This window comes from Lapillicoccus jejuensis (assembly GCF_006715055.1).
Lineage (GTDB): Bacteria > Actinomycetota > Actinomycetes > Actinomycetales > Dermatophilaceae > Lapillicoccus > Lapillicoccus jejuensis.
Genome location: NZ_VFMN01000001.1, coordinates 1,075,259 through 1,131,086 on the forward strand (window position 1 = coordinate 1,075,259; position 55,828 = coordinate 1,131,086).

At 72.8% G+C, this 55,828-nt stretch carries 52 protein-coding genes, 2 tRNA genes, 3 rRNA genes and 1 other RNA gene (2 of these 58 cut by a window edge); 18 read left to right on the forward strand and 40 right to left on the reverse strand.

Annotated elements, in window-relative coordinates; all coding sequences use genetic code 11:
* From ppc to FB458_RS05155, 4 genes are all read right to left on the reverse strand, one after another.
* On the reverse strand, positions 1-805 hold the 5' end (the start) of the coding sequence (gene ppc, locus FB458_RS05140) for a phosphoenolpyruvate carboxylase (RefSeq protein ID WP_246061075.1). 2,078 nt of this gene lie to the left of the window's left edge; the window shows 805 of its 2,883 coding nt (coding positions 1-805); the start codon lies at positions 803-805; the stop codon falls past the left edge of the window.
* Positions 806-848: 43 nt separating this feature from the next.
* Positions 849-1,820, reverse strand: coding sequence for a 3-hydroxyacyl-CoA dehydrogenase NAD-binding domain-containing protein (locus FB458_RS05145; RefSeq protein WP_141847342.1), 972 nt, complete (start codon positions 1,818-1,820; stop codon positions 849-851).
* Entirely contained in the window at positions 1,817-2,647 is an 831-nt protein-coding gene (locus FB458_RS05150) for an SDR family oxidoreductase (RefSeq protein WP_211355936.1), read from the reverse strand. The genes FB458_RS05145 and FB458_RS05150 overlap by 4 nt, the downstream gene beginning before the upstream one ends.
* An 84-nt stretch (positions 2,648-2,731) precedes the next feature.
* Positions 2,732-3,298, reverse strand: a complete 567-nt coding sequence (locus FB458_RS05155; RefSeq protein WP_141847344.1) for a type 1 glutamine amidotransferase domain-containing protein — start codon at positions 3,296-3,298, stop codon at positions 2,732-2,734.
* Positions 3,299-3,365: 67 nt separating this feature from the next.
* On the opposite strand from FB458_RS05155, the gene FB458_RS05160 reads away from it, so the two are divergent.
* Positions 3,366-4,103: a hypothetical protein gene (locus FB458_RS05160; protein WP_141847346.1), complete on the forward strand. Its 738-nt coding sequence runs from the start codon at positions 3,366-3,368 to the stop codon at positions 4,101-4,103.
* 76 nt (positions 4,104-4,179) lie between these two features.
* Here FB458_RS05160 and rrf read toward each other — a convergent pair.
* The 7 genes from rrf to FB458_RS05195 form a co-directional block, all read right to left on the reverse strand.
* Positions 4,180-4,296: ribosomal RNA gene (gene rrf / locus FB458_RS05165) — 5S ribosomal RNA — on the reverse strand.
* A gap of 129 nt (positions 4,297-4,425) precedes the next feature.
* Positions 4,426-7,566 (reverse strand): 23S ribosomal RNA (locus FB458_RS05170).
* Positions 7,567-8,104: 538 nt separating this feature from the next.
* Positions 8,105-9,629: ribosomal RNA gene (locus tag FB458_RS05175) — 16S ribosomal RNA — on the reverse strand.
* The 16S, 23S and 5S rRNA genes sit together here, the layout of an rRNA operon.
* Positions 9,630-10,067: 438 nt before the next feature.
* Positions 10,068-11,180, reverse strand: coding sequence for a Nickel transporter NicT (nicT, locus tag FB458_RS05180; RefSeq protein WP_246061076.1), 1,113 nt, complete (start codon positions 11,178-11,180; stop codon positions 10,068-10,070).
* Positions 11,181-11,257: 77 nt separating this feature from the next.
* Positions 11,258-11,944 (reverse strand): lysophospholipid acyltransferase family protein, encoded by a 687-nt coding sequence (locus tag FB458_RS05185; RefSeq protein WP_141850349.1) that lies wholly within the window; start codon positions 11,942-11,944, stop codon positions 11,258-11,260.
* Positions 11,945-12,070: 126 nt separating this feature from the next.
* On the reverse strand, positions 12,071-12,508 hold the full coding sequence (locus tag FB458_RS05190; RefSeq protein ID WP_141847348.1) for an OsmC family peroxiredoxin: 438 nt from the start codon (positions 12,506-12,508) through the stop codon (positions 12,071-12,073).
* A 127-nt stretch (positions 12,509-12,635) separates the two neighbouring features.
* Positions 12,636-14,945, reverse strand: coding sequence for a DNA polymerase III subunit gamma and tau (locus FB458_RS05195; RefSeq protein WP_141847350.1), 2,310 nt, complete (start codon positions 14,943-14,945; stop codon positions 12,636-12,638).
* An 81-nt stretch (positions 14,946-15,026) separates the two neighbouring features.
* Here FB458_RS05195 and FB458_RS05200 point away from each other — a divergent pair, with 81 nt between their 5' ends.
* From FB458_RS05200 to FB458_RS05210, 3 genes are read left to right on the forward strand one after another with little or no spacing between them, the layout of a single operon-like run.
* Positions 15,027-15,383 carry a nuclear transport factor 2 family protein gene (locus FB458_RS05200; RefSeq protein WP_141847352.1) on the forward strand — a complete coding sequence of 119 codons (357 nt, stop codon included), beginning with the start codon at positions 15,027-15,029 and terminating at the stop codon, positions 15,381-15,383.
* 36 nt (positions 15,384-15,419) lie between these two features.
* The gene (locus FB458_RS05205) at positions 15,420-16,097 is read left to right on the forward strand and encodes an ABC transporter ATP-binding protein (RefSeq protein WP_141847354.1); all 678 of its coding nucleotides are present in this window, start codon (positions 15,420-15,422) and stop codon (positions 16,095-16,097) included.
* Entirely contained in the window at positions 16,094-17,482 is a 1,389-nt protein-coding gene (locus FB458_RS05210; RefSeq protein WP_141847355.1) for a hypothetical protein, read from the forward strand. Before FB458_RS05205 ends, FB458_RS05210 begins: the two co-directional genes overlap by 4 nt.
* Positions 17,483-17,548: 66 nt before the next feature.
* Here the strand turns inward: FB458_RS05210 and FB458_RS05215 are convergent, their stop codons facing one another.
* The 13 genes from FB458_RS05215 to FB458_RS05275 form a co-directional block, all read right to left on the reverse strand.
* Entirely contained in the window at positions 17,549-17,944 is a 396-nt protein-coding gene (locus FB458_RS05215) for a VOC family protein (protein ID WP_141847357.1), read from the reverse strand.
* Between the two features lie 87 nt (positions 17,945-18,031).
* An RNA gene (gene ffs / locus FB458_RS05220) (signal recognition particle sRNA small type) lies at positions 18,032-18,128 on the reverse strand.
* 45 nt (positions 18,129-18,173) lie between these two features.
* Positions 18,174-19,460 (reverse strand): enolase C-terminal domain-like protein, encoded by a 1,287-nt coding sequence (locus FB458_RS05225; RefSeq protein WP_141847359.1) that lies wholly within the window; start codon positions 19,458-19,460, stop codon positions 18,174-18,176.
* Positions 19,457-20,461, reverse strand: coding sequence for an aldo/keto reductase (locus FB458_RS05230; RefSeq protein WP_246061077.1), 1,005 nt, complete (start codon positions 20,459-20,461; stop codon positions 19,457-19,459). The genes FB458_RS05225 and FB458_RS05230 overlap by 4 nt, the downstream gene beginning before the upstream one ends.
* A complete protein-coding gene (locus tag FB458_RS05235) occupies positions 20,458-21,345 on the reverse strand; it encodes an amidohydrolase family protein (protein ID WP_141847361.1) in 888 nt (295 codons plus the stop codon). Before FB458_RS05235 ends, FB458_RS05230 begins: the two co-directional genes overlap by 4 nt.
* A complete protein-coding gene (locus tag FB458_RS05240) occupies positions 21,342-21,674 on the reverse strand; it encodes an L-rhamnose mutarotase (RefSeq protein WP_141847363.1) in 333 nt (110 codons plus the stop codon). The genes FB458_RS05235 and FB458_RS05240 overlap by 4 nt, the downstream gene beginning before the upstream one ends.
* Positions 21,671-22,444 (reverse strand): SDR family NAD(P)-dependent oxidoreductase, encoded by a 774-nt coding sequence (locus FB458_RS05245; RefSeq protein WP_141847365.1) that lies wholly within the window; start codon positions 22,442-22,444, stop codon positions 21,671-21,673. Before FB458_RS05245 ends, FB458_RS05240 begins: the two co-directional genes overlap by 4 nt.
* Positions 22,441-23,283, reverse strand: coding sequence for a fumarylacetoacetate hydrolase family protein (locus tag FB458_RS05250; protein WP_141847367.1), 843 nt, complete (start codon positions 23,281-23,283; stop codon positions 22,441-22,443). Before FB458_RS05250 ends, FB458_RS05245 begins: the two co-directional genes overlap by 4 nt.
* A gap of 79 nt (positions 23,284-23,362) precedes the next feature.
* On the reverse strand, positions 23,363-24,922 hold the full coding sequence (locus FB458_RS05255) for a sugar ABC transporter ATP-binding protein (RefSeq protein WP_141847369.1): 1,560 nt from the start codon (positions 24,920-24,922) through the stop codon (positions 23,363-23,365).
* Positions 24,919-25,926 (reverse strand): ABC transporter permease, encoded by a 1,008-nt coding sequence (locus tag FB458_RS05260; protein ID WP_141847371.1) that lies wholly within the window; start codon positions 25,924-25,926, stop codon positions 24,919-24,921. Before FB458_RS05260 ends, FB458_RS05255 begins: the two co-directional genes overlap by 4 nt.
* Positions 25,923-27,002 carry an ABC transporter permease gene (locus tag FB458_RS05265; RefSeq protein WP_141847373.1) on the reverse strand — a complete coding sequence of 360 codons (1,080 nt, stop codon included), beginning with the start codon at positions 27,000-27,002 and terminating at the stop codon, positions 25,923-25,925. Before FB458_RS05265 ends, FB458_RS05260 begins: the two co-directional genes overlap by 4 nt.
* On the reverse strand, positions 26,999-28,105 hold the full coding sequence (locus FB458_RS05270; protein ID WP_141847375.1) for a mandelate racemase/muconate lactonizing enzyme family protein: 1,107 nt from the start codon (positions 28,103-28,105) through the stop codon (positions 26,999-27,001). The genes FB458_RS05265 and FB458_RS05270 overlap by 4 nt, the downstream gene beginning before the upstream one ends.
* Positions 28,106-28,121: 16 nt before the next feature.
* Positions 28,122-29,234: a sugar ABC transporter substrate-binding protein gene (locus FB458_RS05275; protein ID WP_141847377.1), complete on the reverse strand. Its 1,113-nt coding sequence runs from the start codon at positions 29,232-29,234 to the stop codon at positions 28,122-28,124.
* Positions 29,235-29,342: 108 nt separating this feature from the next.
* Here FB458_RS05275 and FB458_RS05280 point away from each other — a divergent pair, with 108 nt between their 5' ends.
* Positions 29,343-30,158, forward strand: a complete 816-nt coding sequence (locus FB458_RS05280) for a FadR/GntR family transcriptional regulator (protein ID WP_141847379.1) — start codon at positions 29,343-29,345, stop codon at positions 30,156-30,158.
* On the opposite strand, the gene FB458_RS05285 is transcribed toward FB458_RS05280, so the two are convergent.
* A complete protein-coding gene (locus tag FB458_RS05285) occupies positions 30,109-31,425 on the reverse strand; it encodes an MFS transporter (RefSeq protein ID WP_141847381.1) in 1,317 nt (438 codons plus the stop codon). The genes FB458_RS05280 and FB458_RS05285 overlap by 50 nt on opposite strands.
* Before the next feature lie 78 nt (positions 31,426-31,503).
* Between FB458_RS05285 and FB458_RS05290 the strand changes: the two genes are divergently transcribed.
* Both FB458_RS05290 and FB458_RS05295 read left to right on the forward strand, forming a co-directional pair.
* Positions 31,504-31,591: transfer RNA gene (locus FB458_RS05290), tRNA-Ser, on the forward strand.
* Between the two features lie 47 nt (positions 31,592-31,638).
* Complete coding sequence (locus FB458_RS05295) at positions 31,639-32,109, forward strand: hypothetical protein (RefSeq protein WP_141847383.1); 471 nt, start codon at positions 31,639-31,641, stop codon at positions 32,107-32,109.
* Positions 32,110-32,227: 118 nt separating this feature from the next.
* Here the strand turns inward: FB458_RS05295 and FB458_RS05300 are convergent, their stop codons facing one another.
* Positions 32,228-34,294 (reverse strand): M4 family metallopeptidase, encoded by a 2,067-nt coding sequence (locus tag FB458_RS05300; protein ID WP_246061078.1) that lies wholly within the window; start codon positions 34,292-34,294, stop codon positions 32,228-32,230.
* A gap of 370 nt (positions 34,295-34,664) precedes the next feature.
* Positions 34,665-35,918 (reverse strand): MFS transporter, encoded by a 1,254-nt coding sequence (locus tag FB458_RS05305; protein WP_141847387.1) that lies wholly within the window; start codon positions 35,916-35,918, stop codon positions 34,665-34,667.
* Between the two features lie 95 nt (positions 35,919-36,013).
* Between FB458_RS05305 and FB458_RS05310 the strand changes: the two genes are divergently transcribed.
* Positions 36,014-36,559: a MarR family winged helix-turn-helix transcriptional regulator gene (locus tag FB458_RS05310; RefSeq protein WP_141847389.1), complete on the forward strand. Its 546-nt coding sequence runs from the start codon at positions 36,014-36,016 to the stop codon at positions 36,557-36,559.
* An 82-nt stretch (positions 36,560-36,641) separates the two neighbouring features.
* On the opposite strand, the gene murQ is transcribed toward FB458_RS05310, so the two are convergent.
* From murQ to FB458_RS05325, 3 genes are all read right to left on the reverse strand, one after another.
* On the reverse strand, positions 36,642-37,619 hold the full coding sequence (gene murQ / locus FB458_RS05315) for an N-acetylmuramic acid 6-phosphate etherase (RefSeq protein WP_141847391.1): 978 nt from the start codon (positions 37,617-37,619) through the stop codon (positions 36,642-36,644).
* A 103-nt stretch (positions 37,620-37,722) separates the two neighbouring features.
* On the reverse strand, positions 37,723-38,643 hold the full coding sequence (locus tag FB458_RS05320; protein ID WP_141847393.1) for a MurR/RpiR family transcriptional regulator: 921 nt from the start codon (positions 38,641-38,643) through the stop codon (positions 37,723-37,725).
* 127 nt (positions 38,644-38,770) lie between these two features.
* Positions 38,771-40,348 (reverse strand): helicase HerA-like domain-containing protein, encoded by a 1,578-nt coding sequence (locus FB458_RS05325; protein ID WP_211356155.1) that lies wholly within the window; start codon positions 40,346-40,348, stop codon positions 38,771-38,773.
* 119 nt (positions 40,349-40,467) lie between these two features.
* On the opposite strand from FB458_RS05325, the gene FB458_RS05330 reads away from it, so the two are divergent.
* Entirely contained in the window at positions 40,468-40,764 is a 297-nt protein-coding gene (locus tag FB458_RS05330; RefSeq protein ID WP_141847397.1) for a type II toxin-antitoxin system VapB family antitoxin, read from the forward strand.
* Between the two features lie 69 nt (positions 40,765-40,833).
* On the forward strand, positions 40,834-41,385 hold the full coding sequence (locus tag FB458_RS05335; RefSeq protein ID WP_141847400.1) for a LytR C-terminal domain-containing protein: 552 nt from the start codon (positions 40,834-40,836) through the stop codon (positions 41,383-41,385).
* A gap of 30 nt (positions 41,386-41,415) precedes the next feature.
* Here the strand turns inward: FB458_RS05335 and aroQ are convergent, their stop codons facing one another.
* The gene (gene aroQ / locus FB458_RS05340) at positions 41,416-41,856 is read right to left on the reverse strand and encodes a type II 3-dehydroquinate dehydratase (RefSeq protein ID WP_246061079.1); all 441 of its coding nucleotides are present in this window, start codon (positions 41,854-41,856) and stop codon (positions 41,416-41,418) included.
* A gap of 97 nt (positions 41,857-41,953) precedes the next feature.
* Between aroQ and FB458_RS05345 the strand changes: the two genes are divergently transcribed.
* Complete coding sequence (locus FB458_RS05345) at positions 41,954-42,859, forward strand: AurF N-oxygenase family protein (RefSeq protein WP_141847404.1); 906 nt, start codon at positions 41,954-41,956, stop codon at positions 42,857-42,859.
* A 22-nt stretch (positions 42,860-42,881) separates the two neighbouring features.
* The gene (locus tag FB458_RS05350) at positions 42,882-44,345 is read left to right on the forward strand and encodes an FAD-dependent oxidoreductase (protein ID WP_141847406.1); all 1,464 of its coding nucleotides are present in this window, start codon (positions 42,882-42,884) and stop codon (positions 44,343-44,345) included.
* Positions 44,346-44,387: 42 nt separating this feature from the next.
* Here the strand turns inward: FB458_RS05350 and FB458_RS05355 are convergent, their stop codons facing one another.
* From FB458_RS05355 to FB458_RS05370, 4 genes are read right to left on the reverse strand one after another with little or no spacing between them, the layout of a single operon-like run.
* Complete coding sequence (locus FB458_RS05355; RefSeq protein ID WP_141847407.1) at positions 44,388-45,419, reverse strand: LLM class flavin-dependent oxidoreductase; 1,032 nt, start codon at positions 45,417-45,419, stop codon at positions 44,388-44,390.
* A gap of 26 nt (positions 45,420-45,445) precedes the next feature.
* The gene (locus FB458_RS05360; protein ID WP_211355937.1) at positions 45,446-45,904 is read right to left on the reverse strand and encodes a VOC family protein; all 459 of its coding nucleotides are present in this window, start codon (positions 45,902-45,904) and stop codon (positions 45,446-45,448) included.
* Complete coding sequence (locus FB458_RS05365; RefSeq protein WP_141847409.1) at positions 45,901-46,749, reverse strand: HpcH/HpaI aldolase/citrate lyase family protein; 849 nt, start codon at positions 46,747-46,749, stop codon at positions 45,901-45,903. Before FB458_RS05365 ends, FB458_RS05360 begins: the two co-directional genes overlap by 4 nt.
* A gap of 9 nt (positions 46,750-46,758) precedes the next feature.
* Complete coding sequence (locus FB458_RS05370) at positions 46,759-47,280, reverse strand: MaoC family dehydratase (RefSeq protein WP_342778020.1); 522 nt, start codon at positions 47,278-47,280, stop codon at positions 46,759-46,761.
* A 173-nt stretch (positions 47,281-47,453) separates the two neighbouring features.
* Between FB458_RS05370 and FB458_RS05375 the strand changes: the two genes are divergently transcribed.
* Positions 47,454-48,083 carry a hypothetical protein gene (locus FB458_RS05375; protein ID WP_141847410.1) on the forward strand — a complete coding sequence of 210 codons (630 nt, stop codon included), beginning with the start codon at positions 47,454-47,456 and terminating at the stop codon, positions 48,081-48,083.
* A 66-nt stretch (positions 48,084-48,149) separates the two neighbouring features.
* Here the strand turns inward: FB458_RS05375 and FB458_RS05380 are convergent.
* Positions 48,150-48,236: transfer RNA gene (locus FB458_RS05380), tRNA-Ser, on the reverse strand.
* A 10-nt stretch (positions 48,237-48,246) separates the two neighbouring features.
* Positions 48,247-48,684 (reverse strand): nucleoside deaminase, encoded by a 438-nt coding sequence (locus tag FB458_RS05385; protein ID WP_141850353.1) that lies wholly within the window; start codon positions 48,682-48,684, stop codon positions 48,247-48,249.
* Between the two features lie 77 nt (positions 48,685-48,761).
* On the opposite strand from FB458_RS05385, the gene upp reads away from it, so the two are divergent.
* From upp to FB458_RS05400, 4 genes are all read left to right on the forward strand, one after another.
* Entirely contained in the window at positions 48,762-49,400 is a 639-nt protein-coding gene (upp, locus tag FB458_RS05390; protein WP_141847412.1) for a uracil phosphoribosyltransferase, read from the forward strand.
* Positions 49,401-49,537: 137 nt separating this feature from the next.
* A complete protein-coding gene (locus FB458_RS21220) occupies positions 49,538-49,705 on the forward strand; it encodes a hypothetical protein (protein WP_170185572.1) in 168 nt (55 codons plus the stop codon).
* Positions 49,706-49,711: 6 nt separating this feature from the next.
* Entirely contained in the window at positions 49,712-50,683 is a 972-nt protein-coding gene (locus FB458_RS05395; protein WP_141847414.1) for a PH domain-containing protein, read from the forward strand.
* A gap of 97 nt (positions 50,684-50,780) precedes the next feature.
* Entirely contained in the window at positions 50,781-51,923 is a 1,143-nt protein-coding gene (locus FB458_RS05400) for a glutathione-independent formaldehyde dehydrogenase (RefSeq protein ID WP_141847416.1), read from the forward strand.
* Positions 51,924-51,971: 48 nt separating this feature from the next.
* Here FB458_RS05400 and FB458_RS05405 read toward each other — a convergent pair whose 3' ends face one another.
* Positions 51,972-52,868 carry an aminoglycoside phosphotransferase family protein gene (locus FB458_RS05405; RefSeq protein WP_170185573.1) on the reverse strand — a complete coding sequence of 299 codons (897 nt, stop codon included), beginning with the start codon at positions 52,866-52,868 and terminating at the stop codon, positions 51,972-51,974.
* A gap of 44 nt (positions 52,869-52,912) precedes the next feature.
* Here FB458_RS05405 and FB458_RS05410 point away from each other — a divergent pair, with 44 nt between their 5' ends.
* Positions 52,913-53,437 (forward strand): SRPBCC family protein, encoded by a 525-nt coding sequence (locus FB458_RS05410; protein ID WP_246061080.1) that lies wholly within the window; start codon positions 52,913-52,915, stop codon positions 53,435-53,437.
* Positions 53,438-53,444: 7 nt separating this feature from the next.
* Here the strand turns inward: FB458_RS05410 and pntB are convergent, their stop codons facing one another.
* Positions 53,445-54,824, reverse strand: a complete 1,380-nt coding sequence (gene pntB, locus FB458_RS05415; protein WP_141847422.1) for a Re/Si-specific NAD(P)(+) transhydrogenase subunit beta — start codon at positions 54,822-54,824, stop codon at positions 53,445-53,447.
* A gap of 3 nt (positions 54,825-54,827) precedes the next feature.
* A protein-coding gene (locus FB458_RS05420) for a Re/Si-specific NAD(P)(+) transhydrogenase subunit alpha (RefSeq protein ID WP_141847424.1) crosses the window boundary here: on the reverse strand, positions 54,828-55,828 show its 3' portion. The gene runs 535 nt beyond the window's last position; the window shows 1,001 of its 1,536 coding nt (coding positions 536-1,536); its start codon lies off the right edge, out of view; the stop codon is at positions 54,828-54,830.

Here is a 55,828-nt window from a genome sequence, read left to right on the forward strand (position 1 = left end):
CCACGTCGGCCAGCCGGGTGGCGAGCTCCTCGAGCAGCTCCGGGACGACCTCGGTGGCGATCGAGGTGAGGTAGTAGAGCGCGGTCCGCGCCTCGTCGGCGGGCTCGGGGCGGGCCACCCGCAGCTCGTCGGTCTGCCACAGCAGGTCGACGAGCTCGCTCAGCCGGCGCTCGTCGCGGACGGCGCGGCTGGCGGGACGGCGCGGGTCCTCGCTCGCGGCGACGACGTCGGCGATCCGGCGCAGCAGGTCCAGGACCGAGCGACGGGTGGCCTCGGTGGGGTGGGCCGTGAAGACCGGGCGGTACTCGACCCGCCCCAGCACCTCGGTGGCGGTCGCCCGGTCGAGGCTGCCGTCCTCGAGGGCCGCCCCGATCCGGCGGGCGGCGGCGGCCAGCGGCGCCTCCGCGGTGGCCGTCGAGACCTCCTGGTAGCGGTGCACCTGCTCGGTGACGTTGGCCAGCTGGAAGTAGCCGGTGAAGGCCCGGGCCAGGACGACCGCGGTCGCGTCGTCGACGTCACCGAGGAGCGCGTCGAGGGCGCCGTCCCGCTCGGACGGCTCGGCGCGCGCGGCGGCCCGGACCCGCTCGACGAGGTCGAGCAGCGCGGCGCCCTCGTGCCGGGTCAGGGCCTCGCCGAGCAGCGTGCCGAGCTGTCGCACCGAGGCCCGCAGCAGACGGTGGTGCTCGTCGGACGAGACGCCGGCGGCGAACTGCGCGACGTCGGGCGCGCGGCGGTCCGCGGCGAGCATCTGCTCGGTCGCGCGGTCGCGGGCCGAGCCACCGGTCGGGGCGTCGTACGGCGTCATGCCGCCAGTGTGGCAACGTCGTGTGACGCGGATGTGTCGTGGGTCACGACGTGGACAGCGCCTCCCCGTCGTCCGTCGGCGGCCAGGGACGACGCCGGGCGTCCTCCTCCCGGAACCGGGCCAGCGCCGCGAGGCCGGCGTCGCGCCAGGCACGACGCGCCTCGAGGTCGGCGCGGGGCAGCTGCGCCTCGACGCGCTCGAGCAGCCCCGCGTCGAGCGCCGCCCGCCAGTCGACGGTGTCGGACTGCCGCTCGGCGAGCCGCTGGTACATCGCCTCGTAGCGCTGCACGTAGTCGGCCAGGCCACCGGGCGCGTTGAGGTCGATCGTGCCGACGACGCCGAGGGTCAGCCAGCGCGGGGCCAGGGCGCCGCGGACGGCGCGGTCGAGGTCGCCGGGGCCGACGACACCCTCCGCCAGCAGGCGGAACGCCTCGTGGATGAGGGCCGACTGGAGCCGGTTGGCGACGAACCCGTCGACCTCGTGGGTCAGCTCGATGGGGTCCATGCCCGCCTGCTCGAGCAGTGCGCGGGTGGCGGTGACGGCGGCCGGGTCCGTCCAGGGGGCCGGGACGAGCTCGACGGCCGTGTGCAGATGGGGCGGGTTGAACGGGTGCGCCACGAGGACGCGGTGCCGCCCGGGCAGCTCGGCCGTGAAGGACGACGGGACGAGCGCCGACGTGGACGAGGCGATGACGGCGCCCGCGGGGGCGGCGGCGTCGACCGCGCCGAGCACCCGCGCCTTCAGCGCGGGGTCCTCGAGGACGCACTCCTGCACGTGCACCGCGTCGGCCACCGCCGCGGCGAGGTCGGTCGTCGTGGTGACGGTCTCGGGCAGGGGCCGGTCCTCGACCTGCGCCCACATGACGGCCAGCTCGGCCGGGACCCGCGTGAGGACGGCGGGGTCCGTGTCGACGAGGCGGACCTCGTGCCCGGCGCGGGCGAAGACCACGGCCCAGCCGCGACCGACGAGGCCGGCGCCCACGACGACGACGGGGGGCCGGGTGGCGGCGCTCACAGGTACTCCACGTTGCCGCAGATGGACAGCGACTGGCCGCTGATCGTCGCGGCCGCCGGGGAGAGGAGGTAGGCCACGAGCAGCGCCACCTCCTGCTCGGAGACCTTCGTGCGGAGCGAGGTCTTGGCCAGCAGACCCTGCTCGACCTCCGCGAACGGACGCCCCATGGCCTCGGCCCGAGCGGCCGTCGTGCGGTTGAGCCGGTCGCTGTCGACGAACCCCGGCAGCACCTCGTTGACCCGCACCCCGTCCGGGCCGAGCTCGCGGGCCATCGACTCGGTCAGACCGCGCAGGCCGAACTTCGCCGCGTTGTAGGGCGATCGGAGCGCGTAACCGAGCCGGCCGGCGACCGACGAGATGTTGACGACGGCCCCGCGGCTGGCCTTGAGCAGCGGGGCGGTGCGCTGCGCGCAGAGGAAGGCCCCGGTGAGGTCGATCTCGAGGGTCCGCGTCCACTCGACGGGGTCGACGTCCTCGAGCCGGGCGGTGGGGCCGGCGATCCCGGCGTTGTTGACCAGCACGTCGAGGCCGCCGAGCGCTGCCTCGGCCTCCGCCACCAGGTGGCCCACCTGCTCGGCGGAGGAGACGTCGCACGCGGTGCCGGTGCGGCCGGGGCGGGCGGTGAGGAAGCCGGCCAGACGGTCCCGGTCGGTCCCGCACACGTGCACCCGGGCGTCGAACGCCTCGAGCACCTCGGTGACCGCGCGGCCGATGCCCGAGGTGCCGCCGGTCACGAGTACCCGCAGACCGGGGCGCGGTCGCAACAGCGCGGCGAGGTCGGGAGCCGCGGCCGTCGTGGGCGCGGATTCATATGATGATTGCGTCACCGGCGAATCGTATGACGTTTGACGCGGCGAGCGGCAGCGTCGTCTCACGGACGGCGCCGCCGCTCATGGAGCTGGAGCCTCGCGTCAGGAGGCGCTGCCCTGCGCGAACGCCTCGCCGGCCGCGGCGGTGAACGCGTCCAGGTCGTCGGGGTTGCGGCTCGTCACGAGCAGCCACCCGTTGGCCGGGCACGTCTTGGCCTGCTCGTCGACCCAGGTGCCGCCGGCGTTGCGGATGTCGGTCTTCAGCGTCGGGTACGACGTCAGCGTCTTGCCCCCGAGCACGTCGGCCTCGACGAGCAGCCACGGGCCGTGGCAGATGGCGGCGACCGGCTTGCCGGCGGCGACCATGTCCTTGACGAAGCGCACGGCGTCGTCGTCCAGGCGCAGGCTGTCGGCGTTCGTCGTCCCGCCGGGGATGACGAGGGCGTCGAAGTCCTCCGCCTTGAGGCTCGAGACGGTGGCGGTCGCCTCGTACGTCCCGGCCTTCTCGACGTCGTTGGTGAACGCCTGGACGGTGCCCGTCTCGGGCGCCGCGAGGACCGTCTCGGCCCCCATCCCCTTCAGCCCCTCCCACGGCTTGGTGAGCTCCGGCTCCTCGACCCCGGAGTTGTTGACCACGAACGCGACTCGCTTACCACTCAGATCCGTCATGCCTGGAGGACTGCCCTCGGTACGGCGTCACGAAACCCGCCTTGACAGCGGGGGCGAGGATGGGGGCATGAGCACCTCCCCCGTCCCGTCCGGTCTCCCGTCCCTCGCCGCCGGGGCGCACGACCCGGGTGACGGTCAGGCCTGCGTCATGGAGTACGTCTCCCTGCTCGGGGGCGAGGACTGGAGCGACCGGCCCGACTGCACCCACCCGCTGCTGGCCCACGAGGCACGCACCGTCAACGACGAGCTCGACGACCGGGACCGCCCGCTGCTCGTGCCGCTGGTCGGCCGCCTCTTCGGGACGACCGACCCGTCACCGGCGGTGACGGCGAGGCTGCGGCTGCGGCAGGCCCGGTCGGCCACGCTGCTCCTCGAGCCCTCCTCCCGGCCGCGGGTCACCCCGCTGCTCGAGCGCGCCGAGAGGGCCCTGGCCGACGGGCACGAGGAGGGTCGGGAGGAGGCACTGGCCTTCGTCCGGCCCCTGGCCGGATCGCTCCTCGGCGCCGAGGGGCTCGGCCGGCACGACCGGGTGCACCGGCGCACCGTGCGGATGTCCCTCGTCGCCCTGAGCGGTGACACCGACGCCGTCGGGCTCGAGGCGTGGCCGCTCGCCGCGCTCGCCGCCGCCCACGCGGTCGCCGCGTCCGGTGAGTGCCGCGCCGACTGCGGGGACACGGCCTCGCACGCGCGGTTGCGGGTGCGCGAGCTCGCGGCCCTGCTCGACGAGTACGACGCCGCCACCGGTCGGCCCACCCGCCGGCTCACCCCGGACGAGTTCGCCGCCCTGGCCGAGCTGGTCGGGTGACGACCCGGGCCGTCCCCGGGCATGCGAAAGGCCCCTTCCCTCCGCGAGGAGGGAAAGGGGCCTTTCGTGAATGGTTGTCCGGCTGCGTCCTACTCTCCCACACCGTCACCAGTGCAGTACCATCGGCGCTGAAGGGCTTAGCTTCCGGGTTCGGAATGGGACCGGGCGTTTCCCCTTCGCTATGACAGCCGTAACTCTATGGAGATATCGCAGGCACCCGCGGCACGCCGGTCTGGGCGTGGGGGTGTCCCGACCGTATCTCGGGAACTCGACAGTGGACGCGGGCAGCCACACCTTGACGGTGATCAAGGAGATGTGTGGTGGTGTTAAGTCGTCGGCTTATTAGTACCGGTCAGCTTCATGCATTACTGCACTTCCACATCCGGCCTATCAACCCAGTAGTCTAGCTGGGAGCCTCTCGGAACTCTCGTTCCATGGAAACCTCATCTTGAAACGTGCTTCCCGCTTAGATGCTTTCAGCGGTTATCACTTCCGAACGTAGCTAATCAGCGGTGCCCTTGGCAGGACAACTGACACACCAGAGGTTCGTCCATCCCGGTCCTCTCGTACTAGGGACAGCCTTTCTCAAGTTTCCGACGCGCGCAGCGGATAGGGACCGAACTGTCTCACGACGTTCTAAACCCAGCTCGCGTACCGCTTTAATGGGCGAACAGCCCAACCCTTGGGACCTACTCCAGCCCCAGGATGCGACGAGCCGACATCGAGGTGCCAAACCATGCCGTCGATATGGACTCTTGGGCAAGATCAGCCTGTTATCCCCGGGGTACCTTTTATCCGTTGAGCGACGGCGCTTCCACAAGCCACCGCCGGATCACTAGTCCCGACTTTCGTCCCTGCTCGACATGTCTGTCTCACAGTCAAGCTCCCTTGTGCACTTACACTCAACACCTGATTGCCAACCAGGATGAGGGAACCTTTGGGCGCCTCCGTTACCTTTTAGGAGGCAACCGCCCCAGTTAAACTACCCACCAGGCACTGTCCCTGATCCGGATCACGGACCGAGGTTAGATATCCAGAACGACCAGAGTGGTATTTCAACGTTGACTCCACCGACACTGGCGTGCCGGCTTCACAGTCTCCCACCTATCCTACACAAGCCGTACCGAACACCAATACCAAGCTGTAGTAAAGGTCCCGGGGTCTTTCCGTCCTGCTGCGCGTAACGAGCATCTTTACTCGTAGTGCAATTTCGCCGAGTTCGCGGTTGAGACAGTGGAGAAGTCGTTACGCCATTCGTGCAGGTCGGAACTTACCCGACAAGGAATTTCGCTACCTTAGGATGGTTATAGTTACCACCGCCGTTTACTGGCGCTTAAGTTCTCAGCGTCGCCGTGAGGCTAACCGGTCCCCTTAACGTTCCAGCACCGGGCAGGCGTCAGTCCGTATACATCGTCTTGCGACTTCGCACGGACCTGTGTTTTTAGTAAACAGTCGCTTCTCCCTGGTCTCTGCGGCCGATCACGCTCAGGAAGCACGTTCCGTCACGATCAGGGCCCCCCTTCTCCCGAAGTTACGGGGGTATTTTGCCGAATTCCTTAACCACGATTCACTCGATCGCCTTGGTATTCTCTACCTAACCACCTGAGTCGGTTTGGGGTACGGGCGGCTCGAACCTCGCTAGAGGATTTTCTCGGCAGCATAGGATCACCCTCTTCCCGCATACGCGGTCACTATCAGGTCTCAGGCTCGTCATCGAAGACAGCGGTGCGGATTTGCCTACACCGCGCCCTACACCCTTGGACGTGGACAACCATCGCCACGCGGAGGCTACCTTCCTGCGTCTCCCCATCGCTTACGTACTACCCGCTCGGGTCGCGCGCTCCGCCAGGAGTTGTCCGAAGACGCATCCTGGTTTCAGGCGCTGAGCATCACGGGGTTCTGTAGGGGCGGTTCTTCGCCGGTTCCGGAATATCAACCGGATGTCCATCGACTACGCCTGTCGGCCTCGCCTTAGGTCCCGACTTACCCAGGGCAGATTAGCTTGACCCTGGAACCCTTGGTTATTCGGCGGACGGGTTTCTCGCCCGTCTTTCGCTACTCATGCCTGCATTCTCACTCGTGTGGCCTCCACGGCTGGATCACTCCGCCGCTTCCCTGGCCACACGACGCTCCCCTACCCATCAACACGCTTGGACCATGGACCCGCAGGTGCCACGGCCGGGCATAGTGTCAATGCCACAGCTTCGGTGGTGTGCTTGAGCCCCGCTACATTGTCGGCGCGGAATCACTTGACCAGTGAGCTATTACGCACTCTTTCAAGGGTGGCTGCTTCTAAGCCAACCTCCTGGTTGTCACGGCAACTCCACATCCTTTCCCACTTAGCACACGCTTAGGGACCTTAGCTGGTGGTCTGGGCTGTTTCCCTCTCGACTACGGAGCTTATCCCCCGCAGTCTCACTGCCACGCTCTCACTTACCGGCATTCGGAGTTTGGCTAACGTCAGTAACCTGGTGAGGCCCATCGGCTATCCAGTAGCTCTACCTCCGGCAAGAAACACGTGACGCTGCACCTAAATGCATTTCGGGGAGAACCAGCTATCACGGAGTTTGATTGGCCTTTCACCCCTACCCACAGCTCATCCCCTCAGTTTTCAACCTAAGTGGGTTCGGTCCTCCACGCAGTCTTACCTGCGCTTCAACCTGGCCATGGGTAGATCACTCCGCTTCGGGTCTAGACCCAGCGACTATGACGCCCTGTTCGGACTCGCTTTCGCTACGGCTTCCCCACACGGGTTAACCTCGCCACTGAGCACTAACTCGCAGGCTCATTCTTCAAAAGGCACGCCGTCACCCCACAACACCTAGACGGTGAAGAAGGCTCCGACGGATTGTAGGCACACGGTTTCAGGATCTATTTCACTCCCCTCCCGGGGTACTTTTCACCTTTCCCTCACGGTACTTGTCCGCTATCGGTCACCAGGGAATATTTAGGCTTAGCGGGTGGTCCCGCCAGATTCACACGGGATTTCTCGGGCCCCGTGCTACTTGGGAACACTGCCCAAGGAGTCCACGCCATTTCGTCTACGGGGGTAGCACCCTCTATGCCGGGCCTTTCAATGCCCTTCGACTATGACGCGAATTTCTTACTCCCCGCCGAGATGTCAGTCCCGGCCAGCAGGTCCCACGACCCCCCATCTGCAACGCCTGACAGCTATCACACAGATCGGGTTTAGCCTCTTCCGCTTTCGCTCGCCACTACTCACGGAATCGCGGTTGCTTTCTCTTCCTGTGGGTACTGAGATGTTTCACTTCCCCACGTTCCCTCCACACGCCCTATATATTCAGGCGCGGGTGACTGGACTTGCCTCCAGCCGGGTTTCCCCATTCGGACATCCTCGGATCACAGTCTGGTTATCGACTCCCCGAGGCATATCGCAGATTCCTACGTCCTTCTTCGGTTCCTGGTGCCAAGGCATCCACCGTGTGCCCTTATCAACTTAACAACACAAAATCACACAGAGATTCTCTTGGACGCACACACCACACCCACCGACCCGAAGACCGGCAACCGACCCGAAGACCGGTAACAGCATGGTTGTGTGCGAGATGCTCGCGTCCACTGTGGAGTTCTCAACATACGGGCGGTCCCTGCTCCACCCGCACGGCCAGACCCGAACGCTGCGAACAGCGTCGGCGGTACACGTGCAGGAGCAGGCCCACAAGCACTACCAGAAGGCATCCGATCATCATGGAGGAGCCACCACCGCCGGACGGCGACACCAGCTCCCCATGACGGCCCGATCCTTCAGGACCCAACAGCGTGTCATGGCCCCTCCCCCGACGCCGGCTGCGGTCCACTGCCTCCAGCAGCCCCACCCGAAGGCAGGACCGCTGTCAGCTTGTACTGGCTCACCGGCACCCGAGAAGGCGCCGTAATCGATGTTCCACCCGTGAGCACCTGCTGTGGGACGTGCGCCCACAGACCAGGCTCTGCACCAGCCCCCGACCCATCCGGCCGGCGGGCTCGTGAGTGCTCCTTAGAAAGGAGGTGATCCAGCCGCACCTTCCGGTACGGCTACCTTGTTACGACTTAGTCCCAATCGCCAGTCCCACCTTCGACGGCTCCCCCCTCAAGAGGTTGGGCCACCGGCTTCGGGTGTTACCGACTTTCGTGACTTGACGGGCGGTGTGTACAAGGCCCGGGAACGTATTCACCGCAGCGTTGCTGATCTGCGATTACTAGCGACTCCGACTTCATGGGGTCGAGTTGCAGACCCCAATCCGAACTGAGACCGGTTTTTTGGGATTCGCTCCACCTTACGGTATCGCAGCCCTTTGTACCGGCCATTGTAGCATGCGTGAAGCCCAAGACATAAGGGGCATGATGATTTGACGTCATCCCCACCTTCCTCCGAGTTGACCCCGGCAGTCTCCTATGAGTCCCCGGCATTATCCGCTGGCAACATAGAACGAGGGTTGCGCTCGTTGCGGGACTTAACCCAACATCTCACGACACGAGCTGACGACAACCATGCACCACCTGTACACCGACCTTGCGGGGCACCCATCTCTGGATGTTTCCGGTGTATGTCAAGCCTTGGTAAGGTTCTTCGCGTTGCATCGAATTAATCCGCATGCTCCGCCGCTTGTGCGGGCCCCCGTCAATTCCTTTGAGTTTTAGCCTTGCGGCCGTACTCCCCAGGCGGGGAACTTAATGCGTTAGCTGCGGCACGGATCTCGTGGAATGAGACCCACACCTAGTTCCCAACGTTTACGGCATGGACTACCAGGGTATCTAATCCTGTTCGCTCCCCATGCTTTCGCTTCTCAGCGTCAGTTATGGCCCAGAGACCTGCCTTCGCCATCGGTGTTCCTCCTGATATCTGCGCATTTCACCGCTACACCAGGAATTCCAGTCTCCCCTACCACACTCTAGTCTGCCCGTACCCACTGCAAGTCCGGGGTTGAGCCCCGGATTTTCACAGCAGACGCGACAGACCGCCTACAAGCTCTTTACGCCCAATAATTCCGGACAACGCTCGCACCCTACGTATTACCGCGGCTGCTGGCACGTAGTTAGCCGGTGCTTCTTCTGCAGGTACCGTCACTTGCGCTTCTTCCCTGCTGAAAGAGGTTTACAACCCAAAGGCCGTCATCCCTCACGCGGCGTCGCTGCATCAGGCTTTCGCCCATTGTGCAATATTCCCCACTGCTGCCTCCCGTAGGAGTCTGGGCCGTGTCTCAGTCCCAGTGTGGCCGGTCGCCCTCTCAGGCCGGCTACCCGTCGTCGCCTTGGTGAGCCATTACCTCACCAACAAGCTGATAGGCCGCGAGCCCATCCCAGACCGAAAAACTTTCCACACGGTAGACATGCATCTCCGTGTCATATCCGGTATTAGCTCCGGTTTCCCGAAGTTATCCCAGAGTCTGGGGCAGGTTACTCACGTGTTACTCACCCGTTCGCCACTGATCACCCAAGAGCAAGCTCTCGAGGTCACCGTTCGACTTGCATGTGTTAAGCACGCCGCCAGCGTTCGTCCTGAGCCAGGATCAAACTCTCCGTTGATGTTTTTCGCCCCCACCAACCCCCAAAGGGCCGGCGAGGAAAACTCAACCCCGAAGGGCTAAATCACTAGCTGAACACAAACGACTAGCTCTCAAAAACTAGATCGATCGTTGTCAACCAAAGGAATCTCCCCCGACACCATCCACGCCAGCCCACATGACCGACATACGACAGCACCGAGACGAGGTAAAACTTGGCATCGATTACTGACACGCTGTTGAGTTCTCAAGAATCGGACGCTCACCACTACCCCACCCTGCGGGCGAGGCTGCCGGGGCAACCCTCTAAACCTACCTGCCGCGGCCATCCTCGGTCAAATCCGTGTCCCGCTCTTCTGAGCGGCCGGTTTCGCCCGGTGGCCTTGCGGCGCGTAGAGAACAGTACCAGGATTTTCGGGCCCCTCGAACCACCCCCAGAGCGGGGTGCGGCGGCCGCTGCTCAGTCCGCGGCCAGCGGTGCCGACCAGCGCTCCTCCACCCGGCCCAGCTTCCACACCGCCACCGCCGCGGCCCACGTCACCACGAACAGCCCGACGATCCCGTAGCCCACCAGCTCGAGGTCGAGCCCGCCCAGCCAGGCCAGCGGTCCGGTGGCGATACCCAGCTTCTCGGACAGCAGCCCCAGCAGCTCGATGACCCCGATCCCGAGCGCCACGGCGACCGACAGCGCGGTCACGGTGATGTTGTAGTAGATCTTGCGCACCGGGCGGGCGAAGGCCCACCCGTACGCCGCCGTCATGAAGGCGCCGTCGAGGGCGTCCAGGAGCGACATCCCCGCGGCGAAGAGGATCGGCAGCACGACGATCGCGTACCAGGGCAGTCCCGACGCGACCGCGCCGCCGGCGATGACGAACAGGCCCACCTCGGTCACCGTGTCGAAGCCGAGGCCGAAGAGGAAGCCGACGGGGTACATGTGCCAGGGGCGTCGTACGGCCTTGGTCACGCGCCCGAGGATCCGGTTGAGGAAGCCGCGGTTGTCGAGCTGGCGCTCGAGCTCCGCCTCGTCGAGCTCGCCGTGCCGCATCCGGCGGAACACCCTGAGGATGCCGACGAGGGCAGCCAGGTTGACCAGGCCGATGAGGACGAGGAAGACCCCGGACATCGTCGTACCCCACAGCCCGGTGACCTGCTGCAGCGTCGACTGGTCGTCCTCGAGCGCGCCGGCCAGCGCGCGGACCCCGGCGGAGAGCAGGGCGACCATGACGAAGACGACCGAGCTGTGGCCGAGGCTGAACCAGAACCCGACGCTCATGGGCCGCTGCCCCTCGCCCATGAGCTTGCGCGTGGTGTTGTCGATGGCCGCGATGTGGTCGGCGTCGAACGCGTGGCGCATCCCGAGCGTGTAGGCGGTGATCCCCAGCCCGACGCCGATGACCTGGGCCCCCACCCGGTACTGCGCGGGGACGACGAGGCCGAGGAAGACGCCCCACCCGACGACGTGCAGCAGCAGGATGAACAGCCCCATCCCCCACAGGCTCCGCCGCTGGTCGCGGTCGAACCGCGGGCCGGGGCGGGGGTGGGTGGGGACGGCGCGCGAGGCGGTGGTCGTCACGAGCCGACTCTAGGTTCCACCACCCCTTGTTGCAACCGAATCGCAACAAGGGCCCGGAGGTCGGGCTCCCCCGGCCCTCAGGTCCCGATGGCCGGCCCGTGCGCGTCCGCCGGCAGGTCGTTGTACGCGGCCGCGCGCTCCTGGCCGGACAGGGCGGCGATGGCGTCCATCACCTCGTCGGTGACCTCCCGACGGGCCCGTCCCTGCGGGACGCCGGCCCACCGGCGGGCCACGTCGATCGGCGGACCGAAGCGCACCGTCACGGGCGCGACCCGCGGCCGGGTCGCCCCGATGGGCATCACCTGCGCGGTGCCCGACAGCGAGACCGGCACCACGGGGACACCCGCGGTGAGTGCCAGCCACGCCACCCCGGTGCGGCCCCGGTAGAGCCGTCCGTCGCGCGAGCGCGTGCCCTCCGGGTAGATGCCGAACGCGTCCCCGGCACGCAGCACCTCGAGGGCGGCGTCGAGGGAGTCCTGGGCGGCGCGGGAGGACTGGCGGTCCACGGGGATGGCCCCCATCGCGTCCATGAACCCGCGCCGGGCGAGCGCCAGCGGCCCCCGCCCCTGCCAGTAGGCGTCCTTCGCGAGGAAGCGCACCTTGCGCGGGGCGGTGAGCGGGATGACGAAGGAGTCGATGAAGCTGAAGTGGTTGCTCGCGAGGATGACCCCACCGCTCATCGGCACGTGCTCGGCACCGACCACCGTGGGCCGCCACAGCAGCTGGGTCAGCGGCCGCAGCAGCAGGTGTCCCGCGCGGTACATCACGGCCCGACCCTAGTGCCGGGGAGCCGGAGGGGTCGGGCGCCGTCCGGGACGAGGACGCCCCGGTGCCTCGCTGATGGGCGGGACACCGGGGCGTTCGGGACGGTCCCTGGCGGGACCGACCGTTCAGGCGAGCTGCGCGTCCAGGGTGATGTCGACCCCGGTGAGGGCCTTGCTCACGGGGCAGGACGCCTTGGCGGCGTCGGCGGCCTTGGCGAAGCCGTCGGCGTCCAGGCCGTCGACCTGGCCGCGGACCGTCAGCGCGATGCCGGTGAGGCGGAAGCCGCCGGCCTTGTCCGGGCCGAGCGAGACGTCCGCGGACACGTCGAGGCTCTGCGGGGTGCCGCCGGCCTCGGCGATGAGGGCGGACAGCTGCATCGCGAAGCAGGACGAGTGAGCCGCCGCGATGAGCTCCTCCGGGCTCGTCGTGCCGTCGGCGTCCTCCGCCGCGCGCTTCGGGAAGGAGACGTCGAAGCGGCCCTGGTCGGAGCTGACGAGCTCGACGACGCCGGTCCCCTCCTGCAGGGTGCCGGTCCAGGCGGTGCGGGCGGTGCGGGTGGGCATGCGGTGCTCCTTCTCGGTCGATGGCACGGGGGCGCACCGGGCGGATACGCCTTACCTCGCGCTCAAGGTAAACCTACCGGCGCCGTACGGGGTCGGCAACGCTGCTCCCCGCGGCCGTGACCGCGGGTCAGTGGTCCTCGAACTCCCCCAGCACCTTGCCGCCGAGGACCCGCTCGACGACCTCCCGGCCGACCGCCCCGGAGGGGGCGAAGTCCTCGTCGTCCGGGCTCGCCTCGTCGTCGGCCGCGGGGACGTACGGCGCGTCGTCGACGGCGGTCTCGCCGGCGGCGCGCTCCTGCCGGTCGGCCGCGGTCTGGCGGGCGCGGGCCAGCTCCTCGCGCACCCCGGCGGCCCGGGCGGCGTGGTCCGCCGCGGGGACCATCGGCGGCGCCGCGACCTCCGGCTCCCGGTGCGGGCGCGCGGGTGGGGTCGCGGCCGTGGTGCCCGACGGCGCGCCCGACGCCCAGTCCGGCGCCGGCCCGGTCGACGCCTGCCCCCAGTCCGCGCTCGCGGGCGCGGGCGACGCCGGGCCCGACGAGGCGGACGACCCCGACGAGGCGGACGGCACCGACGACGCCGACGACGCCGACGACGCCGACGAGCCGGGGGACGCCGTCGGGCCCCCGCCCGCGGGACCGGCACCCGGGCCGCCCCCCGGACGCCCGGGCTCGTCGTCCGGCGGGGGCGACGAGGGCGGGACGTCGGTCGAGGGGATGCCCTCGACGGGGACGTCGAGACCGATCTCGTCGATGAGGGCCTGCCGGACGACCTCGGGGTGCTTGCCCGAGCGGAAGGTGTTGGCCAGGCCCTGGGTCGTGATCCCGAGGACGAGGCGTCGGCCGTCGTAGTCCTGCACCTGGGCGTTCTGCGACACGAAGGTCCACGTGACCCGGCTCATCCGGAAGATGCGGGCGAGGACGTCCGGCCAGACCCGGCGGATCGCGGCGACGTCGAGGCCGCCGGCCGGTGGCGCGGACGGGGCGGCCTCGACCTGCACCCCCGTCTCGCGGGGCGACGCGGCCGCGGTCGGCGCCGTGACCGGGTCCGGACCGCGCTCGGGCTCCCGCCGCTCCGGCTCCCGCCGCTCGGGCTCCCGCCGCTCGGGCTCGGGCCGCACCGGCTGCGCGCGCTCCGGGGGCGGGGCCTCGTCCCGGTGCTCGTCCCGGTGCTCGTCCCGGGACGGGTCCGGCGGCGCCGGGGCGGGGGTGCGGCGCGGCTCCGGCGGCGCCGAGGGCAGACCGGAGGCGGGGGCGGCGGTCGCCGACGAGGGCGCGCCGCCGAGGTCGAGCCGGCGCTCGAGCCGGTCGAGGCGGGCGCCGTACCCCTGCTCGCCGGAGGCGGCGGGCAGGAGGATGCGCGCGCAGATGAGCTCGAGCTGCAGTCGCGGCGCGGTCGCGCCGGTCATCTCGGTCAGGCCGGTGTTGACGATGTCGGCCGCGCGGGTGAGCGCGGCGGCGCCGAAGCGGGCGGCCTGCGAGCGCATCCGGTCCAGCTGGTCCTCGGGCAGCCCGCGCAGGACCGCACCGGCCCCCTCGGCCACCGCGGCGACGACGATGAGGTCGCGCAGCCGCTCGAGCAGGTCCTCGACGAACCGGCGGGGGTCGTGCCCCGACTCGATGACCCGGTCGACCTGGGTGAAGACGGCGGCCCCGTCACGGGCGGCGAAGGCCTCGACCGTCGCGTCGAGCAGCTCGCCGTCGGTGAAGCCGAGCAGGGCCGCGGCGCCGTCGTACGTCAGTCCCTCCTCACCCGACCCGGCGATGAGCTGGTCGAGGACGGAGAGGGAGTCGCGGACCGAGCCGCCGCCCGCGCGCACGACGAAGCCGAGCACGCCGGGCGCGACGCGCACGCCCTCCTCGTCGCACAGGTGCTGGAGGTAGTCGCTCAGCTGCGCCGGCGGGACGAGCCGGAAGGGGTAGTGGTGCGTCCGCGAGCGGATGGTGCCGATGACCTTCTCGGGCTCGGTCGTCGCGAAGACGAACTTCACGTGCTCCGGGGGCTCCTCGACGATCTTCAGCAGCGCGTTGAAGCCCTGCGGCGTCACCATGTGCGCCTCGTCGATGATGTAGATCTTGAAGCGGCTCTGGGCCGGCCCGTACGACGCCCGCTCGCGCAGGTCGCGCGCGTCGTCGACACCGCCGTGGCTGGCCGCGTCGATCTCGATGACGTCGACGGTGCCGGGGCCGCCGCGGGCCAGGGCCACGCACGAGTCGCACGTGCCGCACGGGGTCGCGGTCGGTCCCTGCTCGCAGTTGAGGCAGCGGGCGAGGATCCGCGCGCTCGTCGTCTTCCCGCAGCCGCGGGGGCCGCTGAACAGGTAGGCGTGGTTGATCCGCCCCGTCCGCAGCGCCTGCATGAGCGGACCCGTCACGTGCTCCTGGCCGATGACCTCGGCGAAGCTCTCGGGCCGGTAGCGGCGGTAGAGCGCGGTCGTCACCCGGTGGAGCCTAACCGGGCGGGGCGACAGCCCGTCCCCGCGATCCGCGGCCCTGTGGGTGGCGGGTGGGACGCTCCCGCCATGACCCTCCCGACCGATGCCGACGCCCCCCTGCTGCACTACGCCGACGCCCTCGACCGGCAGGACTGGCCGGGCCTGCGGGCCCTGCTGGACGACGGGTTCCGCGCAGAGTTCGTCCACGACGGGCGCACCCTCGACGCCGACGCCTTCGTCGCCTTCCAGGCCGACTACCCCGGCGACTGGCGGGTCACGGTCGCGGACCACGTCCGGGCCGGTGACCGCGCCGTGGTCCGGTGCGTCGTCACCGACGGCCGGGAGACGTACGGCGTCGCGACCTTCGCCCGGGTCGGGGTCGACGGCCGCATCCTCGAGGTGGTGGAGGTGTGGACCGACGCCGCCCGCCCCGCGGGGTCCTGAGCGGCGCTCCCACCGGAGCGCGGCAGACTGCGGACCATGCCCCGCTCCCGCGCCAAGGCCGCCGCCCGTCCGAAGGCCGCTCCGGAGGCCCTGCTCCTCGCGAGCGCCGCGGGCAAGTCCGTCGACGGGGCGCACCTGGTCCGCCCGACGACGGTGTCCGTGGCGGCCGGCCGCTGCACGGTGCTGCGCGGCGAGAACGGCTCGGGCAAGACGACCCTCCTGCGCCTGCTGGCCGGGACCACGGCGCCCAGCACGGGGACCGTCACCCTCGAGGGGCGCACGGTCGACGAGCGCGACCCCGTGTGCCGGGCGGCGATCGCGGCGCTGCTGGGGGCGCCGACGTCGTACCGCGACCTCACCCTCGTCGACCACCTCGTCCTCGTCGACGCCACCTGGGGTCGGGGCGACGGGGCGCAGGAGCGCGCCGAGGCGATGCTGGCGACGCTCGAGATCGGTCACCTCGAGGACCGGTTCCCGCACGAGCTGTCCTCCGGGCAGCAGCAGCTGTTCCACCTCGCGCTCACCCTCGTCCGGCCCGCCCGGGTGCTGCTGCTCGACGAGCCCGAGCAGCGACTCGACACGCACAAGCGCGACCTGCTCGGCCGGCTGCTCGGGCAGCGCAAGGCGGAGGGGACGGCGCTGGTCATCGCCTCGCACGACCCGCAGCTCATCGAGGCCGTCGCCGACGACGTCGTCGACGTGGTGCCCGCGTGAGCGGCGAGGACCGGGCCCGGCTCGCCGACGCCCGCCGGGTCGTCACGGGCGACCGCCAGGGCGAGGGGAACGCCGTCTACGCCGTCTACGTCGCGGTCATCGCGGCGGGCGCGTACGGCGTCCCCGCCTCGCAGCAGCTCTTCCGCTTCCTCGACGCGCGGTGGCTGGCCGAGCACCTCGGCGGCGTCCGCGGTCCCGTCGTCGGCGTCGTCGCGCTCGTGGCCCTGCTCGCCCTCGCCTTCCGCGCCGGCGCCGTCCGGGGGCCGGCCGTCCCGGACCTGCCCTACCTCGACCACGTCGCGACGAGCCCGCTCGACCGGGCCGTCGTCCTGCGCCGGTGGTGGCGGCTGGCCCTCGTCGGCTGCCTCACCGGCGGCCTGCTCGCGGGCCTGGTCGCCGGGGCCGGACTCGCCATCGCCGCCGTCACCGGGCCCCTCGTCCTGCTCCCGGCGGTCGCCGTCGGCGGGGTCGCCGCCCTGCTGGTCGCCTGGGCCTGGCTCGAGGGGCAGGTGCGCGGACGCGACAACCGCGGGCACGGACGCCCGGGGTCCGGCACCCTGGCCCGCCCCGCGCGCTCGCTGCGCTCCCTGCCGCTCGCCTCGCTGCGGGCACAGGCCGCGCGGTCGGCAGGCGTCGGCGGTGGGGTGCTCGCCGGTGACCTGCGGGCCGTGCGCCTCGAGGTCGCCGCGCCCACGACCCGCGCCCGCGGGCGGCGCCTGCGCGCCGCCGGGCCGCGGGGGACCATGGTCCGCCGCGACGTCCTCGGGCTGCGCCGCTCCCCCGGGGCGCTGGTCACCGGCGTCGCGCTCACCGGCGTGGGTGCCTTCGCGGTCGTCCACGCGGCGACGCCCGGCGTGCCGAGCGTCGTCGCCCTCGCCGGCACCGTCCTGGCCTACCTCGGCGTCGGCCAGTGGGCGGAGGGGCTGCGGCTGCAGGGCGACAACTCCGGCACGGTGCCGCTCGTCGGGCTCGACCCGTCGACGGAGGCGCTGACCCACCTCGTCGTCCCCGGGGCAGCGTACGGGCTCGTCACGCTCGTGGTCGGTGGCGCGACCGTCGCCCTCGGCGGCGCCTCCGCGCTCGGGCTGCCGTGGGCGCTCGTGCTCGGGGCCGCCGTCCTCGGCGCCCAGCTGATGGCGGCCTTCCGGCCGCTGCCCGGGGGGGACGCCTCGCTCATCTCCCCCGGCGGTCGGCTGGGGACGATGCTGCTCGCGTACGCCGTCCCGCTCATCGCCGCCGCGGTCGTCGGCACCGGCGCGACGGCCATGCTCGGCTCGGCGTCGCTGCGCGGGCAGGCTCCCGTCGCGCTGCTGATCGGGTCGGCGCTCGTCGTCGCCTGGGGCCGGCACCGGGTGCGCGCGCTGACCGACGCGCACCGCGACTGAGCCTGCGTCCGAGAGGTCGGCGGCTGCTGCCGCCGACCTCTCGGACGCAACGCGGGTCGATGCCTCTCAGCCGGCGGGGGCGAAGAGCTCGAGCGGGATGCCGTCGGGGTCCTTGAAGGACAGGCCGGCGCCGTACGGCGCGACGACGACGCCGCCGTGCTCGATGCCCAGCTCGTCGAGGCGGCCGGCCCACTCGTCCAGCTCCGCGCGGTCGGCGACGGCGAAGCCGACGTGGTCGAGGCCGGGACGCGTCGCGTCGACCTCACCCTCCGCCGCCGAGACGTGCTGGTGCAGCCCGAAGAGCTGGCCGCCGTCGAGCAGCCAGACGGTGTGGTGGAAGGTGCCCGCCTGCTCGTCCTCGTCGAGGACGGGGTCGGAGCCGAAGAGGCGCGCGTACCACGGGACGGAGCGCTCGAGGTCGCGGACGGTGACGGCCACGTGGGCCAGTCCGGGGAAGGCCATGGGGTTCTCCTGATCGACGGCGGTGTCGGTGGTACCGACCCTGCCACCGCCGCGTCGGCGGCCGCACCCGCCGGACGGGCAGGAGGACGCGAAGACACCCCGCGTACCTGGAAGAGCTCGCCTACCCTTGCTGCATTCCTGCCCTGGGGGAGTTCGGTGAGGTACCACCACGCGGGGTGCCGACGACGAGCATAGGCGGTGCGACCGCCCGACCGGAAACCCGTGCGGCTCAGGCCCAGGCGGACCCGTCCGGGAAGCGGTAGGCGTCCAGCGACTCCTGCTTCATCCGGGCCGAGAAGCCCGGGGCGGTCGGGGCGACGTACCGGCCGTGCTCGATGACCGTCGGGTCCTCGAAGTGCTCGTGCAGGTGGTCGACGTACTCGATGACCCGGTCCTGGGTCTGCCCGCTGACGGCGACGAGGTCGACCATCGACAGGTGCTGGACCAGCTCGCACAGGCCGACGCCGCCGGCGTGCGGGCAGACGGGCACACCGAACCTCGCGGCCAGCAGGAGGATCGCGAGGTTCTCGTTGACTCCGCCGACGCGGGCGGCGTCGAGCTGGAGGACGTCGATCGCGCCGGCCTGCAGCAGCTGCTTGAACACGACCCGGTTCTGCACGTGCTCGCCCGTGGCCACCTTGATCGGGGCGACCTTGGCGCGGATGGCCGCGTGGCCGAGGACGTCGTCCGGGCTGGTCGGCTCCTCGATCCAGTAGGGGTCGTACGGCGCCAGCGCCTCCATCCACTGCACGGCCTCGTCGACGCCCCAGCGCTGGTTCGCGTCGACGGCGACCCGGATGTCCGGCCCGACGGCGGCGCGGGCGATGCCGAGACGGCGCACGTCGTCGGCGAGGTCGCCGCCGACCTTGAGCTTGATCTGGGCGAAGCCGTCGGCGACGGCCTGACGGCTGAGGCGCTCGACCTTGGCGTCGTCGTACCCGAGCCAGCCGGGCGAGGTCGTGTAGGCGGGGTAGCCGTCGCGCAGCAGCGCGGCGGTGCGCTCGGCGCGGCCCGGCTCGGCGCGACGCAGGATCTCCAGCGCCTGGTCGCGGTCGAGGGCGTCGGTGAGGTAGCGGAAGTCGACCTGGTCGACGAGCTGCTCGGGGGTGAGCGAGGCGACGTACTGCCACAGCGGCAGGCCGGCCCGGCGCGAGACGAGGTCCCAGGCCGCGTTGACGACGGCACCGATGGCCATGTGCATGACGCCCTTCTCGGGGCCGAGCCAGCGCAGCTGGCTGTCGCCGACCATCGAGTGCGAGAGGGCCGCGAGGTCGTCCGGGCCGTCGAGCGACCGGCCGACGACGTGCGCCTCCAGCGCCGCGAGGGCGGCGACTTCGACCTCGTTGCCGCGGCCGATCGTGAAGACGAAACCGTCGCCGCGGCTGCCGTCGTCGGCCTGCAGGACGACGTACGCCGCGGAGTAGTCCGGGTCGGGGTTCATGGCGTCGGAGCCGTCGAGCTCGCGCGACGTGGGGAACCGCACGTCGGTGGTCGTCATCGTCGTGATCGTCGTCATGAGGGGTCTCCGGTTCGTGCGGTCGGTCGGGGGTCGGTCGGGTCGGCGGCGGCCCAGAAGGCCGGGGGGACGGTGGCGCGGGCGCCCTCGACGAGGGCACGCACCTGGTCGGGATCCGCCGCGCCGGCCACGACGGCGGCGACGGACGGGTGGCGCGGGGGGAAGTGCAGGGCGGCGTGCGGCAGCCGGGTGCCGTGCGCGGCGGCCAGCGCGGCCAGCTCGTGGGCGCGGGCGACCAGCTGCGGGCCGGCCGGTCCGTAGTCGAAGTGCGCGTCGGCCGGCGGGGTGTCGGTGGCGAGGATCCCGGAGTTGTAGGGCGCCGCGGCCACGACGGCGACGCCGCGCTCGGCGCACGTCTCCAGCAGCGGCAGCCCACTGCGGTCGAGCAGGGTCCAGCGCCCGGCGAGCATGACCACGTCGACATCGCTCTCCCGGACGATCCGCTCCAGCGCCGGCCCCTGGTTCATCCCGGCGCCGACGGCACCGACGACCCCCTCGTCGCGCAGGGCGGCGAGCGCGGGCACGGCCTCGGCGACCGCCTGGTCGAGGTGGTCGTCGGGGTCGTGGACGTAGACGACGTCGACCCGGTCCAGGCCCATCCGCTCGAGGCTCTCCTCGAGCGAGCGGCGGACCCCGTCGGCGGAGTAGTCGCGCACCCGCGTGAGGTCGTCGGGCACCTCGAAGACGTGGGCCAGGTCCGAGCCGGTCGGGTGCGGGTTGGGCCGCAGCAGCCGGCCGACCTTGGTGCTGACGACGACCTCGTCGCGCGGGCGGCCGGCGAGCGCGGCGCCGAGCCGACGCTCGGCCAGGCCCAGCCCGTAGTGCGGCGCCGTGTCGAAGTGCCGCACGCCGAGATCCCACGCGGTGTCGAGCACGCCCCGGGCGGTGTCGTCGTCCACGGCCCGGTAGAGGTTGCCGAGCGGGGCGGTGCCGAGACCCAGCCGCGGCAGCGGCAGACCTCGGGGACCGACCGGGCGGCGCTCGTCGAGCAGGTCGGTCACGACGCCGGCTCCTCGGGCCGGGGGGTCAGACCGTAGAACGCGGTGGCGGTGCCGCCGAGGACGGCGGCCCGCTCGTCGGTCGACAGCCCGGCGACCAGCGCCCGGTTCGCGTCCACGACGTCGCCGTACGACGCCGCGAGCAGGCTGACGGGCCAGTCGGACCCGGCCATCACGCGGTCCGCGCCGAACGCGGCCAGGACGTGCTCGGCGTAGGGGCGCAGCATCCCGACGGTCCACCCGTCGCCGGCCTCGGTGACCATCCCGGAGAGCTTGACGTGGACCTGTTCGTGCGCGGCCAGGGCGCTCACGTGCGCGCGCCACGGGTCGAGGACCCCGTCCGCGATGGCGGGCTTGCCGAGGTGGTCGAGGACGAGCGGCAGCTCCGGCACGAGGGCGGCCAGCTCGACGGCGACCGGGAGCCGGTCGTGGGCCAGCAGGACGTCGTACGGGAGGCCGGTGGTGGCGAGCGCCCGCAGGCCGCGGACGACGTCGTCGCGCAGCAGCCAGCGAGGGTCGGGCTCGTCGGCGGCGAGGTGCCGCACGCCGACGAGCCGGTCGCCCCCGGGGAGCGCGCGCAGCCGCGCGACCTGGACGGGGACGTCGGGTGCGGTGAGGTCGACCCAGCCGACGACCCCGAGGACGAGCGGGTCCTGCGCGGCGACGGCGAGGAAGTCGTGCGTGTCCTGCGCCGAGTTGAGCACCTGCACGAGCACGGTGCCGTCGACGCCGGCCGCCCGGGCGAGCGGACGCAGGTCGCCCGTGTCGAAGGTGCGCCGGATCGCGGGCAGGCCCGCGAGCCACGCGTGCTCGCGCTGCTCGACGTCCCAGACGTGATGGTGCGCGTCGACCGTGAGGGTCCGGCCGGGGGCCGGGGTGGCGGTCATGGCGTGTGGAACACCTCCTCGAGGGGCGCCCACCACTGCCCCTGCTCGGCGGTGGCCACCGGCTCCTGGAGCGGGTCGGTGAGGGTCCACCACTCGCGGGTGCGCTCGTCCTGCGCCATCGCGGCGAGGTCGGCGGCCAGGTCGTCCCCGGTGTACTCGAAGTAGGCGAAGAGCAGGCCGTCGCGCAGGAAGATCGAGTAGTTGGAGATGTGACTGCGCCGGATCTGCTCGAGGACGTCCTCCCAGACGGCGTCGTGCAGCCGCCGGTACTCCTCCTCGGCGCCGTCCTTGAGCCGCACCACCTGGGCGACGCGGCGGGGGCCGGTCACGAGCGGGGGGCCGGCGGGCGCAGCCGCAGGCGGTCCATGCCGCCGTCGACGGCGAGCGTCGTCCCGGTGGTCGACCCGGCGAGCGGCGAGGCGAGGTAGCAGACGGCGTGCGCCACCTCGTCGGCCGAGACGAGCCGGCCGTGCGGCTGCCGGGCTTCGAGGGCGGCGCGCTCGGCCGCCGGGTCGGCCGCCGCGTCGAGCAGGCGCCCCACCCACGGGGTGTCGGCGGTGCCGGGGTTGACCGCGCAGACGCGGATGCCCTCGGGGAGCAGGTCGGCGGCCATGGCGAGGGTGAGCGACTGGACGGCGCCCTTGGTGGCGCCGTACAGCGCCCGCTGCGGCAGTCCCGCGGTGGCGGCGATCGAGCAGGTGTTGACGATCGCCGCGTGCGACGACTCCCGCAGGGCCGGGAGGGCGGCGCGGGTGACGCGGACCGGGCCGACGACGTTGACGTCGTAGACGCGGTGCCACTCCTCGTCGTCGTTGTCCTCGACCCCGCCGGCCGCACCGACCCCGGCGTTGTTGCACAGGACGTCGAGGCCGCCGAGCCGCTCGACCGCCTCGGCGACGGCGGCGCGGACGGCGGTGTCGTCGGTGACGTCGGCCGTCACGGCCACGAGGTCGGCGTCGTCCTGGACGGCGGTCACGTCGCGGTCGAGGACGGCGACGCGCGCGCCGCGCGCGAGCAGGGCGCGGGCGATGGCCAGGCCGATGCCGGAGGCGCCGCCGGTGACGAGGGCTCTGAGCCCGTCGAACTCGAGCGTGCTCACGCCTGCCCCACCTCCTGGCGCTGCGCGCCGAGCCCCTCGATCTCGAGCTCGACCACGTCGCCCTCCGTGAGGTAGGTGCCCTGGCCCATCCCGACGCCCGCGGGGGTGCCGGTGCTGATGACGTCGCCGGGGCGCAGCACCATGAACTGGCTGAGGTAGTGCACGAGGTGGTGGACGCCGAAGATCATGTCGGCGGTCGTGCCGTCCTGCTTGCTCTCGCCGTTGACCGAGAGGGTCAGCCGCAGCGCCTGCGGGTCGGCGACCTCGTCGGCGGTGACGAGCCAGGGGCCGAGCGGGTAGAACGTCTCGCAGTTCTTGCCCTTGTCCCACTGGCCGCCGCGCTCGATCTGGAACTCGCGCTCGGAGACGTCGTTGCTCGTGGCGTAGCCGGCGATGTGCGCGGCCGCGTCGTCGGGGCTCTCGAGGTAACGGGCGGTCGCGCCGATGACGACGGCGAGCTCGACCTCCCAGTCGGTCTTGGTCGAGCGGCGCGGGACGAGGACGGTGTCGTGCGGACCGACGACGGTGTCGGCGGCCTTCATGAAGACGATCGGCTCGGCCGGTGCCTGCGCGCCGGTCTCGGCGGCGTGGTCGCGGTAGTTGAGGCCGATGCAGATGATCTTGCCGATGCCGGCCACGGGCGGGCCGAAGCGGCCCGGCTCCAGCACGGGCAGGTCACCGGCCAGGGCCTCGCGCACCGCGTCGAGGGCGGCGGGGCCACCCCCGAGCAGGACGCCGTCGACGTCGCCGACGACGCCGCTCAGGTCGCGCCAGGTGCCGTCGTCGTGCAGGGCGGCCGGGCGCTCCGCGCCGGGGTCGCCGATCCGGGCCAGCTTCATGGGTGGTGCTCCTCGTGCTCTCGGGGGTGTCGCCGGGGGTCGTACGGGGTCGTACGGGGTCGTACGGGGGTCGTGCCGGTCAGGCGGCGGGTGCCTCGGCCCCCTCGCCGTGGACCAGCCGGATGACCTTCCCGCTCATCGTGGCGTAGTGGTGGTCGTTGTCGACCTCGCCGACGAGACGGTGCTCGCGCATGACGCCGATCCGGTCGGCGAGGGTGACCATCTCGGGCAGGTCGGAGCTGATGAGCAGGATGGCGAGGCCGCGCTCGGCCAGCTCGGCGATGAGCTCGTGGAAGGCGGCCTTGGTGCGTACGTCGATGCCGACGGTCGGCTCGTCGACGACGAGGACGCGGCAGTCCGCGGCCAGCCACTTGGCCAGCGAGACCTTCTGCTGGTTGCCGCCGGAGAGCTGGCCGGCCAGCTGACGGGGACCGGACAGCCGGATCCCGAGCCGCTCGGCGTAGCGGTCGAGGACGCCGTCCTCGGAGCGGTCGCGGACCAGGCCCCAGCGGGCCAGCCGGTCCCACACGGTGACGGCGACGTTGCGCGAGATGGTCTGCTCGAGGAAGACGCCCTCCTCCTTGCGGTTCTCGGAGACGTAACCGATGCGGTGCTTGCGCAAAGCCTCGCCGACGGAGCCGATGCGCACCTCGCCGCCGTCGACGAGGACCGTGCCGGCGGTGATCGTGTCGAGGCCGAGGACGGCCCGGGCGAGCTCGCTACGGCCGGCCCCGACCAGGCCGTAGAGGCCGAGGATCTCACCGGGGCGGACGACGAGCGAGACGTCGCGGTGGCCCCCGGCCGTGCTGACCCCGCGCAGCTCGAGGGCCGGGGTGGCGTCGCGGTCGACGGTGCGGGCGTCGAGCTCGAGGTCGGCGTGCGCGCGCCCGACCATGAGGTCGACGACCTCGCTGCGCGTCAGTCCGGACAGCGGGAGGCCCTGGGCGACGCTGCGGCCGTCGCGCAGGACGGTGACGGTGTCGGCGATCGCGAAGACCTCCTCGAGCTTGTGGCTGACGAGGACGACGGTGCGGCCGCTGTCGCGCAGCCGGCGCACGACGGCGTACAGGTGGTCGGCCTCGTCGGAGGTGAGCGAGGACGTCGGCTCGTCGAGGAGCAGGACGCGGCTCTGGGTCGCCAGCGCCTTGGCGATCTCGACGAGCTGCATCTGCGCGACGGACAGCTCGGCGACGGGGCGGTCGAGGTCGAGGTCCACCTCGAGCTCGGCCAGGCAGCGCGCGGCCAGGTCACGGGTCGCGGCGCGGTCGACGAGGCCGCGGCGGCGCGGCACGTCCTGCAGGGCGATGTTCTCGGCGACGGAGAAGCCGGGGACGAGGTTGCGCTCCTGGTGCACGACCCCGATGCCGGCGGCCTGGGCCTGCGAGGGGCCGGCGAACGACAGCTCCTCCCCCTCGCCGGGGCCGGGCACCGAGGGCGCACCGGTCGGGTCGGGCAGCACCCGCAGGGTCCCGCCGTCGGGGCGGTGCACGCCGGTGAGCACCTTGATGAGGGTGCTCTTGCCGGCGCCGTTCTCACCGAGCAGGGCGTGCACCGTGCCGGGGAGCAGGTCGATGGTCACCCCGTCGAGGGCGCGGACGCCCGGGAAGACCTTGACGAGGTCGGTGGCGAGCAGCCTCACGACGAGCCCTCCTTGACGCGCTTCTGGCTGACGAGGACCGCGCCGAGGACGACGGCGCCGACGACGAGGTCGACCCAGCGCGGGTTGATGTTGTACTGCGCCTGCGCCACGTCGACGAGGCGCACGATGAAGGCGGCGAGGCAGGTGCCGAGGACGCTGACCACGCCGCCGGCCAGCGCGACGCCGCCGATGATGGGGGCGGCGAAGCTCGGCAGGAGCAGGTCGTCGCCGATGCTCGCGTTGACCGAGCCGGAGAGCGCGACGACGAGGACCCCGGCGACACCGGCGAGCAGCCCGGACAGGGCGTGGGCGACGACGACGGAGCGGTCGTTGGAGATCCCGGAGAGCCGGGCGGCGAGCGGGTTGCCGCCGCTGGCCAGCATCTGCCGGCCGACGACGCCGCGGGCGAAGAAGAGCGCGACCAGCACGGCGACGACGACCGCCGCGAGGAAGACCGTCGGGACGCCGAGGACCGAGGCGCGGCCGAGCGACACCAGCCCCGGCGAGTAGCCCTGGTAGGTGCCGGTGCCGTGCACGCCGTAGCGGATCCCGGCGACGATGGTCATCGTCGCGAGCGTGACGATGAACCCGTTGATCCGGGTGAGGACGACGAGCAGCCCGTTGGTCAGCCCGACGAGCAGGCCGAGCAGGAGGGCCGCGACGACGGCGAGCCCGGCGGGCAGTCCCGCGTCGACCATGAGCGAGGCGGCCACGACGGCGGTGAGCCCGGTGAGCACCCCGACCGAGAGGTTCATCTGGCCGACGGCGAGGACGACCATCTGGGCCAGACCGATGACGATCGGCACCGCGAGGTACTGCAGGATCGCCTGCAGCGTGCTCGGCTGCACGAGGTTGCCGCCCGTGGTGAGGGCGAGGACGACGAAGGCCGCGACGGCGATGCCGGCGAGGACGACCTCCGTACGGCGCAGCGACGTCCGCAGCCGCGTGGTGCGGCCGGCCGCGGGCGCCCCGGCCTCGGGGCCGGTGAGCAGGGGGGCGGTCATGCGCGCACTCCTCGGCGGTCGGCGAGGACGTGCCGGACGCGGTCGAGCGACAGCGCGAGCAGGAGCACGACCCCGAGGTAGACCTGCAGCTGGTCGACCTCGAACTGCAGGAGGTTGAGGCCCTTCTGGATGACGGCGTTGAGGACCGCGCCGAGCAGGGTGCCGAGGACGCTGACGGCGCCACCGGCGAGCAGCGTCCCACCGAGGACGGGCGCGAGGAACGACGGCAGCAGGAACTGCTCGCCGACGTTGGCCGAGAAGGCGCCGCTCGTCACCGCGAGGAGGAAGCCGGCGAGCCCGCACAGCAGGCCCGACAAGGCGTGGGCCTGGATCGTGCGGCGCGCGACGGGGATGCCGGAGAGCAGCGCGGCGCGCGGGCTGGAGCCGGTCATGAGGATCTCGCGGCCCAGGCGCGAGAAGCGGAAGAGGACGCCGACCGCGACGAGCGCGACGAGCGCGATGGGGACGACGAGCGGCACCGGCGGCCCGCAGACGTCGCCGGCGCAGTAGTCCTGGAAGGTGTCCGAGCGCAGGGCGTCCATCCCGTCGGGGTGGACGCTGAAGGCGACGCCGTTGGCGAACCAGCCGTAGAGCAGCGACACCAGGCCGAGCAGGCCGAAGTCGAGGGCGAGCGTGACGACGAAGGAGTTGACCCCCGTCCAGGTGATGATGCCGCCGGCCAGCGCCCCGACGAGGGCGCCGACGACGAGACCGACGAGCAGGCCGACGAGCAGCGGGGCGTGCAGGACGTCGTACGTGAAGCCGGTGGCGAAGGCGGACAGGGCGGCCATCCGGCCCACCGCGAGGTTCATGTGCCCCAGCGAGAGGACGGCGAGCTGGGCCAGCCCGACGACGACGAAGACGCTGATGTCGGACTGCATCGGGACCAGCGTGAGGTCGACGTCGAGGAAGGAGGGCCGCAGCGCGGTGAAGACCCCTCCGACGACGAGGACGAGCAGCACGAGGCCGATCCGGGGGTTGGCCCACCAGGGCAGGCCCCGGCGGGCGGTCGTCGCGGCGGGCGGCGACGCGGCGGCGGGTGGGGTGGTGGTCGGCGGGGTGCCGGTGGTCGTCATCGCACTCTCATCCGGTCGAGGGCGTCCCGGTCCCAGTCGATGCCGAGGCCGGGGGTGGTCGGGACGACGGCGTACCCGTCGTCCACGGTGAGCTCGGTCGTCGTGACGGTCCGCAGCTGGGGGATGTACTCGAGGTAGCGGCTGTTGGTGACCGCTCCGCACAGGCCGACGTGCAGCTCCATGAGGAAGTGCGGGGCGACCTCGACGCCGTGGGCCTCGGCCGCGTGGGCGACCTTGAGCCACGGGGTGATCCCGCCGACGCGGGCGACGTCCGGCTGCACGAAGCCGGCCGCCCCGCGGGCGAGGTACTGCGCGAACTGGCCGACCGAGTACATCGACTCGCCGACCGCGACGGGGACGCTCGTGGCCCGGGCGAGCTGCTCGTGGCCGAGGACGTCCTCGGCCCGCAGCGGCTCCTCGAACCACAGGACGCCGACCTCCTCGAGGGCCGGCGCGCGGCGGACGGCCTCGGCGAGGGTGAAGGCCTGGTTGGCGTCGACCATGAGGTCGCGGTGCGGGCCGATGGCCTCGCGGACGGCGCGGAGCCGCTCGGCGTCCTCGGCCGGGGAGGCCTTGCCCACCTTGATCTTCACGCCGCGGTCACCGGCGGCGACGGCCTTCTCCGCGCCGGCGACGAGCTCGTCGACGGTGAGGTGCAGCCAGCCGATCTCGGTGTTGTAGAGCGGGATCCGCGACTTGGCTCCCCCGGCCGCCGTCGCCAGGGGCTGCCCGAGGACCCGGCAGCGTCGGTCCCACAGGGCCGTGTCGACGGCGGCCAGGGCGAGGGAGGTGATGGCGCCGACGGCCGTGGCCCGGGTGGCGTCGTACAGGCGCCGCCAGCAGGCCTCGACCTGGTCGGGGTCCTGCCCGAGGAGCTGCGGGAGCAGGTAGTCCTTGAGCAGGGCGACGACCGCGGTGCCGCCGGTGCCGATCGTGTAGCTGTAGCCCAGCCCGCTCGCCCCGTCGTCGGTCTCGAGCTCGACGAGGACCGTCTCCTGCTTGAGGAAGGACTGGCTCGCGTCGGTGCGCGGCGTCTCGACCGGGAGGTCGACGAGCAGCGTGCGGGCGGCCGTGACGCGGGCCGGGCGGCGGGAGGTGGTCATGAGCTCGGCGGACCCGTCAGGAGCAGGAGAGGTACTCGGCGTCGAAGGCCTTCTTCAGCTCGGCCGTCTTGGCCTGCCGCTCCTGGTCGTACGTCGCGACGTTGGCCTTGGTGACGACGAACGAGCCGGAGTCGATGACGACGCCGGGGTGCTTCATCGTGCAGCCGGTGGAGAGCTTCATCAGCGCGTAGCCGCCGACGTAGCCCTGACCGACGGGGTTCTGCGTCACCGTCGCGGCGACCGAGCCGTCGCTGATGCCGGCGAGGATGGTCTGGTCGTCGTCGATGGCGACGACCTTGATCGGCAGGCCCGCCTGCTTGACGCCGGACGCGGCCGCGACGGCCGGGTTGTAGGCCGTCGTGACGATGCCCTGCAGGTCCTTGCCGCGGGCGGCGAGCAGGTCGGCCACCGCCTTCTGGGCCGACTGGAGGTCGACGTCGATGTCGGTGATGGTCTGGACCAGCTTGACCTTGCCACCGGTCTCGTCGACGGCCTTCTGCACCCCGGCGATCCGGCGCTGGGTGTTGGAGTCGACCTTGTTGCCGGTGAGGTGGACCAGGTCGCCCTGGCCGCCCATCGCCTCGATGGCCGCCTTGGCGGCCTTGTAGGCGGCCGACTCGACGTCGGTCGAGAGGCAGAAGGCGGCCTCGTCCTTGTCGCCCGCGGGGCAGGAGGCGAGCGAGGCGACGGTGAAGCCCTTCTTCTCCAGGTCGGTGAAGGTCGAGTTGATGTTGTCCGGGCTGACGCCGAAGATCCCGAAGGCGTTGTAGCCCTGGGCGGCCAGCGAGGTGAGGACGTCGTTCTGCTTGGTCTGGTCCCAGCCGGCGGTCTCGTTGAACGTCACCTGGCCCAGGCCGAAGTCGGTCTTGGCCTTCTCCCCCGCGGTCTTCCACGGCTGGAAGTACGGGTGCGGTCCGCCGGGGACCAGGGCCAGCTTGACCTGCGAGGCGGTCAGCTTAGCGCCGCCGCTCGCGCCGGCGCCGGCGCCGTCGGCCTTCTTCGAGCAGCCGGCGAGGCCGACCGCGAGGGCCGCGACGGTGGCGAGCGCGACGGCGCGGCGGCCGGGGCGCAGGGGACGGCGGGCGGGCGCCGTGCGGGTCACCGTGCGGGTCACCGGGCTCGAGCTCATGAGGTACTCCTTCGTACGTCGGCCGCTCCAGCGCGGCGCTGCGTGCCGAAACATAATTCGTCATATGTATGACGTCAAGCCCCCTCGACGCGCGCCTATGCTGCGGTCATGTCGAGCGACCCCCTGCCGCCCGAGGACGACGGCGCCTGGCCCGCCGAGCGGCCGGCGGCCGCCCGCACCGCCGGACTGGCCGGGTCCTCGCCCGCCGAGCCCTGGCCGCGCCGGCCGCGTCGCCTGGCGACGGCGGTCGTCGACGAGCTCGTCGACCGCCTCGTGCGCGGCGAGATCCCGGCGGGCGCGACGCTGCCGACCGAGCCGCTGCTGTGCCAGACCTTCGGCGTCAGCCGCACCGTCGTCCGCGAGGCGGTGAAGTCACTGGAGTCGATGCGCCTGGTCCGGGTGCAGCAGGGGCAGGGCACGACCGTGCGGCACCTCGGCGACTGGGACCTGTTCAACCCCACCGTGCTCAGCGCCGTCATCCGCCACGACGCCGAGCTGGCCATCCTCGAGGACCTCGTCGACGTCCGCAGCGCGCTCGAGGCCCAGATGGCCGGGCAGGCTGCCCAACGGGCCGACCAGCGGCAGCGCGAGCTGCTGACCGAGCGGATGGCGCTGCTCGAGCAGGAGGTCGGCGACCCCGCCCGCTACCTGCGCGCCGACGTCGACTTCCACGACGCGGTCATGCAGGCGTCCGGCAACCGGTTGGGCCGCGCGATGATCCACACGCTCCAGATGGAGGCCTACCGCAGTCTGCGCTACGTGGGCGACCCGACCGCGGCGGAGATGCGGCTGTCGAACGTCGCCCACCGCGCCGTGCACGACGCCGTGCTCGCGGGCGACGCCGAGGCCGCGCAGGACGCCATGCGCGAGCACATCATCGGGTCGTGGCACCGGAGGCGGCCGGCGAGCGACGCACCCCGTTGACCTCCGGCGGCACGCGCCGCTCGGCCAGCAGTGCGAGGCCGGCGGCGGCGAGGCAGCCGACGAGGAGCAGGACGACGTACCCCCCGGCGAGGCCGTGCCCGACGAGGAAGCCGGCGCACGCCGGCGCGACGACCGAGGCGACCTGGAAGACCAGCGAGCTCATCGCGTTGTAGCGCCCGCGCAGGTGGTCCGGAGCGAGGTCGTTGACCATCGCCGGCAGGGTCGGCTGGAAGAAGGTCTCCCCCAGCCCGAACACCGACGCGCACGCCCCGAAGAGCAGGGCCGCCGACACGGTGCCGGGCACGAGCGAGGAGGCCCCGAGGCAGACGAAGCTCACGCCCCAGACCGCCGCCATGACGCACAGCAGCCGGGTGCGCCGGCGGCCCTCGATGCGCTGCAGGACGACGAGCTGCAGGACGACGATGACCGCCGTGTTGGCCGCAAAGGCCCAGCCGAGGGCCTGGGTCGAGATCCCGGACGCGGCGCGGGCGAAGGCCGGGATCCCGCTGGAGAGCTGGCCGTAGCCGATGAAGGCGGTGACGAAGCCCAGGGCGAGGATCGGCAGCAGCCGCGGGTCGCGCAGCAGGGTCCGGTACGTCGCCGCGTCGGCCACGACGGCGCCCGGCGTCACCGCGTCCGCGGCTGGGGTGGGGGCCTTGCCCGAGACGTGGCGCAGCGGCCCGAGCAGGACGGCGAGCGGCGCGAGGAAGGTCGCCGCGTCGACGAGGTAGAGCGCGACGAAGGTGCCCGGCCGGTGGACGTCGACGAGCAGGCCCCCGACGACGCCGCCGACGCCGATGCCGAGGTTGAGCAGGGTGAAGTTCACCCCGAAGTACCGCTGGCGCAGGCCGCTCGGGACGAGCGAGGCGATCAAGGCGTTGACCGTCGGCCACGCCAGGCCGTTGAACAGGCCCTGGAGCACGGTCGCGACGACCGCCTGCGGCACGGTGGCCGTCGTCGCCCAGACGACGAGGGTGACGAGCTGGCCGGCGACGACGACGGTCATCACCGGGCGGGCACCGATCCGGTCGACGAGCGCCCCGCCCGGGCCGACGACGACGATGCCGACGAGGGCGGGGATCGCCAGCAGCACGCCGACGAGCGACAGCGCGAAGCCGCGGACCTCGTGCAGGTAGACGACCGAGAACGGCAGGACCAGCCCGTTGCCGAAGAAGTCGACGACGATCGTCGACAGCATCCAGCGCGCCGGCACGGGCAGGTCGTGCCAGAACGCGGACAGGGGGACGCGGGTGGTGGGGGCCGTCACCACTGCATCCTGGCCGACCGCACCCACAGCCTCCGACCGATTTCTCCGCGCCCCCTGCGCTCCGGTAGCCTCCCCCGCGGAGGATTCGCATAGTGGCCTAGTGCGCACGCTTGGAAAGCGTGTTGAGTGAAAGCTCTCAGGGGTTCGAATCCCCTATCCTCCGCCAGGCCTCTCCGCCGCGCCGTCCGGTCCGGCGGCGGGCATGATGACCCGATGACGCCGCGCCTCGCCGTCCTGCTCGTCTCGAGCGTCCTCCTCACCGCCTGCGGCGCGGGCGGTGGCGGGCCCGCACCGGAGGAGCCGGCCACCGGCTCCGACGCGGCGTCGTCCAGCGGGTCGACCGGTCCGGCGGGCGCGTTCCCCGTCGTCATCGAGCGCCGCGGCGGCATCGCCGGCTTCGCCGACCGGGTCTCGGTCGCCGCCGACGGGACGGCGAGCGTGACCACCAAGCGCGGCGCCCAGCCCGGGTGCCGTCTCGAGGCGACGGCCGTCACGGCCCTCACCGCGGCCGTCACCGCCATCACGGCCTCCCCCGGGACGCCGCCCCCGAGCAGCGTCTCCGACGCGATGACCGTCACCGTCCGTCGCGGGGCGGAGCCGCCGGTCGTCGTGCCCGACGAGGCCGGCGAGCCCGGTGCCGTCGTCACGCAGGTGCTGACCCGGGCGACCTCCGCCGGCTGCTGAGCCGCCGTCCGGGGCCTCGCGCGGGGCGTCGTACGGGCGCCGTACGACGACGCGGGGCCGGCCACCCGGGTGGGTGACCGGCCCCGCGCACGAGGTGGTGAGGTGGACCGTCAGGCGGTCAGCTCGCGACCGAGGTGTCGTCGACGACGAAGCTCGTCTGGAGCGAGGAGTCCTCGTTCATGAGGAACTTCACCGTGACGGACTTCCCGGCGAACGACGCCAGCGAGTACGACCTCTGCGTGTAGGTCGAGTTGGCGCTCGCGTTGCTGAAGGTGGCCAGGGTGGTCGTCGTCGTGCCGGAGACGACCTGGACCTTCATCGTGTCGTAGGCCGTCGTGCCGGACTCGGCCGTGTCGGTGCGGATCCAGAAGGACAGCGTCGGGGTGCCCGTCGAGGGGACGGTGACCGTCTGCTGCTCGCTCTCGGTGGTCGTCGTGCCGTTGCCGCCGAGCCACAGCTTCCAGGTGCCGGTGTGCGCGGGGCGCCCGGTGTCGTTGGTGATCGGGCCGGTGGAGCCGGTCCAGCTCACGGCGCCGGACTCGAAGCCCGGGTTGGCGAGCAGGTTGGTGCCGGTGCCGCCGCCCCCGCCGCCGGTGGTGCCGCAGGTCTCGGTGCCCGCCGGGACGGCGATGGCCGAGAACGACGCCGCGATGTTGGCGCAGGTGGTGGTGTCGGTCGGGTACAGGTCCTTCGCCGCCTTGATGGCCGCGTTGCGGGCGGCGGCGTAGTTGCTCGTGCTGGTGAGGTACGTCGACAGCGCGCGGTACCAGATCTTCTCGGCCTTGTCGCGGCCCACCGGGGTCACGCTCGAGCCGTTGCAGGTCGGGCTGTTGTAGCTGACGCCGTTGATGGTCTTGGCGCCCGAGCCCTCCGAGGCGAGGTAGAACCAGTGGTTGAGCGGACCCGAGGAGTAGTGCGGGTCGAGACCGCCCAGGCTGCTGCTCCAGCAGTCCTTGCTCGCGCCGTCCTTGCTCGGCTGGTCCATGTAGCGCAGGGGCGTGCCGTTGCCGTTGATGTTGATCAGCTCGCCGATGAGGTAGTCCGGCACGTCGTTGGGGTTGTTGGCGTACCACTCGACGGCGGTGCCGAAGATGTCGGAGGTGGCCTCGTTGAGCCCGCCCGCGTCACCGGTGTACTGCAGGCCCGCGGTGTTCTCGGTGACGCCGTGGCTCATCTCGTGCCCGGCGACGTCGAGCTCGACGAGCGGGTGGGTGTTGCCCGACCCGTCGCCGTAGGTCATCTGCTGACCGTCCCAGAAGGCGTTGACGTAGTTGTTGCCGTAGTGCACGCGGGAGGGGACGCCCTTGCCGGTGTTGAAGACGCCGGCGCGGCCGAGGACGGTGTTGTAGAAGTCGTAGGTCTTCTGCGCGCCGTAGAAGGCGTCGACGGCGGCCGAGGCGCGGTCGGTGTAGGAGCCGTTGCCCCAGACGTCGTCGGCGTCGGTGAAGAGGGTGCCGGTGCCGGAGGTCGCGCCCTTGAGGTCGGTCGCGGTGTTCCCGCGGCTGTCCTTCATCTGGTACGTCGACCCGGACAGCGTCGTGCCGAGGGTCACCGTCCCGACGAAGATGCCCTTGCCGGTGCCCTGCTCGATGTCGTCCCACGAGGTGAGCGTCCGGCCGCTGTGCGCGTCGACGATCGTGTGCAGGCGGCTCGGGGTCTGGTCGGCGCGCACGCCCTCGGTGACGACGTCGTACGCGAGGACGGGCTTGGCGCCCTCGGCGTAGACGACGAGCTCGCCCTGGGGGGCCGCGGCGGAGCGCAGGCCCTGGGTCGCGGCCTTGCCGAGCGCGGCGGCCGCGCTGACCGTCGGCGTCGTCGAGGCGACGGCGACCTTGCCGGTGGCGTTCCAGCTGACGCCGCTGACGGCGCCGGCCCTGTCCTGGTGGGCCACGAGGTCGCCGCCGATGACGCGCAGGCCGTCGAAGGTGCGGTCGTAGCGCACGTGCTCGCTGCCGTCGGCGTCGCGGACGACGTCCTTGACGACCAGCCGCTCGCCCGAGCCCAGCTTGAGGGCCGACGCGGTGCGAGCGCTGTCGGTCCGGGCGGCGGCGAGCAGGGCGGCGCGGGCCGACGGCGAGGCGGCGGCGGGCGCGGCGCCCTGGGCGGCCGGTGCGATGACCACGGGGGCCAGCGCCGCGGCGGCGACGGCGCAGGTCGCGGTCAGTCCCGTGACGAGGTGTCTCACAGGTGCTCCTTCGAGGAGGCGGTGCCCGGGTGGGCACGACGGATCGCCACCGGACCCGGGGTCGGGACGCACCGGCGCGGGTCGCGGGGGAACCCCGGGCTCGGGGACACGACCGGCCGGCGGGCGGCGTGAGCGGAAATCTGTCGGTCGTCGTGGGGTGACGTCAACGATCTTGGCCATTCCTTGACAGATTGCTGGGGAATCCCGGGGCGCACGGGCGGGAACGCAGGAATGACAACGTGATCGGCCGGTCCGGGCCGGACCTGCGCCGAACCTCGCGCCACGGTGCCAAGAGCAGCGACGGGCCCCCGCCCGGAGGCGGGGACCCGTCAGGATCAGGCGCCGAGCGGCGCCGTACGGCGGAGGCCCGTCAGGCGACCCGGACGACGTCGCCGACCGGGACACCCGTGCCGGCCGGCACGCTCGGCGCGCCGAGGACCCGGCGCAGCCGCAGGGCGGCGACGAGGGCGGCGGCGCTGATGACGAGGTGGACGACGAGGAAGACCCCGCCGTGGCCGGCCCCGAGGGCGACGCCCGCGAGCAGCGGGCCGACGGCCGAGACGCCGGTCTGCACGGCGGCGAGCAGGCCGAGCGTCGTGCCGGCCATCCCCTCGGGGGCGTGCGCGGCCGACAGGGGGCCGAGCACCGGTGCGAAGAGCGTCTCCCCGACGGCGAAGACGCCGTACGTCGCCACGAAGGTCACCGCCGCGGCGGCGGGGACGAGGCCCACGAGCGAGAGGGCGCCCCAGCACAGCAGCCAGATCGCACCGACCCACACCAGCAGCGTCGCCGGGCGGCGACGCCGGGTGGCCCGGACGACGAGCATCTGCAGGCCGACGATGACGAGGCAGTTGACCGCGGCGGCGGTGCCGACGGTCTGCTCCGGCACCCGGAGCACGGTCAGCGCGTAGGCCGGGAGCCCGGACTCGAACTGGGCGTAGAAGCCGAGCGAGATGAGCACGGTGACGACCGCGATCCAGCGCAGCGCGGGGACCCGCAGAACGGCCCGGACGGCCGATCCGGCTCCCCCGGCCCCCACCTGCTCCTCGCGGGTGTGGACGGGCAGCGTGTCGCCGTACGACGCCACGGCGAGCAGCGCCGCGGAGGCGACGAACCCGCCGGCGGCGAGCGCGAAGGCGCCGACCATGCCCGAGGGGGACTCGAGGTGGACGGTGCGCGAGGCGACGAGCGCGCCGACGGCCATCCCCACCGAGGAGCCGGTGAAGGCCCAGGCGAACGCCGTACGGCGGTCCGCGGTGCCCGACCAGCGCAGGATGAGCAGCGACTGGGCCGGCTGGGCCGCGGTGATCCCGAGCCCGAGGACGAGCATGCCGAGCAGGAAGGTGCGTGCGTCGCCGGCGACGAGCAGCACCAGCGCGGCGGCCGCCGCGACGAGCTTGGCGACGACGGCGACCCGCACGGGGGGCAGGCGGTCGGCGAGGCGGCCGCCCACGGGGGCGGCGACCAGCGCACCGACGGAGAAGAGCGTCGCCGCCGACGCGGCGACGAGGGCGCCCCAGCCGCGCGTCTCGGCGGCGTAGGCGTACTGGTAGGGCAGGACCGCCCCCCAGCCGAGCATGCTCACGGCTCCCGCCGTGACGACCACGACCTGACGCTTGTTCACGCCGACCCTCAACCTTCACGCTTCAAGAATTAGTCCTGCAAGACTTCAACAATCAATACTTCGATGTCGAAATCTTAGCATGGCAGGATGGGGGGATGACCTCGGGGCGGAGCGACGGACCGGGCGCGGGCGACGCGGCCGGCGACGGAGCGCGGTCGGAGTACCGCGCGCTCGTCGCGACGTACGTGGCCGCGGGCGGCGAGGAGACCGTGCAGCGGGTCGTCACCGCGATCCACGCGCTGCACCGCCGCCTCAACCAGTGGTACGACGCCCAGCTCGTCGACCTGCAGCTGACCCAGGGCGAGTGGACGGTGCTGTCCCGGCTCGCCGCCGCGCCCCCCGGGACCGCGCTCACCCCGTCGACGCTCGCCGAGGCGGCTGGGGTCGCCCCCTCGTCGATGACCCACCGCCTGGACCGGATGACCGAGCGGGGGCTGGTCAGCCGCGAGACCGACCCGGCCAACCGCACGCGGGTCCTCGTCCGGCTCACCGACGGGGGCTGGAGCCTGTTCGCCGAGGCCATCCGCGGCTCGGACATGGTCGAGGGCGACGTGCTGAGCACCCTGTCGCTCGGGGACCGCGAGCAGCTCGCCGACCTGCTCGAGCGGGTCGTCGCCGACCTGGGCGAGACCCTGGGCTGAGCCCAGCGAATCGGGTTCGGCTCACTCGGCTCGGTGCGTGACCCGAGCCGAGCCGGCCGACTCCGATTCGGGTCGCTCCGCGCTACTCGGCAGGGGCGGCGACGCCCGCGAGCCGGGACGGCAGGGGGCCGGGCACCGGACCACCGATCGCGGCGGGGGCCGTGAGGGCCCGCAGCGCGTCGGCGACCGAGCCGTCGTGCTGCTCGAGGGCGACGCGGGCCTGCTCGCTCGGCGCGCCGGCGAGGAGCGCCACGAGGGCGGGCTTGAGCTCGCCGCCGGACTCGGCCAGCGCCTGGCGGGCAGCCGGCTCGCCGACGCCGGCGGCCTCGCAGAGGATGCGCACGACCCGTCCGCGCAGCTTGGCGTTGGTCGCGACGACGTCGACCATGAGGTTCTCGAAGGTGTGCCCGAGCCGGACCATGACGGCGGTCGAGAACCCGTTGAGGACGAGCTTCTGCGCCGTGCCGGCCTTGAGCCGGGTCGAGCCGGTGACCACCTCGGGGCCCGTGTCGGGGGCGATGAGCAGGTCGGCCAGCGCCGCGAGCTCGGCGGAGGGGTTGGAGGTGACGAGGGCGGTCAGCGCCCCCCGCTGCCGGGCGGCGGTGAGCGCACCGCGGACGTACGGCGTCCGGCCGGAGGCCGTGAGCCCGACGACGACGTCGTCCGGGCCCACGGCCGCGAGGTCGGCCGCCCCGGCGGCCACGTCGTCCTCGACGCCCTCGACGGCGTCGACGAGGGCGGCCCGGCCGCCGGCGTGGTGCGCGACGACCAGACCCGGGGGGACGTTGAAGGTGGGGCGCAGCTCGGCGGCGTCGAGGACGGCGAGACGGCCGGAGGTGCCGGCCCCGGCGTAGTGGACGGCACCGCCGCGGCGGACCCGTTCGACCGTCGCGTCGACGAGCCGGGCGAGGACGGGCAGCGTCGCGGCGACGGCGGGCGCGACCTGGGCGTCGGCGTCGTTGAGCAGCTGGAGCACCTCGAGCGTGCTGCGGCGGTCGAGGTCCATCGACCGCGCGTTGCGCTCCTCGGTGGGAGCGACGACCTGCACCTCGTCCAGCATGTCGGGCAGGTTAGTTTCCCCCAACGACGACGTCAATCTTGTCAATCGCTTGCGAGGGTGGAGGGCGGCGGCCTCGGCGGTGCGGGCGCGGCGCCGTCCTCCGTCAGTCGACGTGGTGCCCCCGCACGGCCGCGCGGGTCTCGGCGACCGCGCTCGTCGCGCGCTCGAGGTCGCGGTGCGCGGCCGCGATGTAGAGGCAGTCGACGACCGTGAGGGCGGCGATCCGGCTGGCCGTCGCGCCGGAGCGCAGCGCCGTCTCCCGCGCGGCCGTCAGCAGGACGATGTCGCACGACTGGGCCAGCCGCGAGAGCGGGAAGTTCGTCACCGCGACCGTCGTCGCCCCGCGCGAGCGGGCGGCCTCGACCGCCTCGATCGTCTCGCGCGTGGTTCCGGAGTGCGAGATGCCGATGGCGACGTCGCCCTCGCGCAGCAGGGCCGCGCTGGTCAGGCAGATGTGCGGGTCGTTCCAGGAGAAGGCGACGACGCCGATCCGGTGCAGCTTCTGCTGGGCGTCCATGCCGACCGTCGCGCTCGCGCCGATGCCGTAGATGTCGACCCGGCGAGCGCGGGCGATCGCGTCGGCGGCCGACTCGAGGGCACCGCGGTCGAGCTGCGCCGCGGTCTCCTCGACGGCGCTCGCGTCGGCGAAGGCGATCTTGGCGATGATGTCGTCGACCGAGTCCCCCGCGCGGATGTCGGTGTCGGCGACCACGCGCGAGCGCGGCTGCGCCGACTCGGCGGCCAGGGCCAGGCGCAGTTGCGGGTAGCCCGGCAGACCGAGCCGCTTGCAGAAACGCAGCACCGTCGTCTCCGACGTCTCCGCCTGGACCGCGAGCTCGCTGATGGTCAGCGCGGCCGCGGCGCGCGGGTCGGCGAGGACGCACTCGGCGACGCGGTCCTCGGCCGGGGACAGCGAGGGGCGCAGACCCCGCAGGCGCACGAGCAGACCGGCGCCGCCCTCGGCGTCCGCGGGGGCGGCGGGGGCGGCGGCAGTGCCGGGCCCGGCCTCGGGGGAGGTGGACATGGGGACAAACTAGCGGCGGGGAGCGCTCCGGGGGCGGAACCCCACGGGAACCGCCGCGGACGACCACGCCTCGGACGGACGCGGCGCCGTACGGCGTCGCCGGCGGGGCTCCGTACGGGCCCGGGGCTCAGCGGCTGCGGCGGGCCGTGCCGAAGAGGCTGCGGGTGATCTCGCGGCCGATGACGGTGCCGGCCGAGCGGACCATCGAGCGGAAGGCGGAGGAGCCGACGACCTGCTGGATCACCGAGGGCGCCTCCTTCTCCCGGGACCCGCGCGGGGCCCGGCCGGCGGGCTGCTCGGCGGGCGGCGCGGGCGGCGCGGCGGACGGGGGCGGGGCGGGGTCGCCCGCGGCCGGCGCGGGCGCGCCGCTCAGCCGCGCCGCCAGCATCTCCGAGGCCGACTGCGGGTCGACGACGGCGGCGTAGCGCTGCAGCGGCGACGCGGCGACGACCCCGTCGATCGTCGCGTCCGGCGCGGGCGCCATGAGCGACTCGGGGGCGCGCATCCGCGTCCAGGCGACGGGGGTCGGGGCGCCCTTCTCGGACAGGACGGTGACGACTGCCTCGCCGGTGCCGAGCGAGGTGAGCAGCTTCGCCAGGTCGTAGCCGCTGGTGGGGTACGTGGAGACCGCCGCCTTGAGTGCTTTGGCGTCGTCCGGGGTGAAGGCGCGCAGCGCGTGCTGGACCCGGTTGCCGAGCTGGCCGAGGACCGCCGGCGGGACGTCCTTGGGCGACTGGGTGACGAAGAAGACGCCGACGCCCTTGGAGCGGATGAGCCGCACGGTCTGCTGGATGGCGTCGAGGAAGTCCTTGCTCGCGTCGGAGAAGAGCAGGTGCGCCTCGTCGAAGAAGAACACGAGCTTGGGCTTGTCGGGGTCGCCGACCTCGGGCAGGTCGTGGAAGAGGTCGGCGAGCAGCCACATGAGGAAGGTCGAGAACACCGCCGGCCGGTCCTGCACGGCGGGCAGCTCGAGGCAGGTGACGATCCCGCGCCCGTCGGCGGCCGTGCGCAGCAGCTCGCGCGAGTCGAACTCGGTCTCGCCGAAGAACGCCCCGGCGCCCTGGTCGGCGAAGCCGATGAGCTCGCGCAGGATGACCCCGGCGGTGGCCGAGGACAGGCCGCCGAGCGACTTGAGGTCGGCCTTGCCCTCGTCGGAGGTGAGGAACCGGACGACGTCGCGCAGGTCGTCGAGGTCGACCAGCGGCAGACCCTGCTTGTCGGCGTAGTGGAAGACCAGGCCGAGGCTGGACTCCTGGGTGTCGTTGAGGCCGAGGACCTTGCTCAGCAGGGTCGGCCCGAACGAGGTGACCGTCGCGCGGACCGGCACGCCCTTGCCCTGCCCGCCGAGGGAGAGGAACTCGACGGGGTAGCCGGTCGCGGTCCAGGTCTGGCCGACGTCGCTCGCGCGGGCGGCGGTGCGGTCGCTCGGCTGGCCGGGGGCGGCGAGGCCGGACAGGTCGCCCTTGACGTCGGCGAGGAAGACGGGCACGCCCTGCGCCGACAGCTGCTCGGCCATCAGCTGCAGCGTCTTGGTCTTGCCCGTGCCGGTCGCGCCCGCGACGAGGCCGTGCCGGTTGAGCACCCCCAGCGGGATCCGCACCGGCGCCGCGGGGTACGCCGTGTCGTCGAGGACGGCCGCACCGAAGTCCAGGGCGGGACCGGCGAAGGCGTAGCCGCGGGCGATCTCGGCGACCGCGTCCGGCAGGGCCGGGGCGGGGGCGGGGCCGTCGGCGGCGGGCGTGGACGGCGTCGCGTCAGTCACGATCCGGACTCTAGTCCCGCGGCGCACGAGGCGCCGGTGGGTCGGCGCCCTAGTCTGACCGCGTGATCTTCAAGGCCGTCGGCGACTCGCGTCCCTACCCGGACCACGGTCTGGTGACGCCGCGCGACTGGTCGGACGTCCCGCCGCGCATGGTGCGCCTGCAGGACCTCGTGACGACCAAGCGCAACCTCGACCTCGACATGCTGCTCGCGGAGGACTCGACGTTCTACGGCGACCTGTTCGCCCACGTGGTGGACTGGCAGGGCGACCTGTACCTCGAGGACGGGTTGCACCGGGCGCTGCGCGCCGCGCTCCAGCAGCGCGCCACCCTGCACGCACGGGTGCTCGTGCTTGACTGACCAGCCGCAGGCCGCCCCGGCCGCCCGTGAAGCCATCGGCCCCATCGGCCCCGAGACGAGGAGCAGCGCGTGAGCTACGTGGTGGAGTCCGCGTCCTCACGGCGGGCGCGCAGGCGGCGTCGTACCGCCATCACGTTGTTGGTCGTCGTCGCGATGCTCGCCGGCGCCTTCTACGTCGCGTCGTCGTACATCAACCGCAAGGAGGGCGCGGTCGCGGCACCGACGCCCACGACGTCGTGCACGACGTCCGGGACGGCCAAGGCCGGCGCGAAGGCGACCGCCCAGCCGGCCGCGGCGCCGAAGCCGTCGCAGGTGACGGTCAACGTCTACAACGCGACGTCGAAGACGGGCCTGGCCGGCACGACGGCCAAGGAGGTGCGCACCCGCGGGTTCGTCGTCGGCACGGTCGCCAACGACCCGCTGAGCAAGTCGGTGACCGGCACCGGCGAGATCCGCTTCGGCAAGAACGGCTCCGCCGCGGCGACCGTCGTCAAGGCGATGCTCCCGACCGCCGCGATGGTGCAGGACGCCCGCGCCGACGCGTCGGTCGACCTCGTGCTCGGCGACCGGTACGACGCCCTCGCCACCCCCTCGACCGCGACGACCGCCCCGCCCTGCTGAGCGGGCGCGGCCCGACGGGCCGGCCGGGGGTCAGGCGCGGGAGCGCGCCGCGACGACCTCGACGGCGAACTCGTAGCCCTGCACGCCGCAGCCGACGATGACGGCGGCGGCGATGTCGCTGAGGTGGCTGTGGTGCCGGAACGGCTCGCGGGCGTGGACGTTGCTCACGTGCACCTCGACGAGCGGGCCGGTGGCGAGCACGAGCGCGTCGCGCAGCGCGACCGAGGTGTGCGTGTAGGCGCCGGCGTTGACGACGAACCCGGCGCCGTGCCGCAGCTCCTGCGCCCAGGTGACCAGCTCCCCCTCGTGGTTGCTCTGCCGCGCGTCGACGTCGAAGCCGAGGGCGTCGGCCCGCTCGCGGCAGCGGCGCTCGACGTCGGCGAGGGTGTCGTGGCCGTAGACCTCGGGCTGACGCTCGCCGAGGAGGTTGAGGTTGGGGCCGTTGAGGACGGCGATGACGGGACGCGGCACCCGGCGAGCGTATCCGGGGGCCACCGGGTCTTTACAGACCACTCGTGATGTGACACCGTTGATGTCACATATTTGATGGCGCACCCAGGAGGACCCGATGACCACCACCGCTTCCCCCGCTCGCTCCCGCATCGACGAGACCGTCGCGCACCGGCTGCTCGAGTCCTCGCGGACGCTGTCCTTCGACCCGACCACCGAGGTCGACTGGGACGCCCCCCTCGACCCGACCCAGCACGGCCTCTCGCCGGAGTGGTCCTCGCTCTACGGGACGCCGCTGTGGGACCGGATGACGCCGGAGCAGCGTGTGACGCTCACCCGGCACGAGGCCTGCTCGGTGATGAGCACCGGCATCTGGTTCGAGATGATCCTGCAGCAGATGGTGCTGCGCGAGCTCTACGCGAGCGACCCGACGCGGTCGGAGTTCATGTTCGGTCTCACCGAGATCGCCGACGAGTGCCGGCACTCGATCATGTTCGCCCGGGCGATGCAGACGATGGGGGTGCCGGCGTACGGGCCGAGCCGGCTGGCCGTCGAGCTGGCCCGCGGCTACAAGACCCTCGCCACCGGCGAGAGCGCGTACGGCGGCATCCTCGTCGCCGAGGAAGTGCTCGACATCTACCAGCGCGACCTCATGCGCGACGAGCGGGTCCTGCCGGTCATCCGCACGACGAGCCGGATCCACGTCGTCGAGGAGTCGCGGCACATGACCTTCGCCCGCGAGGAGATGAAGGCGGCTCTCGAGGGCGCCTCGGCCGCCCGCCGGCTGCGCAGCGGCACGCTCATCGCGATCGTCGCCTCGGTCATCGTCGGCAACCTCGTGCACCCGAAGGTGTACGCCGCCGCCGGGCTCGACGTACGCGAGGCCGTCGCCGCCGCGAAGGACAACCCGCACCACGCGGCGATGCTGCGCACGAGCTCGGCCCACCTCATGGAGTTCCTCGACGAGTGCGGCCTGGTCGGCGGCCCGGCGCGGCGGATCTACTCCCGCCTGCACCTGCTCTGAGCCGGTCGGGAGACGAGCCGCCATGCCGTTCGCCATCACCCGGTCCTGCTGCAACGACGCGCACTGCGTGTCGGTGTGCCCCGTCAACTGCATCCACCCGACGCCGGACGAGCCGGACTTCGGCACGACCGACCAGCTGTACGTCGACCCGCGCGCCTGCATCGACTGCGGCGCCTGCGCGAGCGCGTGCCCGGTCGACGCGGTCTTCCCGGTCGAGGAGCTCACCGCCCCCCTCGCGCACTTCGCCGGGCGCAACGCCGCCTTCTACGCGGACCGGCCGGTGGGGACGACGTGGGCCGCGCCGCGCTTCCCGCGGGCGCTGCCGGCCGGGAGCGACCTGCGGGTCGCCGTCGTCGGCACCGGCCCGGCCGCCTGCTACGCCGCCCAGACCCTGCTGCGCAGCACGGAGGCGCGGCTGACCCTCGTCGAGCGCGAGGACGTCCCCGGCGGGCTCGTGCGGTGGGGCGTCGCGCCCGACCACCCGTCGACCAAGCGGGTCGCCGACGTCTTCGCCTGGATCTTCCGCCACCCGCGGGTGACCCTGCGGCTGGGCACGGAGGTGGGGCGCGACGTCGGGCTCGACGAGCTGCGCGCCACCCACCACGCGGTCCTCGTCGCGGTCGGCGCGAGCGACGAGCGGCGGCTGGGGATCCCCGGCGAGCACCTGCCCGGCGTCGTCGCCGGTGGCGACCTCGCCCGGTGGGCCAACGGCCACCCCGCCGCACCGGCGCCCGACCTGACCCGCCCCCGGGCCGTCGTGGTCGGCACCGGGAACGTCGCGCTCGACGTGGCGCGGCTGCTCGCCAGCGACCCCGACGACCTGGGCGGGGACCTCGACCCGCACGTGCGGGCGGCGCTGCGGCGCAGCGCCGTCCGCGAGGTCGTCGTCGTCGGGCGACGCGGACCGTCGTCCGCCGCCTGGACCGAGTCCGAGCTGCTCGCGCTGAAGCACCTTCCCGGCGTGCGGCTCGTCGTCGACGATGTCCCCGGGGTGGGGGACGAGGTCGCCGCGGGCGCCGGCCCGGCCGCGCACCTGCAGGACGTCGACCGGGAAGCGGTCTCCTGGGACACCGACCCGGTGGGGCGACGGATCGTGCTGCGCTTCGGCTCCGCCCCGCGGGCGGTGCTCGGTGGTTCGCGCGTCCAGGGCCTCGCCCTCGCCGACGGCACCGACCTGCGCGCCGGGCTCGTCGTCACCTCCATCGGGCGGACCGCGCGCGGTCTGCCCGGGATGCCGGTCGACGCGGCCGGCGCCGTGGCGCAGGAGTCCGGTCGGGTGCTCGAGGCGCCGGGCGGGGGCGTCGTACCGGGGCTCTTCGTCGCCGGCTGGGCCAAGCGCGGTGGGTCCGGTGGCATCGGCGCCAACCGCCGCGACGCCGAGGAGACGGTCGCCGCGCTCGTCGACGACGCCCTCGCCGGGCGCCTCCCGGCACCGACCGCGCCGCCCCCGCTGCCGCTGCGCCGCCGTCTCCTGCGCCTGCGTTAGCGTCCGCAGGGGTGCGGCACCGGTGCCCCGACGGTGCGGACGCTAGTGGTGGGGGGTCCAGCCGAGGAGCGGGCCGAGGCGGGTGGCGAGGTCGGTGAGGATCTGCACGTAGTCCTCGTACGCGAAGGTGAAGGGCAGCGCGAACGCGACCTCGTCGACGGCCCGGAACCCGGCGTGCGCCCGCAGCCGCTCGGCGAGGACCTCCGACGGGCCGACGAGGTCGGGGGCGAAGAGCAGCCGGCCGGGGCCCTGGGGCTCGCGGGTGCGCGGCAGCCGGGCGGCGGCGTACTCCTCGTAGCGGCGGGCCTGCTCGGGGCTCGCACCGTCGGTCGGGACGACGACGAGACCCTGGGACACCCGGGCCCGGTCGCCGTCGGGGTGCACGGCGCGGAAGGCGTCGACCTGCTCGCGCTGGCGGGCGGCGAAGTCCCACGGCCCCTCGTCGCCGTCCGCCCCCACGCCGGTGAGCACGCTGCTGGTGAGCAGGTTGAGACCCTGCTCCCCGGCCCACCGCGCGGACCGGACGCTGCCGGCGCCGTACCAGACCCGGTCCGCGAGCCCCGCCGCGTGCGGCTGGATCCGGCGGCTGTAGGTCTCGATCCCCTGCTGCCCCTCGAACCCGCTGACCGGCTCGCCCCGCAGGGCGTGGAGCAGCCGCTCGACCCGCGCGTAGGAGAAGTCCTCGACGTCGGCGCTGTCGGGGTAGAGGTGCTCCTTGACGTCGTCCCAGTGGGTCGGGGGGCCGACGCTGACACCCGGGTTGAGCCGGCCGCCCGAGAGGACGTCGACGGTCGAGAGGTCCTCCGCGAGGCGGAACGGGTTCTCGAAGCCGAGCGGCGTCACGGCCGTGCCGAGCTCGATCCGGCTCGTGCGCTGGCTCGCGGCGGCGAGGACGGCGACGGGTGAAGAGATGCCGTGCTGGAGGTGGCGGTGCCGCAGCCAGGCGCTGTCCAGCCCCAGCTCCTCGCCGAGCTCGATGAGCCGCAGGGTCGACTCGTGCCCGGGCCGCGGGTCGGCCTCGTCGAACAGGCCGATGGTGAGGAACCCCAGGCGCCGCAACGGCCGTCCGTCCATGCGGCCAGCCTACGAGCCCTGGTCCCTCAGGGGACGTAGAGGCAGAACGGGTGCCCGGCGACGTCGGCGAGCACGAGCAGCGCCTCATCGGGGTCGTCGAAGCGGTCCTCGAGCAGCCGCGCCCCGAGCGCGAGCGCGCGGTCGCGCTGCCGGGCGAGGGCGTCCCGGTCGGGGACGGTCATGCACAGGTGCATCATCTGGCGCACCGCCCCGGGCGCCTCGCCCGCGGCGCCGCCGTACACCGGGGGCTCGTAGCCGCGGACGGCCGCGAAACCGAGCCCGCGCCCGCTGCTCGGGTCCTCGCCGTCGGGCCGGATGACGAGGTAGTCCTCGCCGACCGGGTCGGGCGCGCCCGGCCCGGGCGGCGCGTCGCCGGTGCGGTACTCGTAGCCGAGCAGCTCCCGGTAGAACTCGGCCAGCGGCCGCGGGTGCGCGCAGTCGAGGACGACCTGCCGGACGAAGGGCACCTCCCCCACGTCGCTCACCCCGCGTCCGTACGACGCCCCGTGGACACCTGCGCGAGCGTGGCCCGGGCCTGGCGCAGCAGCGGCTCGTCGACCATCCGCCCCTCGTGCCGGAAGACGCCCTTCTCGTGCTGCGCCGCCTCGAGCACCCCGCGGGCGAAGGCCACCATCTCCTCGGTCGGGGCGAAGGCCTCGCGGATGACGGGCACGTGGCTGGGGTGGATGCAGCACTTGGCGGCGAACCCGACGTCGACCGCCTCGAGCGACTCGCGGCGCAGCCCGTCGAGGTCGCCGATGTCGATGTGGACGCTGTCCACCGCGGCCTTGCCCCAGGCCCGGGCGGCGAGCAGGACGGTCAGCCGGGCGTGCTCGACGACGGGGTGGTAGCGGCCGTCGACGCCGCGGCTGCGCCGGCCGCCGAGGTCGGCGACGAGGTCCTCGCCGCCCCACATCAGCGCGACGCAGGCCGGGTGCGCGGCGACCTCCTCGGCGTGCAGGACGCCGCGGGCGGTCTCGGCGAGGGCGAGGACCTGCAGGCCCTCGAGCGGGTCGAGGTCGGTCGCCGCCGCGGCCTTGGGCAGCATGACCCGGGTGTGCCCGACCCGCCGCAGCATGGCGACGTCGTCCGCGAACCACCGTGTGTCGCAGGCGTTCACGCGGACCATGGCCCTGCTCCCCAGCCCGGGCAGCGCCGCCTCGACGGCCTCGCGGGCCGCGTCCTTGTCGGCCGGCGCGACGGCGTCCTCGAGGTCGAGGACGACCGTGTCGGCCCGCTCGGCGGCCTTGGCGTAGCGGTCGGGGCGGTCACCCGGGCAGAACAGCAGCGCCGGGCCGCGCAGGACGTCGTACGGCGCCTCGTCGCTCACGACCGCGGCCTACGCGTCCTGCGGCTGCCGCCGCATCATCGCCGTGCGCTCGGCGACGCAGACGACGACGCCGTCCTGGTTGCGGGCGGTGTGCTCGAGCACGACGATCCCGACCTCGGGGCGCGAGCGCGAGAGCCGCTTGGAGAGCACGACGGTGCTGGCGAAGAGGGTGTCGCCGGCGAAGACCGGCGCGGGGAAGTCGACCCGGGCGAAGCCGAGGTTGGCGACCGTCGTGCCCACCGTGATGTGCCCGACCGAGAGCCCGACGAGCGTGGAGAGGGTGAGCAGGCTGTTGACGAGCCGCTTGCCGTACTCGCCCTGCTCGCCGGCGACGGCGTCGTGGTGCAGCGCGGCGGGGTTCATCGTCAGCGCGCTGAACATCCCGTTCTCGGCGTCCTCGACCGTCTTGCCGGGGATGTGCACGTAGCGCACCCCTTCCTGCAGCTCCTCGTAGAAGAAGCCGCGCTGCTGGACCGTCGGCAGGCTCATCGGGTCCGGGCGGGAGGTGCTCGTGGGGGCGTCGTCGCTCACGAGGAGGACGCTACCCGCTCGCGTTCCGGGGCGAATCCGGCGGCTCGGCAGGGATCCGGCGACGACGGTGGCGAGCTCCCCGGGGGCGCGAGGACGCTGGGACCGGCCCCCGGGCCGACCCCGTCGACCACCTGTCGACCACCCGACGACACCCCGACGACAACGGAGTCCTCATGTCCTTGAAGCGTCCCCGGCGCGCGCCGCTCGCCGCCCTCTTCGTCGCCCTGCTCGCGGTCGTCGGCCTCGCCGCCGCCCCGTCGGCCGGTGCGGCCACCGTCAGCTCCGCGCCCGCGGCCACCGCGGCGAAGACCCTCGGTACGACGACCGTGACGACCGCGCCCGGCGTCGCCGAGGCCCTGCTGAGGTCCGGCATCGTGCCGCTGCCCGCCCCGGGCACGACCTTTGGCGTGAAGTACCGCAACGGGGTGCTCGTGTCCTACGGCTTCCCGATCACCGGCAGCACCGCGGACCTGGCCGCCGGCACCGGCGACATCACCCACTCCGGGGGCATCGTCTTCGTCGGCAAGGGCAGGAGCCTCGCCGTCGGGAGCTTCGACATCGACCTGGCCGCCGGCAAGGTCTTCGCGACGACGGTCAACGGCGCGGCCGCGCACGTGCCGCTGCTCGACCTCGACCTCGCCAAGGTCCGCGTCGGCACGGTCGGCACCACGACCGTCGTCTCCGGCGTGGGTCTGAAGCTCGACCCGGTCGCCGCCGGCGTGCTCAACAGGACCTTCGGCAGCAAGCTCCCCACCGACGGCTCGCTGACCTTCGGCACGGCGAACGTCCGGATCCGCGGCTGACCTGGCCCCCACCCCCCACGACGAGAGCCCCCGGACGGCGTCCGGGGGCTCTCGTTCGTCATGCGGCGGTGGCGCAGGGATTCGAACCCTGGGTGGAATCGCTCCCACACACGCTTTCGAGGCGTGCTCCTTAGGCCACTCGGACACGCCACCGCGGGAGAGGCTACCGGAGCCGTCGCCCCGTGAAGAAATCGGTCAGCAGGAGCGCGCACTCGTCCTCGCGGACGCCGCCGACGACCTCGACCCAGTGCGGCGAGCGACGGTCGCGGGCGAGGTCCCAGACCGACCCGCAGGCCCCCGCCTTGGCGTCCCACGCCCCGAGGACGACGCGCTCGACCCGGGCCTGGACGGCGGCGCCGGCGCACATGGCGCACGGCTCGAGGGTGACGAGCAGGGTGCAGCCGTCCAGCCGCCAGGACCCCGTACGGCGGCCGGCGTCCTGCAGGGCGCGGACCTCGGCGTGCGCGACGGGGTCGCCGTCGGCCTCGCGCGCGTTCCACCCCTGCCCGACCACCGTGCCGGCGGCGTCGAGGACGAGCGCGCCGACGGGCACGTCGCCGGCGGCGCCGGCGCGAGCGGCGAGCTCGAGCGCGCGACCCATGAGCGCCTCCCACCGCGGGTCGACCGGGAGCGGCCGGAGCGGGGTCGGGGGCACGCGCTCACGATAGTTTCCCCCTCATGCGCGTCCACGTCGCCGACCACCGGCTCATCACCCACAAGCTGACCTACCTGCGCGACGAGCGGACCGACTCCCCCACCTTCCGGCGCCTCGTCGAGGAGCTCGTCACGCTGCTCGCCTACGAGGCGACGCGGGACGTGCGCACCGAGCCGGTGGAGATCCGCACGCCGGTGGCGACGACGACGGGCATCAAGCTGTCCAGCCCCAAGCCGCTCGTCGTGCCGATCCTGCGCGCGGGCCTGGGGATGCTCGACGGCATGGTGCGCATCCTGCCCTCGGCCGAGGTCGGCTTCCTCGGGATGGTCCGCAACGAGGAGACCCTCGCCGCGGTGACCTACGCCAACCGGCTGCCCGACGACCTGTCCGGGCGCCAGTGCTACGTCCTCGACCCGATGCTCGCGACCGGCGGCACGCTCGTCATGGCCATCCAGTACCTCGTCGAGCGGGGCGCCGACGACATCACCGCCATCACCCTGCTCGCCGCCCCGGAGGGCATCGCCCACGTCGAGCAGGAGCTGGCCGGGCTCGACGTCCCCGTCACGCTCGTCACCGGCGCGGTCGACGAGCGGCTCAACGAGCACGGCTACATCGTCCCCGGTCTCGGCGACGCCGGTGACCGCCTGTACGGCGTCGTCTGAGCAGGACGCCGTACGGCGGTCGCGGCTCGCCGCCGCACCGTCCCCACCCCACGCGCAACATTTGGCACACTGGTCCCTGATCCGCGCCACCCGCAGCCGCAGCACGACTCTACGCCCGTCCCCCGAGGAGCACCCCGATGACCCAGCGCGTGAAGAAGGTCGGCGGCTGGCTGCTCATCGCCTTCGTCGTCTACGCGATCGTCAAGTCCCCCACGCAGGCGGCCGACATCGTGCACACGTCGGGGGACGTGCTCGGCCAGGGCGTGCGCAGCATCTTCAGCTTCTTCGACGCGCTGCTGAAGTAGCCGGAGGTGGCGCGCGCCCCCCGCTACGAGCGCTACCTCGTCCGGGGTGAGCGCGTGGTCCTCGCGATCCACCTGCACTGGGTCAAGGTCGCCAAGGACGTCGGGATCGGGGTCGGTCTGCTCGTCCTCGCCGTCTGGGTCGACATCGTCACGGCCCCCGACCTCGACGTCGTGCGCAACGTCGTGTGGGTCGTCGCGCTGGCCGGGGTGCTGCGCACCGCGTGGATCCTCTTCGAGTGGCGGCACGACTGGTTCGTCGCGACGAACAAGCGGCTGCTGCTGACCACCGGCTTCGTCGGGCAGCGCACGCCGATGATGCCGATGAACCGCGTCACCGACATGTCCTACGAGCGCTCGGTCGTCGGGCTCGCCCTCGGCTACGGCCACTTCGTCCTCGAGTCCGCCGGCCAGGAGCAGGCGCTGCGCGACATCAACTACATCCCGCACCCGGACGAGACCTACCGGGCGATCGTCACCGAGATCTTCGGCGCGGACGTGCCTGCCGACGAGGCGGGGCCCGACGACGTCGACGAGGCCGACGACGGGTACGACGGCGACGACGACGGGCCGCGCGGTCCGCGCGCCCGCGGCAGGGACGACGACCCGATGGCCCCGCGCGGGCCGCTCACCCCCGGGCCCGGCTGGGTGCCGCAGGGCAGCTCCCCGGTCGTCGACTACGGCGCCGCCGGCGACCACTCGCGGGCCATCCGGATCCCCCGGCCCCGCCGCCCCGTCCGTCGGGGCCGTGACGACGCCCCTGGCGACGAGGGCGAGCCGCTCTACCTCAGCGAGGACCTGCGCACCCGGCGCGCCCGCACCGGACCGATCGCGGTCGGCACCGGGCGCGACCTCGACCCCGAGCCGGACGAGGCGGACGTCGCGGCGGGCGACGACGCGACGTCGTACGGGCAGGGGGAGGACGACGAGCTGCTGTGGGAGTCCTTCGAGGAGTGGGGTCGCGACCGTCGCGACGGGTGAGATCCCCCACCGGTTCCTGCGGGTGGACTCCGGGCAGGAGGGCTGACGGGCCGTTGCCGTCCGACCGCGGCCCGTCGAGAGCAGTGGAGGGATCGAGATGAAGGCCGTCGTCTACCAGGGCCCGCGCAAGGTCAGCGTCGAGGAGGTGCCGGACGCCCGGATCGAGGACCCGAACGACGTCGTCGTCCGCATCACGACGACGAACATCTGCGGGTCGGACCTGCACATGTACGAGGGGCGCACCGGCGTCGAGGAGGGCAAGGTCCTCGGCCACGAGAACATGGGCGTCGTCGAGGCGGTCGGCGACGCCGTGCGTCAGTTCAAGGCCGGTGACCGGGTCTCGGTCCCCTTCAACATCGGGTGCGGCAGTTGCCGCAACTGCCTGACCGGCTGGTCGTCGTTCTGCACCCGGATGAACCCCACCGAGGGGATGGACGGGGCGGCGTACGGCTACGCCAACATGGGCCCGTACGACGGCGGTCAGGCCGAGTACCTGCGGGTGCCGTTCGCGGACTTCAACCTGCTGTCGCTGCCCGAGGGTGACGAGCACGAGAACGACTTCACGATGCTGTCGGACATCTTCCCCACCGGGTGGCACGGCGTCGAGCTGTCCGGCTTCCAGGTCGGTGACCGCGTCGCGGTCTTCGGCGGCGGTCCGGTCGGGCTGATGGCCGCGCACTCGGCGATGATCCGCGGCGCGAGCCAGGTCTTCGTCGTCGACCGTCAGCCGGACCGGTTGCGGCTGGCCGAGAAGATCGGCGCGACCCCGGTCGACTTCTCCCAGGGCGACCCGGTGCAGCAGCTGCTCGACGCGACCGACGGGCTCGGCGTCGACCGGGGCGTGGAGGCCGTGGGCTACCAGGCGCACGACCACTCCGGGGAGGAGCACCCCGAGCTCGTCCTCGACAACCTCGTCGCGAGCGTGCGCACCACGGGCGGCATCGGTGTCGTCGGCGTCTACGTGCCCGAGGACCCGGGGGCGAGCAGCGACCTGGCCAAGGAGGGCCGCATCCCCTGGCAGTACGGCCAGTTCTTCACCAAGGGCCAGAGCATGGGCACCGGCCAGGCGCCGGTGAAGCGCTACAACCGCCAGCTGCGCGACCTCATCGTCGCGGGGCGGGCGACCCCGGGCTGGATCGTCTCCCACGAGCTCGGGCTCGACGAGGCGCCGGACGGGTACGCCCACTTCGACGCCCGCGAGGACGGCTGGACCAAGGTCCTGCTCCACCCGTCGGCCTGAGTCCAGCGTCCGCACCGACGGGGCACCGGTGCCCCGCCGGTGCGGACGTCACCCGGCGTCGAGGACGAGCTGCCGCGCGGTGTGCTCGGCGACCCCTCGGTGCGGGGACCCGGGCTCCATCGCCGCGGCGAAGGCGGCGGCCCAGGCCGCGGCGCGAGTCCACACGTGCGGGTCGTACGGCGTCCCGTCGGCGTCGAGGCGGGCGCGGAAGGCCCGCCGCTGCTGCGGGTCGAAACTGAACCACGCCGTCGCGAGGTCGCTCGCCGGGTCGCCGCCGGTGACGTCGCCCCAGTCGACGAGGCCGCTCAGCCGGCCCCCGCTCTGGACCAGGTTGGTCGGGTGCGGGTCGCCGTGCAGCCACAGCGGAGGGCCGTCGTACGGCGGCGCGGCGAGCCCGGCCTCCCAGGCCGCCCGCAGCGGCTCACGCGGCCCGTCCCAGGCGAGGATCCGCGCCCGTACGGCGTCGTCGCGGTCCCGCACCGGTCGGCCCCGGAAGAGGTTGACCGGGGCGTCCTCGGCCGCCGGGCGGTGCAGCACGCGGAACGCGTCGGCGAGGTCGTCGACCAGGCCGCCGCGCTCCGGCACCGGCAGCCGGGCGACGTCCTCACCGGGGACCCAACGGGCGACGAGCCACGGGTAGGGGTAGCCGCCGTCCGTCGTCTCCGGCGCCCCGAGGTGGACGGGCTCGGGGACGGCGACCGGCAGCGTCGGCGCGAGCAGGCCGACCCACCGCGCCTCGTGCACGACGAGGTCGGCCGCGAGCGCCCGCCGCGGCAGCCGGACGACGTGGTCCGCGCCGAGCCGCCAGACCTCGTTGTCCCACCCGGTCGCGACGCGGCGCAGCGGCAGGGCCGCGAGGTCGGGGTGGTGCGGGGCCAGCCCCGTGGCGAGCAGGCGGCGCACGACGGTCTCGTCGACCCGCACGTCGGCGTCGGGCGTGGGCACGGAACCGGACGCTACCGGGTGCGCGGCACGGCACACTGACCCTCGTGAGAGCGACACCGGCGGAGGTCGCGGCAGCGCTGCCGGGCGACGACGAGGTGCCCGACGCGAGCGTCGTCATGGACCGCGCCGTCACCGTGGACGCCGCGCCCGAGCGGGTGTGGCCCTGGCTCGTGCAGCTGGGCAAGCGCCGCGCCGGCTGGTACCTGCCGACAGCAGTGGAGCGGGTGGTGCCGCGCCGGCGGCGGGCGCTGCGGCGTCTCGACCCGCGCTGGACGACGCTCGCCGTCGGCGACGTCGTGCCGGACTACGGCAGCGCGGACGCGACCTTCACCGTCGCAGCGCTCGAGGCGCCCCACCACCTCGTCTACACGTCGGTGCGCGGGCACCTGCGGCTGTCGTGGGCGCTCGTGCTCTCGCCCGCGGGGAGCGGCACCCGCCTGCAGCTGCGGCTGCGGATCGCGGGCGTACGGCGCCCCTGGCTCGCCGACACGCTCGGCTCCTGGTTCGACCTGCTCACCGTCGCGGGGATGGCGGCGGGGCTGCGCGAGCGGATCGCCGCCACGCGCTGAGCCGCCGTCACAGCGCCCGCAGGATGTCCTCGACCCGGTCCTTGGCGTCGCCGAAGAGCATGGCGCTGTTGTCGCGGAAGAAGAGCGGGTTCTGCACGCCGGCGTACCCGCTGGCCATCGACCGCTTGAAGACGACGACGTTCTTGGCGTGCCACACCTCGAGGACCGGCATGCCGGCGATCGGCGAGGCCGGGTCCTCGGCGGCGGCCGGGTTGACCGTGTCGTTGGCGCCGATGACGAGGACGACGTCGGTGGCGTCGAAGTCGTCGTTGACCTCGTCCATCTCGAGGACGATGTCGTAGGGCACCTTGGCCTCGGCGAGCAGGACGTTCATGTGACCGGGAAGGCGTCCGGCGACGGGGTGGATGCCGAAGCGCACGTCGACGCCCCGCTCGCGCAGCTTGGCGGTGAGGTCGGCGACGGGGTACTGCGCCTGGGCGACGGCCATGCCGTAGCCGGGCGTGATGACGACGGACGACGCGTCGCGCAGCAGCTCGGCGACCTCGGCCGCACTCGTCTCGCGGTGCTCGCCGTAGTCGGTGGCCTCGCCGCTCGGCGCCTCGATGCCGAAGCCGCCGGCGATGACCGAGATGAAGGAGCGGTTCATCGCCTGGCACATGATGTAGGACAGGTAGGCGCCCGAGGAGCCGACGAGCGCGCCGGTGACGATGAGCAGGTTGTTGTCGAGCAGGAAGCCGGACGCGGCGGCGGCCCACCCGGAGTAGCTGTTGAGCATCGACACGACGACGGGCATGTCGCCGCCGCCGATCGAGGCGACGAGGTGCCAGCCGAGCGCGAGGGCCAGCACGGTGACGACGGCGAGCAGCCACAGCGACGGCGAGACAACGAACCACACGGTGAGCGCGACGAAGACGACGAGCGCGCCGAGGTTGAGGGCGTTCTTGCCCGGCAGCATGAGCGGAGCCGAGGGGATCCGTGCGGAGAGCTTGAGGAAGGCGACGATCGAGCCGGTGAAGGTCACGGCGCCGATGAAGACGCCGACGACGACCTCGCCGTGGTGGATCCCGAGCAGCGACCCGGTCAGGCCCGGGTCCTCGAGGTAGCCGTTCCAGCCGACGAGCACCGCCGCGAGGCCGACGAAGCTGTGCAGCAGCGCGATGAGCTCGGGCATGCCGGTCATCTCGACGACCCGGGCGCGCCACAGGCCGACGGCGGCGCCGACGAGGACGGCGACGACGAGCAGGACGAGCCCGAGCCCGCTCGGGTGCTGCAGGACGAGCGTGGCGAGGACGGCGACGCCCATCCCGGCCATGCCGAGCAGGACGCCGCGCCGTGAGGTCTCGTGCCTGCTCAGCCCGGCGAGGCTGAGGATGAAGAGCAGGGCCGCCACGAGGTAGGCGGCGAAGGTGACCTTCTCGGCGGTCATCGCTCAGCCCCTCGAGAACATGGAGAGCATCCGCCGCGTGACGGCGAAGCCGCCGACGACGTTGATGCTGACGAGCAGGACCGCGAGCGCCGCGAGCAGCTGGACGACGAGCCGGTCGCTCGTCACCTGGAGCATCGCGCCGACGAGGATGACCCCGGAGATGGCGTTGGTCACCGACATCAGCGGGGTGTGCAGCGCGTGGGCGACGTTGCCGATGACGTAGAACCCGATGACGACCGACAGGGTCAGCACGGTGAGGTGCTCGGCCAGCTGCCCCGGCGCGAGCGCGGTGACGAGGAGGAGCGCGAGGACGCCGACGACGAGGGGAACGGCACCCCGTACGGCGGAGGGTGGCGCCTTCTCGGGCCTCGGCGGCGGGGCCGCCGCGGGCGCGGCCGCCGCCGCGGACACCTGGACCGGCGGCGGGGGCCAGAGCACCTCGCCGTCGCGCACGACCGTCATCCCGCGCTGCACCTGGTCCTCGAGGTCGAGGACGACCTGGCCGTCCTTGCCCGGGGTGAGCAGCTTGAGCAGGTTGACGAGGTTGGTCGCGAAGAGCTGGGACGCCTGGGTCGGCAGCCGCCCCGGCAGGTCGGTGTAGCCGATGACCTTGACCCCGTTGGGGCTGGTGACGACCTCGCCGGCCCGGGTCAGCTCGCAGTTGCCGCCGTTGGCCGCGGCCATGTCGACGACGACGCTGCCCGGCTTCATCGACGCGACCATCTCGGCGGTGATGAGCCGGGGCGCGGGGCGGCCGGGGATGAGCGCGGTGGTGACGATGATGTCGACCTCGCGCGCCTGGGCCGCGTAGAGGGCGGCGGCGCGGGCCTCGAAGTCGGCGGTCGTCTGCTTGGCGTAGCCGTCCGACGACGCCTGCAGCTCTTCCTGCGTCCGCTCGACCTCGAGGAAGGTCGCGCCCATCGAGCGCACCTGCTCCCCCACCTCCGGGCGGGCGTCGAAGGCGCGCACGACGGCACCGAGGCTGCCCGCGGTGCCGATGGCCG

Bases quoted from the DNA above. Each gene is read 5' to 3' on its own strand.
- FB458_RS05155 (WP_141847344.1), bottom strand. From the start codon at position 3,298: ATGACGGATCTGAGTGGTAAGCGAGTCGCGTTCGTGGTCAACAACTCC.
- pntB (WP_141847422.1), bottom strand. From the start codon at position 54,824: ATGACCGCCGAGAAGGTCACCTTCGCCGCCTACCTCGTGGCGGCCCTG.
- FB458_RS05215 (WP_141847357.1), bottom strand. From the start codon at position 17,944: ATGGCCTTCCCCGGACTGGCCCACGTGGCCGTCACCGTCCGCGACCTC.
- FB458_RS05250 (WP_141847367.1), bottom strand. From the start codon at position 23,283: ATGAAGCTGGCCCGGATCGGCGACCCCGGCGCGGAGCGCCCGGCCGCC.
- FB458_RS05265 (WP_141847373.1), bottom strand. From the start codon at position 27,002: ATGACGACCACCGGCACCCCGCCGACCACCACCCCACCCGCCGCCGCG.
- FB458_RS05400 (WP_141847416.1), top strand. From the start codon at position 50,781: ATGAAGGCCGTCGTCTACCAGGGCCCGCGCAAGGTCAGCGTCGAGGAG.
- FB458_RS05270 (WP_141847375.1), bottom strand. From the start codon at position 28,105: ATGACCACCTCCCGCCGCCCGGCCCGCGTCACGGCCGCCCGCACGCTG.
- FB458_RS05260 (WP_141847371.1), bottom strand. From the start codon at position 25,926: ATGACCGCCCCCCTGCTCACCGGCCCCGAGGCCGGGGCGCCCGCGGCC.
- FB458_RS05385 (WP_141850353.1), bottom strand. From the start codon at position 48,684: ATGGGTCGCGCGCTCGAGCTCGCCGCTCGCGCCGGCGCCGCCGGCGAC.
- FB458_RS05320 (WP_141847393.1), bottom strand. From the start codon at position 38,643: ATGTCCACCTCCCCCGAGGCCGGGCCCGGCACTGCCGCCGCCCCCGCC.
- murQ (WP_141847391.1), bottom strand. From the start codon at position 37,619: ATGCTGGACGAGGTGCAGGTCGTCGCTCCCACCGAGGAGCGCAACGCG.
- FB458_RS05235 (WP_141847361.1), bottom strand. From the start codon at position 21,345: ATGACCGCCACCCCGGCCCCCGGCCGGACCCTCACGGTCGACGCGCAC.
- FB458_RS05355 (WP_141847407.1), bottom strand. From the start codon at position 45,419: ATGGACGGACGGCCGTTGCGGCGCCTGGGGTTCCTCACCATCGGCCTG.
- FB458_RS05275 (WP_141847377.1), bottom strand. From the start codon at position 29,234: ATGAGCTCGAGCCCGGTGACCCGCACGGTGACCCGCACGGCGCCCGCC.
- FB458_RS05205 (WP_141847354.1), top strand. From the start codon at position 15,420: ATGCCCCGCTCCCGCGCCAAGGCCGCCGCCCGTCCGAAGGCCGCTCCG.
- FB458_RS05375 (WP_141847410.1), top strand. From the start codon at position 47,454: ATGTCCTTGAAGCGTCCCCGGCGCGCGCCGCTCGCCGCCCTCTTCGTC.
- upp (WP_141847412.1), top strand. From the start codon at position 48,762: ATGCGCGTCCACGTCGCCGACCACCGGCTCATCACCCACAAGCTGACC.
- FB458_RS21220 (WP_170185572.1), top strand. From the start codon at position 49,538: ATGACCCAGCGCGTGAAGAAGGTCGGCGGCTGGCTGCTCATCGCCTTC.
- FB458_RS05350 (WP_141847406.1), top strand. From the start codon at position 42,882: ATGCCGTTCGCCATCACCCGGTCCTGCTGCAACGACGCGCACTGCGTG.
- FB458_RS05225 (WP_141847359.1), bottom strand. From the start codon at position 19,460: ATGACGACGATCACGACGATGACGACCACCGACGTGCGGTTCCCCACG.
- FB458_RS05190 (WP_141847348.1), bottom strand. From the start codon at position 12,508: ATGCCCACCCGCACCGCCCGCACCGCCTGGACCGGCACCCTGCAGGAG.
- FB458_RS05310 (WP_141847389.1), top strand. From the start codon at position 36,014: ATGACCTCGGGGCGGAGCGACGGACCGGGCGCGGGCGACGCGGCCGGC.
- FB458_RS05280 (WP_141847379.1), top strand. From the start codon at position 29,343: ATGTCGAGCGACCCCCTGCCGCCCGAGGACGACGGCGCCTGGCCCGCC.
- FB458_RS05295 (WP_141847383.1), top strand. From the start codon at position 31,639: ATGACGCCGCGCCTCGCCGTCCTGCTCGTCTCGAGCGTCCTCCTCACC.
- FB458_RS05185 (WP_141850349.1), bottom strand. From the start codon at position 11,944: ATGTACCGCGCGGGACACCTGCTGCTGCGGCCGCTGACCCAGCTGCTG.
- FB458_RS05160 (WP_141847346.1), top strand. From the start codon at position 3,366: ATGAGCACCTCCCCCGTCCCGTCCGGTCTCCCGTCCCTCGCCGCCGGG.
- FB458_RS05200 (WP_141847352.1), top strand. From the start codon at position 15,027: ATGACCCTCCCGACCGATGCCGACGCCCCCCTGCTGCACTACGCCGAC.
- FB458_RS05345 (WP_141847404.1), top strand. From the start codon at position 41,954: ATGACCACCACCGCTTCCCCCGCTCGCTCCCGCATCGACGAGACCGTC.